The sequence below is a fragment of the Myxococcus qinghaiensis genome (genome assembly GCF_024198215.1).
In the GTDB taxonomy this organism is placed as follows: domain Bacteria; phylum Myxococcota; class Myxococcia; order Myxococcales; family Myxococcaceae; genus Myxococcus; species Myxococcus qinghaiensis.
This window is the reverse complement of the sequence record NZ_JAKCFA010000023.1, coordinates 57672-115342: the sequence shown is the minus strand read 5'-3', so window position 1 is coordinate 115342 and position 57671 is coordinate 57672. Positions and strand designations below refer to the sequence as shown.

Below are 57671 nucleotides of genomic sequence, written 5' to 3'. Positions count from 1 at the left end.
CTCTCGGAGCTGGCGGAGCTGGAAGTCCGGCTGCTGGCTCACTTGGAGGGGCTGGCGGAAGGCGGGGAGGAAGTGGCGGCAGCCCTTCTCCATCCTGGTCTGGATTCCGAGGAGGACTGGCGCGCAAGCGTCGTGGCCTACGCCTTGTTGGTCAAGGCAGTCCCCGAAGGCGTGCTGGCCCTGGTGCGAGGTGCGAGCCTGGCCCAGCGCCCCGCCGTGCGGAGAGCCTTGGAGCTCTGCGACCAGTCACGACTCGGGAACGTCCTGCAGCCACTGCTGTCCTCGGACGACCTGGACGTGACCGCCACGGCGTTGGAGGTGCTCGTCGCCCGAAACGACATCGAGGACTTCCAGTTGGTGCCATTCCTCACCAGCGACGACTCACGGGTCCGTATCGCCGCCATGAAGGGAATCCGCAACCTGTCGGATTCAACTCCCCGAAAAGCACTCACGCACGCCCTTGTCTCCGCTCATCCGGACATTCGCGATGCAGCCATCGAGTGGGGATTGGCGATGGGGGTTCGCGATGCATGGGCTGCCTGCCAGAAAGCCGTGGAGAAGGGGGACGACCACGCCCATGAGCCCATGGTCCTCTGGGCGCTGGGGAGTGAAGAGACGGAGCTGGCGCTGCTGCTCTCGCTACTGCATGTGCCCGAAAGGCGCATGGAAGCGCTATGGGCACTCGGGTTCAGTGGACGACTTGCCGCCGCGGACGCCTGCCTGGAATGGATGGAGGATTCGAATCTGAAGGTGGCCCGGCTCGCGGGAGAGGCTTTTTGCGCCATCTCAGGGCTGCGACTGGAAGGAACATATGTCGTGCCCCCGAAGGAGGCCCTGGAAGAACCCATTCCCTTGAACCAGGAGGACCTTGATGCGGATTTCGTGCCGCGACCCGAGGACGAACTTCCCGTGCCGGATGTCGAAGCCGTCGCCCGCTGGTGGCATGCGACCCGTGCGAACCTCGACGGGAGAACTCGTTATTTGAGGGGGCAACCCTTCCAGGCAGGTGTGCTCCTCGAAGCATTGGAGCAAGGCCCCTTGCGACGTCGGCACGTGCTGGCGCGAGCATTGGATTTACGCACCCGCCGAAGACTCTTCATCCCAACTCGAGCCTGGACGCGCATCCAGTACACCGCGTTGACACAGGCAAAGGCCGCGGCGCTTCCCCTTGGCCGCCTCGAATGGAGATGAACCTCGGGTCGAGGGTTCTTGGATATCCATGCTCCAGCTCCGCAACGAGTCTCCTTTTGTGCCGGGTTTGTTCCTGTTCCCAGATGAACAGGGAGTGGACACGCTTTACACGGTGGTCAAGGCCACGTTCAAGCTGGAGGGGAATCGCCTGTCCATTGCGTCAAAGCAGCAGCCGCTGGTGCTGGCGGATGAGCACTGGGGCGCCCCCGGACAATCGAGCCTCAAGCATGCGACCGAGGCGCATCTGTTGAAGCCAGGGACGGATATCCTGTTGAAAGGCTCGGCTTACGCACCGCGCGGGAAGCCCGTCGACACGTGTTGGGTCTCCGTTCGCGTGGGGCCTGTTCGGCAAGTGCTTCAGGTCTTCGGGGATCGCCATTGGCAAGGGGGCGTGTTTTCTCCCACGGCATCATCTCCGGACCCCTTCGTGACGATGCCGCTCGTTTGGGAGAGGGCCTTTGGAGGCGTTCATGAGACAGAGGGTGGAGAAGTGCAGGGTGAAGCGCGCAATCCCGTGGGCCGAGGTTTCAGGGGAAGGCGCAGCGCTTCGGAAATGAAGGGACGCGCTCTTCCCAATCTCGAGGACCCCGAGAATCTCATCCGCGGCATCTCGGACACGCCTGCTCCCATGGCCCCGGGCCCGATAGCTCCGTCCTGGCAACCTCGAAAGGGGTGTGCGGGAACCTACGGCGCGACCTGGAAGTCGACCCGTGCCCCCTACCTTCCGGTGGATTTCAGTCCGGCCTTCTTCCAGGTGGCGCCTCCCTCCTTACGGGCACACGAGGGGTTGAAGGGAGGCGAAGGGGTGGAGCTACTGAACGTGTCGCCCCAGGGGAGTCATCGATTCGCGCTGCCCTGTTGTGAGTGGAAGGTCGAGGCGTGCATCGGCGGGACGCTGGAACGCCCAGTTCTCCGGCTGGAAACCGTGTCGCTGGAGCCGGACGCCGGACAGATATGCCTCACATGGCGCGGGGCCGTGAACTGCGACAAACGCTCACTGAAGATTCAGGAAGTACGCTTCGGGGTGAAAGCCCTGGAGGGAGTGGAGGAATAGCCCGGCATGTCCATGCCTGGCGATGCGGACGGCAACACCCGAGGAGAACTGGATGGGAACCAAGATTTTCGCCAATGGGCGAGGGATTGCGACAGAGGACGGAGGCGGGCAGAGCATCGTCTTTCCAGATGTATGCAAGACGCCCAGTCCGGGAGGGCCCGTGCCCATCCCCTATCCAAACATCGGCAAGTCTTCGGATGCGAGCAAGGGACCGAAGAAGGTGACGGTCAATGGCAAGATGCCCATGGTGAAGGGTGCGCAATACAAGTCGACATCAGGTGATGAGGCTGGGACCGCCGGGGGAGGTGTCGTGAGCGGTTCGACCCAGGGGCCCGCGGAATTCATGCTGTACTCGTTCGATGTGAAGTTCGAGGGGAAGAACGTCTGCCGGCTCGGGGACCCGCTATTCCACAACAAGAAGAACACCATGGGGTAGGTCGTCATCTCTGGGCCCGCGCCAGGCACGTCTTGCTGACTCAGCGCGTATTGTCGCGACAACCAGAACTGCCGCTACCAGGCAGGGGGCTTGCCGCCGTACTGCACCATCGCCCTCTGCCCGTAATGGCGCCTTCGGGGCACCTGCGACGAGCGGTGCCCCGTTCACGCACGGGAGAGTTGGAGCCATTCCCTGACGAGCAGCAGGGCTTCCTCCGCATGTCATTCCTGACTCGACTATTCCCAGACACAGCGATCAGGCATAGTCCTTCCATCCCTGGAGGACCCACAATGCCATACTCTGTGATTCGTCGCCGGAGCCTTGTCGCTGTCCTTGCCGCAAGCCTGTCGCTGACCGCCTGTGGTGGCGCGCCTGAACTGGAGTCGAGCCCGGGCGAGCCTGTCCCCGAGGAGGTGGGCAATGGAACCGAAGCCCTGGGTGCCAACCTGACGGCCCCTGTGGCGTCCTTGACCTGTACTCCTCCTCCGGTTGGACACCTCGACTGTGTCGCATCGGCCTCCGGTGGCGTCCCGCCCTACACCTTCTACTGGGGACAGCAGACGTTCCGTTACGACACCAACAAGGTCTACACCTCACTCTTCAACCCGGGGACCACTCTGCGCAGCTATGGCTGCTACGAGCCCAGCGAAACGTTCCCCGCGGAGGTCGACGTAAAACCCAAGATGTATGTCGTCGACTCCACGGGAGCCCGGTCGAGCACCGTCTATTACCCCGCTTGGGTTCCCTGCTCCTGAGCCCACTCGTGCGACGCCGCGTGACATCGCGGCGTCCCACCCGTGATTCGGATTCCCCGCGCTACCCCAAGGCGGCGCGTGTCTGGCTTCACATGCGCCGCACCCCAATCCTTTCGTAGTCAAACGACCACACCAACCAAGCCAGGCAAGCAGCGCGCTGGATTGCCCGCCACATCCGTCCGTGCGAGGAAGCGGGGCATGTCCTTCCTGCATCAGGCGCTGGTGTTCCTGGGTGCCGCGGTGGTGTCGGTTCCGCTGTTCAAGCGGCTCGGACTGGGCTCGGTGCTCGGCTACCTGGTGGCCGGCGCCATCATCGGCCCCTCCGGCGCCCAGCTCATCGGCGATGTGGAGAACGTCCTCCACTTCTCCGAGCTGGGCGTCGTGCTCCTCCTGTTCGTCATCGGCCTGGAGCTGCAGCCCTCCCGCCTGTGGAACCTGCGCCACTCCGTCTTCGGCATGGGCGGCGCCCAGGTGCTCATCTCCGGCGCGCTGCTCGCCACCGCCTGCTTCCTCTTCGGACTGCCGCTGGGCACCGCCGTCATCGCCGGCTTCGGCCTGTCCCTCTCCTCCACCGCCTTCGCCCTCCAGCTCCTCGCCGAGCGCAACCAGCTCACCACCGGCTACGGCCGGCTCGCCTTCGGCATCCTCCTCTTCCAGGACCTGGCCGTCATTCCCCTCCTGGCCCTGCTCCCCCTGCTCGGCCACACGGACGCCGCCTCCGCCGAGCCCGGCTGGCGCACCGGCTTCAAGGTGCTCGTCGTCCTCGTCAGCGTCGTGCTCTCCGGCCGCTTCCTCCTGCGCCCGCTCTTCCGCGCCGTCGCGTCCTTCCACAGCCAGGAGCTCTTCACCGCCACCGCGCTGCTCGTCGTCGTCGGCACCGCCGCCCTCCTCAACGCCGTGGGCCTCTCCATGGCCCTGGGCGCGTTCCTCGCCGGCGTGCTCCTGTCCGAGTCCGAGTACCGCCACGAGCTCGAGGCCGACATCGAGCCCTTCAAGGGCCTCTTGCTCGGCCTGTTCTTCATCGCCGTGGGCATGAGCGTGAACCTGGGCCTCATCATCGAGCGCCCCGGGCTCATCACCGGCCTCGTCGTCGGCCTCGTCCTGCTCAAGGGCGCCGTGCTCTACGGCCTGGGACGCTACAACCTCAAGGAGGACGAGCCGGCGCTCAGCCTGGGCGTCGTCATCTCCCAGGGCGGCGAGTTCGCCTTCGTCCTCTTCGCCCTCGCCGTGTCCTTCCACGTCATGTCCACGGAGCTGGCGGACCTGCTCGTCGTCGTCGTGGGCCTGTCCATGGCCACCACGCCGCTGCTCTACGTCGCCTATGAGCGCTGGGGCCGCCCCCGCTTCCAGAAGAAGACGAAGGCCCGCGAGTACGACGTCGCCCCCGACGAGGACCACCCCGTCATCATCGCCGGCTTCGGCCGCGTGGGTCAGGTCGTCGGCCGCCTGCTGCGCGCCAAGCGCATCACCTTCACCGCGATTGACGCCAGCCCCGAGCACATCGACTTCATGAAGCGCTTCGGCAGCCAGGTGTTCTACGGCGACGCCTCCCGGTTGGACTTGCTGCGCGCCGCGCGCGCCGACAAGGCCCGCGTCTTCGTGCTCGCCATCGACGACGTCGAGGCCTCCATGCGCACCGCCCAGACGGTGAAGGAGCACTTCCCCCACCTCACCATCTTCGCCCGCGCCCGCAACCGGACGCACGCCTACCGCCTGCTGGACCTGGGCATCGAGCACGTCATGCGCGAGACGCTCGCCGGCAGCATCGAGATGGGCGGCGACATCCTCCAGACGATGGGCCTCACCTTCTCCGAGAGCCACCGCGTCATGGAGCGCCTGAGGGAGCACGACGAGAAGCTCCTGCGCGAGTCGGCCCACTTCCACCGCGATGAGCAGAAGCTGGTGGAGGCCGCCGCCCGCGCCCGAAAGGAGCTGGAGAGCCTCTTCGAACAGGACGACGCCGAGGCCAAGAAGTCCGCCTGAGCCACCGCCGGGGTGGAGTCCCCAGACGGGCCCGCCCCGCCCCCGAGCCCCGGCCAGCCCACCTGCCGGGTCTCCTGGACTCGAGTCCAAAGCGGTACATCCCAGGTCAGCTCGATTTTCCAGGCTATCTGAACCCGTATTCACCTGGAGCGCATTCATCCGTTCGAGTTGCAGCCGGAGGCCCTCCAACCCCCGGAATGCGCCGAGCAAGGGGGTGAGACTCCAGGGGCCGCTCGCGGGAGACGGCGAGCGGGGTATGGTTCAGCCCGGATGCGCCTCCGCCTCACCGCAGCCCTCATCCTCGCCCCCTTCCGTGCATCGGCCCACGCGGAAGCACGAAGCGCCCCCGCGCCAGTGGCGCCCTTCGCTCGCGTCCGGGCGACAGGGGCCGCGCCGCGACGGCTTCGCACGCCAGGCGCTCCCCCATGGGCGCCAGGGAACGCGCCGGACCGTCCGCCCACGGGCTGACGGCCCATCCCGCTCCGCTCACCCCTGGACCCTGGCCTCCCGCGAAACCCCACGACGCATGCCCCCCACCCCCGCCAAGAAGCGCCAGCGTCCCCCGGCCCCGCCCGCGACATCCGAGGCGTCCGGCGTACCGCTCCATGCGCTCCTGGAGGGACTGCCGGACGCCTTCTTCACGCTCGACGCCGCGTGGCGCTTCACCTACGTCAGCCCGCGCATGGTGGAGCTGCTGGACGGCGCCGCCGGCCCTGGTGACGACGTGCGCCGCGCGTGCCCTGGCCTGCTGGAGCTGCGCCAGCACCTGCGCTTCGAGCAGCCCGCCACCCAGCAGGCCGCCGCGCGCTTCGAGCACGAGTGGCCGGACCGGGAGCTGTGCTTCGACGTGCGCGCGCGCGCGGTGCCCGGGGGCCTGCTGGTGCACTGCCGCGACATCACCGGAGAGCACCGGGTGCGCGAGGAGCTGCGGCGCGCCAGCGAGGTGTTCCGCGCCATCCACGAGGGCACGACGGACGCCGTCTACACGAAGGACTTGGAGGGCCGCTACCAGCTCATCAACCAGGCCGGCGCGCGCGCGGTGGGCTACGAAGTCGCGCAGATGGTGGGCCGCACGGACCACGAGCTGTTCCCGCCCGAAGTCGCCCGCGTCAACGCCGCCAACGACAGGGAGGTGCTCGCCTTCGGCCGCACCGTCACCTACGAGGACGGCCAGCCGGGCGTCGAGGGCCCCCGCGTGTGGCTGTCCACCAAGGGCGTGCTGCGGGACGCGGAGGGCAAGGTGGTGGGCCTGTTCGGCATCAGCCGCGACATCACCCAGCGCAAGTGGGCGGAGGAAGAGGCGCGTCGGCACTCCGAGTTCCAGGAGCAGCTGATGGGCATCGTCAGCCACGACATCCGCAGCCCGCTGGGCGCCATCATGAACTGGTCTCGCGTCATGGCGGAGTCCGGCACGGCCGAGGACGCCCGGCGCACCAGCCAGCGCATCGCCACCGCGGCGGTGCGCATCGAGCGGCTCACCCGCCTGCTCCTGGACTTCACGCGCACGCGGCTGATGGGCGGCGTGGCGATTGAGCCCCGGCCGGTGGACCTCAAGGACCTGGTGGAGCGCGTGGCCCACGAGTTCCGCGTGGCCTACCCCGACCGCGTCATCGAGGTGGAGCACAAGGGCAACACCCAGGGCATGTGGGACCCGGACCGGCTGGGACAGGTGGCCTCGAACCTCCTGGAGAACGCGCTGAAGTTCGGCCCCGCGGACACGCCCGTGAAGCTGGTGGCGCGCGTGGCTCGGGCCAACAAGCTGGTGCTGGAGGTGCACAACGGCGGGCGCCCCATCCCCGCGCACCTGCTGCCCCACCTCTTCGAGCCCTTCCGCAGCGGCCCGCAGACGACGCGCACGCTGAAGATGAGCTACGGCCTGGGCCTCTACATCGTCCGGGAAATCGTCCAGGCGCACGGCGGTGGAATCGAGGTCAGCTCCACCGAGGAGGAGGGCACGACGTTCATGGTGACGCTGCCCCGCCGCTCGCTGCCGGCGCGGCCTCCCGGTCAGCCCCCGCCGCGCGTGCCCCGCTCCGAGCCCAAGTAGCGATTCAGGAGCGCCGCCAGCTCCGAGCCCGCGAAGGGCTTGGTGAGGTAGTCGGTGCAGCCGCTCTCGAAGCCCGCCTGCACGCAGTCCGGCTCCATCCGCGTGCTGCACAGGATGATGGGCGTGTGGCGCGTGGGCTCGCGCTCGCGCAGCGCCCGGCACGTCTCCAGGCCGTCCAGGTTCGGCATCAGGATGTCGAGCACGACGAGGTCCGGCGCCTCGTCCCGCACGCGCTCCAGCGCCTCCAGCCCGTCGCGGGCGATGAGCGTCTCGAAGCCGCGCTCCACCATCATCATCCGGTGCAGCATCAGCACCGTGTGCGAGTCATCGACGAGGAGGACCTTCTTGCGCCGCATGACGAAGCACCTCCGGAGCGAGCGGAGCCTCGGCCCTCAGGGCGAGGCCGTGGCCTGACAGAGCTGGCGCAGGTGCATCAACCGCGGCGGGCCCATGCCCAGGAACCGCACACCCATGCCATGGGGAAAACACAGCCCTTCGCGCGGCACATAGGGATTGGCCCACGCCACCACGCCGTGGGACTCCAGCCGCTCGCCCGTGGTGGGCAGGTGGATGCGCAGCGTCACCGACGAGCCGGGCCGAGCGGGCACCAGCGTGCGCACGAAGAGGCCCCCGGGGCTCAGCGCGAAGGACACGCCCGACGTCCACGCCAGCCCCTGCGGGCCGCTCTCGCAGAACTCGACGGGGCAGCAGAAGGGCACCCGCTCCTCCACCCGCAGCGACGCGCCCTCCCGGCCCAGCATGGAGTGGATGCGCGGCAGGAGCGTCACCGCCCCGCGCCCGCTCTCCGCTGGCGTCACCGTCAGCGAGGGCACACCCTCCAGCAACGAGCGGGCGACAGCGCCCGCGCGCGCCCACACGCCACCCCACGCCCCGTCCCCCACGACGACGAGCAGGTGGGGCGCGGCGCCGTGCTCCTCCACCCGCGCGGCCGCGCCCTCCACCGTGGCGCTGTACAGCAGGTGGTGGCCAGACACCTCCAGGAGCGAGCCCAGCCCCGCCCACGTGCGCGCGCCGCCCGCTCCGGCCAGCAACACCACGCGGGGGCTGTAGCGCTCGCTCGCGGCGGGGAGCACCCGCGCGCCCAGCAGCGCCGACAGTCGAGCCCGCACCGCCGCCTCACCCACCGGCGTCAACAGACAGTCTTCGATGCCCTCGGCGTCCGCGGCCTCCAGCACCTCGGCGGGCGTCTCCGGCTCCGCCACCAGGATGACGGGCGCACCCGACGCGCCCACGCGGGCCTTGAGGCCGCTGAGCCCTCCGGGGCCTCGCTCCTGGACCTGGCGCCAGTGCACCAGCACCAGCCGGGGACGCGCGCGCGACAGCTCCAGGCTCACCGCGCCGGGCAGCGACGCCTGCACCGGCTCACAGCCCAGCGCCCGGGCCGCGCGCGACAGGGCCAGCCACGCCTCCCCCGCCACCCCCACCCACAGCACCCGGGGCGAAGGCGGCGCCTCGCGGGTGATAGGTCGGACAGGGCCTGGGGCCATCCTCATGTGGTGCCTCCGTGTCTGCTTCCCCCCCAGCCCGCCCGTACCTCTGACCGCGAGATACGAGAATCAGCCACATGGCGAATACTCCCCCTGGTCAGATTCCAGGGAGAGATGGGGAATACAAGACAAAGACACACACAGGCCGCACACGTGTGCGGGTGCGTCAGACGCGCGCGACGTTCACTCCGGAGTCCACCGCCTGCAGCTCGTCGCCGAAGGACACGTCGACGGTGCCACCCGCGGGCGGGTCATACGGGGCACGGCCCACCTGCTTCGTGCCGAAGCGGGGGAAGAAGGGCGCCAGCACGTAGGAGCGGAAGCACCAGCCGAAGAAGCTGACGGGCTTGAGCTCCGGGTCGATGTCCGCCGCGATTTTCGCGTGGGCCTGGGGCAGGAGGCTCCAGTGCAGGCCCGGCGTCTCGTGGTGGACGGCGTGCAGGCCGTTGTTGAAGAGGAAGAAGTTGATGAGGCGGCCGGTGAAGCTGCGGCTGTGGTCGTGCTCGCTCCAGGGGTCCGAGTGGACGTGCTGGATGTAGTTGAAGAACATGATGGTCCACAGCGAGAAGAAGGCCGGAATCAGGAACGCGAAGGCCCAGATGCGCAGGCCGCCCGCGATGCCGTGCAGGTAGATGGCCAGCGCGACGAGCGCCGCGTGCGTGCCGCCCCAGACGACGTACTGGAGGACGATTTGGCGGAACAGGGCGCGGTTGCGCGTGCGCGCCTTCTCGATGAAGGCCTTCGTCGGCTCCTGCTGCCAGTACGTGGAGACGAAGGGGAAGAGGAAGGCGACGAGGAAGTTGTGCTTCTTCGAGTAGCGCCAGGTGATGGTGGCGTCGCCCGCCTTGTTCACGAACTTGTGGTGGTTGAGGTTGTGCGTCGGAATCCACACGAAGGTGGGGTAGCCGTAGAACAACGACAGCCACATGCCCATCGCCTCGTTCATCTTCCGGTTGCGGAAGGTGGGGCAGTGGTTGTGGTTGTGGGCGATGACGCCCGCGGACAGCGCCAGGTAGCACGCGAGCGGGCACAGGTAGGGGATGAGCGCGGGGGCCGCGTACATCGAGAGGGCCACCACGGCCATCGCCAGGCACCAGAGGAGGGTTCGAATGTCGGCGCGGTAACGGAGCATGGCCGGCAGTCTGCCTGACGCTTCCGTGCAGAACCAAAACTATCGCTCGGGCCTGGGGGCAAGGCCGCCCCCTTCCTCACCATGTAGGGGTGCGGGCGACGGTGCCCCCACCCGGTTTTTCCCGAAGTCAGCGGAGCTGAGCGAGCAGCAACGCCATCATCCCATCCAGGGGCGCAGTGGCGTTGGAGAGGCCCGCTTCGTCGACGGCGCGAGGCATGCCGTAGACGACACAGGAGGACTCGGACTCAGTCAGGATGGTGCCGCCCGCGGCCCGGATGGCGCGCGCGCCCTCCCGCCCGTCGTCGCCCATGCCGGTGAGCACCAGGCCCACCGTGTCCTTGCCCCACGTGCGGGCCGCGCTCTCGAAGAGGACGTCCACGGAGGGGTGGTGCGGCATCTGCACCGGATGTCGGTCCACGCGGCCCAGGGTGAGGGCGCCGTGCCGCTCGATTTTGAGGTGCTGGCCCGCGCGCGCGAGCACGACGCGGCCGGGGCGCAGCTCCAGGCCGTCCTCGGCCTCGCGCACCTCCAGCGGGCACAGCGCGTCCAGCCGGCGCGCCACCGCCTCCGTGTAGCCCGGGGGGATGTGCAGCGCGAGCGCCATGGGCGCGGGGAAGTCCGCGGGCATCATCGACAAGAGGCGCGTGAGGGCCTGGGGGCCCCCGGTGGAGGTGCCCACCACCACCAGGTTGCGCGCCGGCCCCGCCACGTCCTGGGCCGAGGCCGTCGCGGTGGGGGGCGAGCTGGAAGACGGCAGGCGCCAGGGACGCCGGGACACGCGCGCGGCGGTGCGCACCTTCTCCACCAGCTCCGCGCCCAGCTCATAGAGCCGGTCCGTGGCGAGCGCGGAGGGCTTGTGCACCAGCTCCACCGCGCCAGCCTGGAGGGCGGCCACCGCCAGCTCGCTCTCCTCACCCGTGCTGCTCACCACCACGACGCGCGGCGCGTCCGGCAGGGAGTCCAGCGCGCGCAGCACGCCGAGCCCGTCCAGGCCCGGCATGACCAGGTCCAGCGTGAGGACGTCGGGCTTGAGCTCCGACACCTTCTCCAGGGCGTCCAGGCCGTCGCGCGCGGTGTCCACCACCTCGATGCCCTCCGCGTTGGAGAGCACCTGGCGCAGCACCTTGCGGGCGAACGCCGAGTCGTCCACCACCAACACACGAATGGGAGCAACCACCGTCATCCACCCGCCTTGCCATAAAAAAAGACGCCGCGCCGCTCCTCGCAGGAGAGCGCGGTGCCGAAGCGCAGCAGCGACTCGGAGGTGCCCACCACCAGCTGGCCTCCGGGCTTCAGCGCCTGGGTGAGCGACGCCACCACCCGGCGCGCCGTCTCATCCTGGAAATAGATGAGGACATTGCGGCAGACGATGGCGTCGAACTGGCCCAGCTTCGCCACCGTCGCCTCGTCCACCAGGTTGATGCGGCGCCACTCCACCGCGTCCACCAGCTCCTGCTTGGGCCGGGTGCGTCCGTCCACCTGCTCCAGCCAGCGCCCCTCCACCCCGGGCGGCAGCGCGCGCGTGGCGCGCAGGTTGTGCTCGCCGGTGCGAGCGCGCTCCAGGGCCCGGGTGCTCAAGTCACTGGCCAGGATTTCCACGCCGGAGAGCAGCCCCCGGTCCGCCAGCATCATCGCCAGCGTCAGGGGCTCCTCGCCGGTGGAGCACGCCGAGCACCACACGCGGGGCTTCTGGCCTGAGCGCACCCGGGGCGCGAGCACGTCCTCCACCAGCACCGACAGCGGCAGCGGCTCCCGGAAGAAGTACGTCTCGTGCACGAGCAGCGAGTCCACCAGGGAGTCCAGCGCGGCCGAGCCCGCCGGGTCGTACCGGAGGAAGTAGTAGTAGTCGAGCAGCGAGTCGAAGCCCGCTTCCTGCGCCCGGTCCGACACCTTGTCGGACAACAGCTCGCGGTCCTCCGCCGCGTAGTGAAGCCCCGCGCGCTGCTCGATGAGCGCGGCGAGGATGGAGAAGACCTGGGGGGACATCGGCAGGGAAGGCATGACGTCCTTGTCACTTCCCCAAGGCCAGGAGGCAGGCCCGCCGGACTTCCGGGTCCTCGTCACGCAGGGAGGCGCGCTCCAGCGCGTCGCGGGCCTCCAGGGTCCCCAGCGCATTCACCGCGGGCACGGCGGCGCGGCGGGCCGAGGCGCTGGAGGTCTCCAGGACTTGAAGGAGCGCGGCGCGCGCGTCCGCCCTGCGCATCCGCGCCAGGGCCGCCACCAGCAAGGGCGCCGTCACCTCGTCCGCCACGTCCAGCGCGGTGAGCAGCCCCGGCAGCCGCCCCTCCATGGGCAGCGCCAGCGCGCTCACCACCCGCTCGCGCACCGTCATGTCCCCCAGGAGCGACACCAGGGCCTGGGTGGCATGGACGCCCGGGCGCGTGGCCAGGAAGCCCACCGCCGCGCTGCGCACGCTGTCGTCCCTGTCACTGGCCGCGTGCAGCAGCGCGGGCAGCGTCTCCGGGGCCTCGTACTCGGCCACGGCGGACAGCGCGACCAGGCGCGTGGCGGCGTCCTCGGACGACGAGGCCTCCAGCAGCACGGGCAGCGCGTCCTGACGCCGCGCCACACCCAACCCCAGGAGCGCCGCGCGCCGCACGTCCTCGTCGGTGCTGGCCGCCGCGCGCCGCAGCGCCGTCATGGCGCTCTCCGTGTGCATGTGCGCCAGCGCGTCCACCACCGCCACGCGCACCTGCCCCGCGTCGTCGTCCGCCAGCGCGACAATCGCGTCCGCGGCGGCCTCTTCGTTCAGCTTCCCCAGCGACTGGCACGCGTAGTAGCGCACCCACGGGTCTCGGTCGTTGAGGCCGCCGAGCAGCGTGGAGGTGATGCGCGCCTCCTTCTCCGTCTGCCCCAGCGCGCGCATGGCCGCCGCGCGCGTGCGCTCCGACTCGTGGGTGGCCGCCGTCAGGAGCGCGTCCACCGCGCGCGGGTCCTCGATGAAGGGCAGGCCGTAGATGGCCGCGTCGCGCAGCCGCTCGTCCGAGTCGCGCATGGCCGACAGCAGCACCTCCAGGCCTCGGGGATAGCCGAAGTAGGAGATGATGCGCAGCGCCGCGCGGCGCAGGCGCGCGTCCGGAGAGCGCGCCGCCTGGAGCGCCAGGTCCTCCGTCTGCTCGCTGCCCAGGGACTGGATGGCGCCCGTGGCGGCCTGCACCACGCGCGCGTCGTCGTCGACGAGGCGCTGGAAGAGCACGGGCACCGCGGACGTGTCGCCGATGCGCGACAGCGTGTCCGCCGCCAGCGCGCGCACGGACGCCTCCCGGTCCTCCAGACACGCCATCACCTCCCGCACCGCCGACGCGCGGCGCCCCACCAGCGGCAGCAGCACCCGGCGCCGGGCGCTGTCTCCGTCCTGGAGCGACTGCAGAATCTGCTCGTCCGCATCCGCCCCCAGCTCCGCCAGGGCGCTCGCCGCCGCGCGCGCCACCGTCGGGTCCGGCCCGTCCAACAGCCGCAGGAGGCCCGCCGCCGCGTCCTGCCCGCCCACCCAGCCCAAAAGCCGCGCCAGCGCGGCCCGCTCCGTCGAGTCCGCGCTGCTGATGGCCTGCGCCAGCCTGCGGCCCAGCATGGACAAGTCACTGCCGGAGCGCAGCGCGGCCTGCACCGCGCGCGCGCCGCCGAAGCGCTGCACCTGCGCCTCGTGGATGTCCACCAGCGCCACCGCCGCCACGCGCACCAGCCCGTCATTGCCCCGCCGCAACAGGCTCACCAGCGAGGGCACCGCCGCGTCCTGGCCCGTGCGGCCCAGCGCGCGCGCCGACTCCAGCGCGTAGAAGGGGTCCGCCAGCAGGCCCAGCAGCGCGGGCACCACCGTCGGGTCCCCGCACCTGCCCAGCACGTCGATGGCGGGGAAGATGCGGAAGAAGTTGCCGCTGCCCAGCGCCGCCAGCAGCGCGTCCACCGCCGCGCCGCCGCCAATGCGGCCCAGCGCCTCGATGGCCGCCACCGCGACGTTGTCGTCCGGGTGCACGGTGAGCCGCGCCAGGAGCGGCACCGAGCGCCGGCTGCGCCGCCGCCCCAGCACCTGCGCGGCGTCACAGACGATGGCCGCGGAGGGGCTGTCCGCCAGCGTCTCCAGCGACTCCTCCACCGAACCCGTGGAGGCCACCAGTGCCTCCACCGCGGCCGCCAGCCGCGCCTCGTTGTCGCGCCGGTGGCGCAGCACGTCGCACAGCGCGGGCACCGCCGGAGTGCCCAGCCGCGCGAGCGCCGCCACGACGGCGCGACGCACCGCCCAGCTCGACGTGTCCAGCCCGGCCACCAGCGCTTCCAGGCTGCCCGCGCCCCTGCGGGCCAGCTGCTCCACCTCCTCCACCCGCGCCCTGTCCTCCAAGGACAGGAACAAGGGGGAGGCCGTCACGGAAGTCGTTTCCGTCATGTCTGTCGCTCCCGGGAGCGCGAGCCCCCCGCCTCGGGGGCCTGCGGGGTGCCACCGCTCCCCAGCACACTCCCCAACCGCTCCAGGCTCTCCACCTGCTCCGCCTGGAGCCGCGACAGGTGCGTCAGTCGCCCCGCCACCTCGCGCACCTCTCCCGCGGTGGCCGCCGACGTGCGGACCTGCTGCGCGGTGGTGGTGGTGATTTCCCTCGCCCTCACCCGCATCTCCTCCACGCCCTTCGCCAGGCCATCCATCACCTGCGTGGCCTCGCCACTGGCGCGCGCCACCGCGGCGGTGCCCGTGGCCTGCCGCTGCGCGGAGGCCGCCAGCGCCGTCAGCACCTCCGACTGCTCGTCCAGCGCGCGCGCCGTGCCCTTGGCCACCCGCCGCACCTCGTCCGCGCCCTTCACCAGCGCGACGAGCGCCTGGGCCTGCTCGTCGGTGGCACGCGTCACGGACGACGCCAGCTTCGCCACCTGGCGGCTGGCCGTCTCGCCCTGCTTGAGCGCGCGCGCCTGCTCCGCCATGCCGCGCGCGGACTGGGCCACCTCCTTGCGCGTCTCCTCCATGGCGCGCGCGACTTCCGCCGCCGCCTTGGCCTGCTCGGACAGCCCCGACAGGGTGCGCTGGGTGGTGCTCGACAGGTCCTGGGCCGCCTGCCCCATCCCCGTCACCTCCTTGCTCTGCGTCCCCACGACGGCGCTCACGCCCTGCACCAGCTGGCGCATCTGGGCCGCGCCCTTGGACAGGTCCGCCGCCGCCGCCGCCTGCTCCTGCACCGCGCGGGACACCTTCTGGGCGACCTCCGACAGCTGCCCGTTGGAGCGCACCACGTCGCGCAGCGCGCGGGCCTGGTCCGCGGTGGCCTGCGTCGTCTGCCGGGCCATGCGCCGCATCTCCGTGCCGCCCTGCGCCAGCGCCTGGGCCGCCTGCGCCTGCTCCGTCGCGGACGTGGCGATGACGCGGCCCTGCTCGCTCATCTTCGCGGTGCCCTGCGCCAGCGCCTGCACCGCCTGCACCTGCTCACCCGTGGCGCGGTTCACCTCGCGCACGTTCTGCCCCACGTCGTCCACGCCCTTGAGGATGGTGGACAGGGCCCGCTCCGCGTCCGACGCCAGCGCCGCGCCCTCGTCCGCGGCGCGCATGCCCTCCGCGCTCGCGCTCGCCGCCTCGCGCGCCGTCGTCTGCAGGCCGCGCACAATCTTCGCCACGTCCGAGCTGGCCGCCGCCGCGCGGTCCGCCAGGGCGCGAATCTCCTCCGCCACCACCGCGAAGCCGCGCCCGTGCTCCCCGGCGCGCGCCGCCTCGATGCTCGCGTTGAGGGACAGGAGGTTGGTGCGGTCGGCGATGAGGTTGATGGTCTGGACGATGTCGCCAATCTCCTCGGCGCGCTTGCCCATCTCCTTCATGACGCCGGAGGACTCGACGATGGACTGACGGATGCGGCTGAAGCCGGCGATGGAGCGCACGACCGTGGCGCCACCCTCGCGGGCGATGGTGCCCACCCGGTCCGACGTGGCGCGCGCCTCCTCGCCCATCTGCGCCACCCGCCGCGTGGACACCTCCAGCTGCGAGGACGCGCTGGCGCTGGTGGCCGCCAGGGTGTTGATGGCCTCGGACGCCTTGGCCACGGACTGGGCGGAGCGCGCGAGCTGCTCAATCGTCGCCGCGTTGGCGTCCACCACGGCGGCGTTCTTCTCCGCGGTGGCGGCCACCTCCTCGACGCTGGCGGCCACCTCCTCCACGGTGGAGGCGGTGGAGGCCGCGTGCGTCTCCAGCACGCGCGCGCTCTCCGCCACGCCGCGCACGCTGCGCGCCAGCTCCTCCGCGGTGGACGCCGTCTCCTCCACGCCGGAGGACATGGAGGTGGCATCGCGGGCCAGGTCGCTCAGCGACTTGCCCAGCCCCACCACCGCGCCCGTCACCAGCGTCACCCGCTCCCCCATGCCCTGGGCGTCGGTGGACAGCCGGGCGATTCCCTTGGCCATCTCCTCAATCGTCGCGCCCACCTCCTCCGTGGAGGCCGCGCCCGACTGGTTGCGCGCCACCAGGTCCGCCACGGTGGAGTTCATCTCCGTCATGGACGCGAGCAACTCCTCGCTGGCGGCGGCCAGGTCCTCCGCGTTGGCGTTGACCGTCTTCACCGAACGCGACACCTGCTCCAGCGTGGCGGCGGTGGTGTCCGCCTCCGCCGCCAGGTGGGCCGCGTCCTTGCGCACGCCCGCCACCGACGCGCTGACCTCCTGCACGGAGCCCGCGGTGACCTCCGCCTCCTGCTGCAGCGTGCGGGCGGAGTCGCTCACCGTGCGCTGGGAGCGCGCGAGCGTCTGCGCCGCCGTGCTCGTCGCCTCGACGTGGGCGGCCACCGACTCGATGGAGGCGCGCACCTGCTCGGAGGCCGCGGCCTGCTCGTTGCCGCTGGCGGCCAGCCGCGAGGCGAGCGCCTCCGCGTCCTGCAGCAGCGCCGCGCCCTCACGGACGCCTCGCGACAAGCGCTCGGTCAGGCCGCGCGCGTCATCCTGCCCCTGGGGGCCATTACCGTTTTCCGTCGCCATCCGGCGTCTCCTCCCCGATGACCCGGGGGAAATCGATGAGCATCACCAGCCTGGGCCCCACCTGGGCCACGGCCTTCACGAACCCCTTCGAGCCCTCCACCACCAAGGGTGGCGGCGGCTGGAACTTCGCGGGGTCCAGCTTCAAGACCTCGCGCGCGCTGTCCACCAACAGCCCCACCGTCCGCGTCCCCAGCTGCCCCACCACCACCCGCGTGTCGAGCGAGCGCTCCAGCGCCGGCAACCCGAAGCGCCTGCGCGCGTCGACGACGGGAATGACGCGGCCCCGCACCTGCACCAGCCCCGCGACATGCGCGGGCGCTCCTGGCACGGGCGTGGCCCCGGTGAAGGACTCCATCTGGAGGACATCCGACGCCGGCAGCACGTACTCGGCGCCATCCACCTTGAACACCACATGCAGCACGCTCATGTCGCGCGCTCCTCTCGTCCCCCGGCCCCCGGGCGGCGCGCCGCTCCCAGCGCATTCAGGTCCAGCACCAGCGTGGGCTGGCCATCCCCCAGGTCCGTGGCTCCCGCCACCCCGGGCACCCGCACGAGCGGGTCCTCCAGCGGGCGCAGCACGATTTCCTGCTGACCGAGCAACCGGTCCACTCCAAACGCCACCAGGTCTCCACGCTGCCGCACCACCAGCCCCCGCGCGGGCGTGGCGTCGACCGCCTGCTGCGCGGACGCGGAGCCCAGCAACTGAGCCAGCGACACCAGCGACACCGCCTGGCCCCGGCGCTCCACCAGGGCCACGCCGTGGGCACCCGCGGGCCGCACCACCCGCGCGGCCTCCACCTCGATGAGCTCCTCCACGGAGCCCACCGCCACCGCGTAGCGCAGGCCCGCGCACTCGAAGATGATGGCGTCCAGCAGGGTAATCGTCAGGGGCACGCGCAGGTGGAAGGTGGTGCCCACCCCCACGCGCGTCTCCAGGCGCAGGTCGCCTCCGAGCTGGTCCACGACGATGCGCCGGACGATGTCCATGCCCATGCCACGCCCGCTGGTGGAGGTGACCTCCTCGCGGGTGGAGAAGCCGGGCCGGCACAGAAGCTCCAGCAGGTCATCCGAGTCCCGGGGCGCAGGGACTCGCGCGCGCCGGGCCACCGCCTCCGCGTCCACGCCCCGCCCGTCGTCGGTGACGGTGAGGTCCACCCAGCCGCTGGCGTTCGCATGGCAGCCCAGGCGCACGGTGCCCTCCAGGGACTTGCCCGCGGCGCGGCGCTCCTCCGGAGACTCCAGCGCGTGGTCCACCGCGTTGCGCACCAGGTGCACCAGCGCGGGCAAGATGCGGTCCGCCACGGCCTTGTCCAGCTCCGCGTCGCCCACGTCCATCTCCAGCCGCACCGGCTTGCCCGTGGTGCGGCGCAGGCCGCGCACCAGCAGCGGCAGCCTGTCCAGCACGTCCCCCACGCGCACCATGCGCAGGCGGAGGATGGCCGCGCGCATGTCGCGCAGCTGCCGCCCGTTCTCATGGAGGATGGCGCGCAGCTCCCGCGTGGGCGCGCCCACGGCCGTCAGGTCCGCCACCGCGCGCTGCAGCCGCGAGCGGTTGACGACGAGCGACGCCAGGCGCTCCAGCGCCTCGTCCAGCCGGGACACCTCCACCCGCAGGGTCCCGCTGGACCTTCGCCCCTCCTCCGGCTCCTCCAGCTCCGGCTCGCGCACCGGCGCCGGCGCCCCGTCATCAGCCAGGGATGCGGTCAGGGTGGACAGCGCGCGCACCTGGGCGGGCTCGCCGCCGGCGGCCTCCATCAACACGGCGTCCGAGGCCTCGGTGCTCAGCAGCAACACGAAGGTGAGCGAGCCACCGCCAGGCGCCGGCCCCGCGAGGGGGACCACCTTCACCAAATCGCCCAGCGTCGCCAGTCGCTCGCGCACGCTGTTGATGGTGATGCCCCGCGCGGCGCGCTCGGCGCCGGGGATGAAGTCCACGCGCATCGGGCGGCGGTGGCCCACGCTCGTCGTGAGCTGCTCGCGCTCGACGGGCGTCAACCGGGAGCCGAGCGCCAGGGTCTCATCGAGCGTCACGGCGACGGGTCGGGCGGCGCCGGGCACCACGGAGGTGGAGACGCCCAGCGCCTCCAGCCGCTCCAGCAGCCCGGGCGGCACCGGCGCGGCGTCCTTGCCCGAGGCGAGCTGGCGCATGCGCTGCTCCACCGCGCGCAGGCCCTCCATCAACGGCTCCACGCTGGACTCGGGCAGCCGCCCGCCGGCCTGGTCGGCCTGACGCAGCGACGACTCCATCCAGTGGGAGATGGAGACGATGGGCTCCACGTCCACCATGGCGGACAGGCCCTTGATGGTGTGCAGCGCGCGGAACAGCTCCCGCACGGACTTCGGATGGGCGGAGCCACGACGCGCGCTCGCCTCCACGGCCATCAAGTGGCGGTGGGCCGAGTCGAGCAGCTCCTCCACCTCCGCCAGATAGGCGGGGAGGAAGTCCGCGAGGTCCACGGAGGCGGTCAAGCCGGCTTCTCTTCCAACAAGCCCCGCGCCTCCGCGAGGATGTCATCGGGCTTGAAGGGCTTGGTCATGAAGCGGTTGGCGCCAGCGGTCAGGGCCCGCGTGCGCGACGCATCGTCCCCGCGGGTGGTGACGATGATGATGGGCAGCGCGCGCAGATGATCCTGCCCGCGCACGAACTCCACCACCTCGATGCCACCGATGTCCGGCATGTTCAGGTCCAGCACCACCAGGTCGTACGGGCTCAGCGACAGGCGCTCGATGGCCTCCAGCCCGCTGGACGCATGGGTGAAGTTCAGGCCCGGGTAGGGCCTGAGACAGGCCACCACCATGTCCCGCATCACCTTGCTGTCATCGACGACGAGCACCTCTGGCATGAATTCCCCTGGCGACGTGTGCCGAACCTAAAGCGATTCCCCGGCCTGCATAGAGAACGTCTCGGCGTCCTCCCCGCCACCTTCCAGTGGAGGACAATCGTACGTTGGGACAGGGACCGGCAGTGGGAGCGCTCGGCGGCCTCCCCGTGCTGCTGGTGTGAGTCTCCCACACCTCCCAGGTCCCCGGCGCCTGAAACCCAAAGGCCCGACGAGCCCGTCCAGAAGGACCTGCCATGGCTTCTGGAGCGCTTCCCGGGCTTTCCCGCGCACGCTTCTCCCTCGGGGAATCCCTGGCGGCACCCGTCGAAATGAGCCCTCCGTCGCTTGCGCGCCCGGAGCCGCGAGCGGTATGAGACCGGGCACTTTTCTGACTCTGCAAATCAATCTCAACTCATCAGGAGTTCCCCCATGAAGTCCCGTGCCTGTGTCCTGGCGCTCGTGGCCCTCTGGCTCGCCGCGTGCGGATCCGACGTGGAGCCGACGCCCGGCGTCCCCGTCTCGCCGTATCTGCTGGTGACGTCCCACGCCTCGGGTGAGACCACGGGGGTGCCCGGGGTCCGGCTGACCGGCCAGGTGGGCGCGCCGGGCAAGCTGGCGGGGCTGACGGCGCGGCTGAACGACGGCGCGGCCCAGGCCGTGGAGGTCACCGAGCACACGGCCACGTCGGGCGTCTTCACGGTGGAGCTGACCCTGCTGGAGGGCGACAACGAGGTGCGGCTGGAGGCGGTGGACCAGAGCGGCGGGACGAGCGCGCGGGTGCTGCACCTGCGCTACGCCGAGGCGCCCAAGGTGCAGGTCCTGTCTCCGGACGAGGGGCTGTCGCTCACCGTGCGCCGCGTGCGCGTGGAGGCGGTGGCGACGGACAACGCGGCCGTGACGCAGCTGGCCTACACGCTCAACGGCGGCGAGGAGCAGCCCCTGGCGCTGCCCGCCACGGCCGAGGGCACGCTCTCCTTCGAAGTCTCGCCCCGCCCCGGTGCCAACCAGGTGGTGGTGCGCGCGCGGGACGCCAAGGGCAACACGGGCGAGAAGACGGTGACGTTCCACTTCGGCGGGCTGGCCTCCGCGGGCGGCCTGCACAGCGGCACGGTGCGCGCAGGCCGCGTCTACACGTGGGGCCGCAACAATCGGGGGCAGCTGGGCCTGGGCGCGGACGTGACGACGGACCAGACGCAGCCCCGCGCGGTGCCGGGCCTGGAGTCCGCCACCTCCATTGCGTTCAACCAGAACTTCGCCACGGCGCTCGCGGCGGACGGCACGGTGTGGACGTGGGGGGAGAACTCGGACGGCCAGCTCGGCATGGGCACGCCGCCGGTGGACGGTGCGCCGCACACGCTCGACGTCACCCCGCGCTACGCGGCGACGCGGGTGCCCGGCCTGACGGGCGCTGTCGCGGTGGCGCCCGGCTTCCGCCACACGCTGGTGCTGATGGAGGACGGCACGGTGCGCGCCTTCGGCAACAACACCAACGGCCAGCTGGGAGACGGCACGGCGGTGGCGAAGGACTACCCCGTCGTCGTGCAAGGCCTGACGGACGTGGTGAAGGTGCTGGGCGGCTCCATGCACTCGGTGGCCCTCAAGCGCGACGGCACCGTCTGGGTGTGGGGCCGCAACGACTACGGCAACCTGGGCAACGGCGTCGCCGACACGCAGAACCACCCGGTGCCCGCCCAGGTGCCGAACCTGGCGGACGCGGTGGACATCGCCAACGGCCGCGACCACATCCTCGCGGTGCACGCGGATGGAACGGTGTCCTCCTGGGGCCTGGGCGTCAGCGGTCAGCTGGGCGACGGCTCGGTGGGCACCAACGTGGAGAGCGCCACGCCCGTGAAGGTGCTCAACGTCACCACCGCGCGCGCCGTCTTCGCCAACGGCAACTACAGCTTCGCGCGGCTCGCGGACGGCTCGCTGATGGGGTGGGGGCAGAACTTCAACGGCCAGCTCGGCCTGGGAATCACGGAGGCCACGCACCCGGTGCCCACGGCCTCCTCGTCGCAAGTCGCTCCCCTGTCCTCCATGGGCATGGGCGCCACCCACGTCATCGCCGTGCGCGCGGACGGCTCCGTCTTCGCCTGGGGTTGGAACCTCTACGGCTCGCTCGGGCCCGATGGCATCATCGACCGCTGGTCCTATACCGACCCCATCCCGGTGACCCTGCCGTGAAGCAACCCGCCGTGCCTGTCCTCCTCCTGCTCACCCTGCTCGGCGTCGCGGCCTGCGACAGCGAGCCCAAGGCCCTCGCCCCGCCTCCCACGGAGCCGGAGCCCGAGGTGCCAGAGCCGGAGCCCGAGGTGCCCGAGCCCGAGCCCCCACGCTTCGACGTGGTGGAGGCGGGAGAGGACAGGCCCGGCGGTGACACCAGCGTCGATGACTCCGGCGCCGCCGCCTTCACGCGGCCGGCGGGGAACCTGTCGCTGGCGCGGCGCGCGGAGTTCTTCGTGGGGGAGTCCGTCTTCGAGGCCAACTGGGTGGCCGCTCCCACCAACACCAACCCCGAGCGCGACGGGCTGGGCCCCGTCTTCCACTCCGTCTCCTGCCTGGCCTGTCACCTGGGCAATGGCCGGGGGCGGCCTCCAGAAGGAGGCGAGGTCGCCGACACGCTGCTGGTGCGCCTGTCGGTGCCCGGCACCGACTCCCACGGCGGCCCCAAGCCGGAGCCCACCTATGGCGACCAGCTCCAGCCCCGGGGCGTGGGCGCCGTGCCCGCCGAGGGACAGGTGCGCGTGGAATGGACGGACGTGCCGGGCACCTTCGTGGACGGCGAGGCGTACACACTCCAGTCCCCGGCGCTGCTCCTGACGGACCTGGCCCACGGCCCGCTGTCGCCCGACACGCGCACGTCCGCGCGGGTGGCGCAGCCCATGGTGGGCCTGGGCCTGCTGGCGGCGGTGGACGAAGCGACGCTGCTTGCCTGGGCGGACCCGGACGATGCGAATGGCGACGGCATCTCCGGCCGGCCCAACCGCGTGTGGAACCACCTGCTGGGCCGCGAAGTGGTGGGCCGCTTCGGGTGGAAGGCGAACCAGCCGGACATCGAACACCAGAACGCGGCGGCGCTCTTGGGAGATTTGGGCCTCACCACCACGCTGTTCCCGACGGAGAACTGCACGCTGGCGCAGGCCGCATGCGGGGCCGCGCCCCACGGCGGAGTGCCCGAGGTGAGCGAGCGGCAGCGGGTGGCGCTCGACTTCTATTCGCACACCGTGGCGGTGCCCACGCGCGTGGGCGTGGACACAGGCCCCGTCCTGCGCGGCAAGGCCGTCTTCCACCGGGTGGGCTGCGCGAAGTGCCACCGGCCGTCCGTCACCACCGGCACGCTCGCCGGCTACCCGGAGCTGTCCGGCCAGCTCATCTGGCCCTACTCGGACCTGCTGCTGCACGACCTGGGCGAGGCGCTGGCCGACGGGCGCGAGGACTTCCTCGCCTCCGGCCGCGAGTGGCGCACCGCGCCCCTGTGGGGCCTGGGCCGCGCGCGGGCGGTGAGCGGACACTCGCGCCTGTTGCATGACGGGCGGGCGCGCACGCCCCTGGAGGCCGTCCTCTGGCACGGCGGAGAGGCCGCGTCCGCGAGAGACGCCGTGCGCGCGCTGGCGAAGGAGGAGCGCGACGCGCTCGTGGCCTTCCTCGACTCGCTCTGAGCAGTCAGGCGCGGGCGGTGGGGGGGCCGTCCAGCGGCAGGCGGACGCGGAACGTGGAGCCCTCGCCGGGCGTGCTGTCCACGGACACCTCGCCGCCATGTGCCTCGACGATGCGGCGCAGCCGGTACAACCCCAGGCCCAGCCCGCCGTAGTGACGCACCGGCACCGCGCGCTCGAAGCGGCGGAACAGGCCCTCCACCCGCTCCGGGGCGATGCCGATGCCGTGGTCCCTCACCCACAGCGTCGCCGTGTCCTCCGCGCACTCCAGCGCGACCTCCACGGGCTTGCCGGGGCCGAACTTCATCGCGTTGGACAACAGATGGAACACCACCTGCCCCAGCCGCGCGCCGTCCCAGCGGCCCTGCGTCGGTGACAGCGGCCCGAGCACCAGCTCACAGCCCGCGCGCGCCGCGGCCGACTCCGAGCGCGCCACCACGTCACGCACCACCGCCGACAGGTCCACGACGTCCAGGTGCAGGTGCGGCGGCCCTCCCTGGAACTGGGACACGTCCAGGAGCGACTCCACCAGGTCCGACATCCGCTGCACCTGCCGGTCCGCGGCCTCCAGCGCGCGCTCCAGCCGAGGAATGGCCTGGGCCACACCCAGCACCCTCAGCGCCCCCTGCGCGCCCTGCACCCTCAGCCGCAGCGCGGCCAGCGGCGTGCGCAGCTCGTGCGCCGCCACGCTGAGGAAGTCGTCGCGCGCGCGCACCGCCTCGCGCGCCTCGCGGTACAGCCGCAGCTGCTCCGTCACGTCGCCGATGATGCCCGCCATGCGCACCGGCTGGCCCTGGGCATCGCGTGACGCGCGCCCGCGACTCACACAGGAGCGGTAGCCCCCCGTCGCGTGCCGCAGCCGGAAGGCCACGTCGTACGGCGCGCTCCGCTCCAGGTGCTCGGTGAACGCGGCCAGCACGCCCGCCCGGTCCTCCGGGTGCAACAGCTCCACGAAGGCGTCATACGTGCCCGCGAAGTCCTGCGGCGTCAGCCCCAGCATCTCCAGGAGGCGCGAGCTGAAGTAGAGCGAGCCCCGCCGCAGGTCCCAGTCCCAGAAGCCGTCGTAGGAGCCGTTCACCACCAGCCGGAAGCGCTCCTCGCTCTCGCGCGTGCCGCGCTCCGCCTGCTCCAGCAGCCCCACCCGCCGCTCCAGCTGCCGCACCACCCGGTAAAGGTGGTCCTCGGTGGCCAGCTCCCCTCCGGGCACCAGCGGCGCGGGGCCTCCCGCCTTGAGCGCGCGCAGGAGCGCCCCCACCAGCTCCTCCCCGTCCTGCGTGCGCCGCACGAAGCCGTTGGCCCCCACGTTGTGCGCCATGCGCAGGTCCAGCTCGTCCGGCGACAGCGTGTGCGTGAGGATGAACGGCACGCGCGACAGCCAGGGGTCCTGCCGCAGCGTCAGGCACAGCTTGTAGCCATCCATGCGCGGCATCAGCGCGTCCGCCAGCACCACGTCCGGCCGCCGCCGCCGCGCCACCTCCAGCGCCTGCAGGCCATCCGACGCGGACACCACCTGGAAGCGCAGCGGCACCAGCAGCAACTGCAACAGCTTGCGCGACACCGGGTCGTCATCCGCCACCAGCACCAGCGGCCGGTGCGCGCCCGGCTCCTGCCCCGGCAGCGCCTGCCTCACCCCCTCCACCAGCCCCGACAGCGTCAACGGCCGCCACAAGAAGCCCGTCAGCGGCAGCGAGCGCCGGCGCACCACCTCTTCCTCAGCGGGGAAGGCCAGCACGTACAACCCCACCGCCGTCGTCTCCAGCGCCCGGCGGAACGCCGCCAGGCCGTCCTGGCCCGTGGCCAGCAGCCCCGCGGCGACAATCACCAGCAACACCGGCTGCGCCTGGAGCAGCGAGGCGGCCGCCCCCACGTCCGCCAACGCCACGACCTGCCAGCCCTGGCTCTCCAGCGCGAGCACCTGGAGCTCCCGGGCGACACTGGCCTCTTCGATGAGCAGCAGGCTGGGCTTCGTCACGGCGAGGGGGACCCGGAGACACGAGCAACAGGGCCAGTCCAGCGCCCCGCGGAACGAAAAGGCGCAAGTGTGTGCACTCGTCGCAGTGAGTCAAGGTACCCGTGTCCAAGTGTTCGCCGGGCAAACACCCGCCCTGCCCGCCGAGCAGCCCACGGCGCCCTCCCCTCCCAACCCCGGTACACGGACTCTGCGACAAAAAACACCTTGGATGCTTTTACAACACAGATACGACAACCAGCCTGACGCCCTCTCCCCTCCCTCCTCCCCTGGCCTCGTGCCCCAGCCCACGCCAGCCGGATGCGCCCTTGACGCTGGGCCCGAGCCGGGCCGCACGCGGCGCGAACCCTGGCGCTTCCGGCACTGCGTCACCGGTGACTCATGAGTTGCACCTGCACCCGGGACTCACACGACTTCCTGTTTCTGATTCAACCCCCTGGCCCGCTCCATGACGCGCGGTGCCGACTGTCATCCTTGAGACATCCGGAGGCCGTGTCGCCCGAGCGCCGTGGCCATTTGGAACCTCGCGGGGTCCAGGTGCGTCCAGAACAAGGGCCGTGGAAGCCAGGAAGCGCGGACAGTCGTTCCGCACAAGGATTGCACCAGTATCCTGGACTCCCGGTTGTTGTTTCCGTATCAGGGAGTCTGGGGGGACCCGGCGGGCAAGCCACTCCAGTCCTCGACATCGGACGTTGCGACACGGTCGAGGTGAAAGTGTCCCGCAGATCGGTTATGCGAAAAGATATCATGGGAGCCAAACGAATCGCCGTGCAGCCGAAGCTCGCTGATTTCCAGGAGAGGATCCGCGCGTCGGGTCTTCGCAGCACCGCGCCCCGCGTGGCGGTGCTTCGCGAGCTGGAGTCCGCCACCGCGCCAATGAGCCACGCCGACCTGGTGGATGCGCTGGGTGACGAGGGCTATGACCGGGTGACCATCTACCGCAACCTGACGGACCTCACCGAGGCCGGCCTGGTGGTGCGCGCGGACCTGGGGGACCACGTGTGGCGCTTCGAGCTGCGACGCTCGGGCGATGAGCACAGCGGCAACCACCCGCACTTCACCTGCACCGACTGCGGCACGGTGGCGTGCCTGCCGGAGGAGTCCATCCGCATCGCCTCCTCCAAGGGCGTGCCCCGCGCGGTGGCCCAGAAGAGCGTGGACGTGCAGCTGCGCGGCGTCTGCGACCGCTGCGCCTGAAGTCCCGGCCGCTCGCGAGGCCGAGCGCCTGGCCGTCGCGAGGTGACGGCCGCCCGGGCCCCCCGTTCAAGCGGCAGAGGGCCCGAGCGAGCTACATGTGACAGGACGCGGGAGTCAGCCTCCTCCCGCGCCCGGTGCATCCCCACTGACTACTGGATGGTGTAGGCCACGGTGCCGCTGCACGAGTTGCTGGAGTAGCAGCCCGCGCGCATCGTGTACGTGCCCGCCGTCGTGGCCGTATGGGAGACGAAGGACAGCAGGCTGCACGAGTCGTCGTTGCTCGCCACCGTCGTGCCCGCCGAGTTGACCAGGCGCAGGAACGTGTCACCCGTACCGGAGGCGCCGGGCAGCGTGCAGGTGCCGAACTGGAGCGTCTGACCGGCGGCCAGCGTCACCGTCTTGTCCGTGGTGTTCACCGTCGCGTTGTTGGTGGCGGTGGCGGTGAAGGGGAACGTCGTGGTGGGCGGTGGGTTGGTGGTGCCGCACAGCCGCAGGCTGCCCGCCACCGCGCAGTACGCCGTCACCGCCGGGCGAACGTAGGTGATGTCCTCGCCGCGGCAGCCCGTCTCCGTGCAGGTGTTGACGATGTTGCAGCCGCCGCTGGAGACGTAGTCCGTCTCGCCGCGGACGAGGATGCCCGCCACGGTGTAGCCGGTGTTCTCGTACACGCCGGAGCCGGAGTTGCCGCCGAACGTGTCGGTGGAGGCGACGAAGTAGTCCAGCGTGCTGGCGCGCGCGTTGCGCACCGAGCCGCCGTCGTCAATCTTGAAGGGGATGCCGCTGCCCGAGCCGATGACCGTCACCTTCGAACCCACCGCCAGCGCGGTGTTGCCGGCGCGGATGGGCGCGGGCTCGAAGCGCGGCGTGGCGGCGCGGTCCAGCTTGACGATGGCGTAGTCCAGGTTGAGCGGGCTCGACACCTGCTGGCGCACGACGATGGACGTGCACGAGAAGATGTCCGCGGACGTCACCGTCTGCATCCCGGTGGCGGACGTGCGGTAGAAGTTGAAGACGAAGCGCGTGTTCGCGCACGCGGACGCGCTGGTGATGCAGTGGCCCGCCGTCAGCACCAGGTCATCGTCGATGAGCGTGCCCGAGCAGAACGCCGGCGTCAGGTCGTTCAGGAAGCGCTGGTTGGAGCACAGGCCATACGCCGTCCCCAGCGGGGACGCGTTGAACGTGACGTTGCCGTTGGAGCCCACGGTGTAGTCGGACGGGTTCATCAGCGCCACGGTGGACTTCTGCGCCCGCTGCCGCAGCGTCGCGTTCGCATGCGCGTAGACATCCGTGCGGTTGTCGGTGCCGTAGACCACCGGCTGCGCGGCGGTGTCCGTTGGCGCCGTCTCCTGGCCCGCCTCCGGCGCCGGTCCACAGGCGGCGAGAGACACCGTACACAGCAACGACGCGAACAGCTTCCTGCCTGCTCCACTTCGACGGATGGTGCGCATGAAGACAGCTCCCTGGGATTGAGCGCCCGCCGAGCAGGCGGGCAGCCGGGCGCATCTTCAGCCCAACCAGCAATACGAGCAAATCAGTCCAGATGTATCTTTCGTTTAACTTGAATTAACGCAACCCCATTGCAATTCATGAACAATGGCGTGTGCTTCTGGGGCAAGCGGGCCGTCGGGTGGTGAGCACTCCCTGAGCCAGATCGCCAGCGAAGCGCTTCCGCTCGGACGGTAGCGACCCCATCGTTACCGCGGTGTGGGAGCGAGTCCGCCCCGGACCAGGGTGGGAGGACGGGTGCAACCGCTTCAGACACTGCTCGTCGTGGACGACGATTTGGACATCCGCGACGCGCTCCAGGACGCGTTCGAGCTGGAGGGCTACTCGGTGCTGCTCGCCGCGGACGGCCTGGAGGCGCTCGCGCACCTGCGGCATGCAGGCTGCTCGCGGCCGCACCTCATCCTGCTCGACTTGATGATGCCGAGGATGGACGGCTTCGCCTTCCGCGAGGCGCTGCGCCATGACACCTCGCTGTCGGACATCCCCGTCGTCGTGGCGAGCGCGGACCTGCACCTCGAGTCCGCCGCGAAGGAGCTCGACGTGGCGGGCTGCCTGCGCAAGCCGCTGGACTTGAACGAGCTCTTGTCCACGGTGAAGCGCCTGAGCCTCGCCGGCTGAGCCTCGCCCTGCCCGCCCGCATGCTCTCCGGGCGAGGTGACGTGGTGATGCGCCGGACAGGTTGGCGAAAGGGAGGCACGCTCCCCACCCTTGCTCCCAGAAGACATTCATCTGACCCCAAGGGAGAGGGAACCCCATGAAGAAGCTCATCACCACGTTCGCGCTGTGCGTCGGCTCCGCTGCATTCGCCCAGAGCGCGCCCGCCGAGCAACCCTCACAGAACCAGATTCCCAGCTCCGGAGCGCGCATCCAGACGGGTGTGGACGCCACCGACGTGGGCCGCGGCATCAACGGCGCCTCGAAGGAGGCCTCCCAGGTCCCCGGCGTGGACAACACCTTCAAGAAGGCGCACTCGCTCAACATCAAGGGCACCGTGAAGGAAGCGGATGACGACAGCGTGAAGCTGGCGCGCAAGGACCTGCCCGACGCCGAGCTGGACGTGAAGCCCCAGACGACGGTGAAGCTGGACGGCAAGACGGTACGGGCCGACCAGCTCCCCGAGGGCGCGGAGGTGCACGCCCGCTTCCAGCTCAGCGGTGACAACGCCGTCGCCGTGGAGCTGCGCGCCACCAGCCCCAAGGGCGCCAAGGGCACGGGCGGCTCCGGCACCGACGCCGTGAAGGAGGACGCCAAGAAGGCCGGCGACAAGGTGGAGCAGACGGGCGACGACCTGAAGCAGGACGTGGACGACGCCGTGCACTGAAGTCGCTGACGCCTTCCAGCCGACAGGCTCCCAGGCCCGCTTCCCTCACGGGGGGCGGGCCTGGTCATTTCCGGCGACCCGTCGAAGCGAGGCATTGCCCACGGTGGGCAGCGCGCTTCCCTCTTTCGCCCGCATGTCCCCGCGCCGCGCCCGGTACGCCGCTTGCTCCACACCGGGGACGGGAGGATTCGGTGATTCGACGACTGTTGGGCGCGTGTGTCGGTGTGGCGTTGGTGATGGCGGCGGGAGCCTGCGACAGTTCGAAGGGGACGGACCCGAAGGGCGGTGGTGGCGACATCCAGTCACCCTCGGAGGATGGCGGCCCGGGCACGGACGACGCGGGCCCTGGCGACGGCGGCACGGACCCCGTTCCGGATGGCGGCACGGACCCGGTTCCCGGCGACGGCGGCACGGACCCGCTTCCTGGCGACGGCGGCACGGACCCGCTTCCTGGCGACGGCGGCACGCAGCAGCCCACGACGCCCGAGGGCCCCTGGCCCACGGACGCGCTGACGGACTACAGCGCGAAGTACGACATCCCCAAGGTCCGCTCGGTGGGCGTGGATGCGGCGCACAACATCTGGCTGCTCAACGGCAGCCAGATTGGCGTGCTGCGCGCGGGCACGCAGCGGCCGGTGTGGAACAGCCAGCCCATCGGTCAGGCGAGCCTGGGCCTGGGCTGGGAGCCCGACAAGCTCGCCATCGACTCCACCGTCATCTGCGGCGGCAAGGCCGGCGAGGCCTACGTCGGCTACCGGACGCACGACGAAATCGTGGGCGGCCAGCGAATCGTCGGACGGGGTGAGGAGGGCTTCTCCGAGGAGCGATACTTCGAGTTCCAGAAGGGCGACGTGGACGTCGTGCAGCTCAACGGCGAGGGCTCCGACATCGTGCTGCGCGAACACCTGTATCGCTCCGCGGGCACCAGCCGGCCCAGCCGCAACGAGCCCATCGGCATCCGCAACAGCAACGACTTCCACTACGACGAGGACCGCTCCGTCTACTCCTGCGCCCGGGTGATGAGCGGCACGTATGAAGGCGAAGTCTATGTCGGCACCAACCACGGCGTGACGCGCATCCGCGGCTACGACTACAGCAGCCACCGGCACCCCGCGTGGTGGCAGACCATCCCGAACGAGGACCCGAGCAAGCCTCCCAAGCAGTCCCAGCGCGCCGGCTACACCTACGGGCTTGGAATCTCGGCGGAGGGCCACCTGCTCATCGCCAACGACTGGAAGATTGGCATCCTGCCTCCCAACGCGGACCTCAAGTGGTGGGACCGGGAGAATCGCGACGGAGTGCCCGCCGACGCGGAGATTTCCGAGTACCTGCTCAACACCTTCGTGGACCCCGTCAACCCGGGCCCCGACCAGTACCGCGACCAGGCGACGCCCCATAACAACTGGCGCGGCATCCAGAAGACGAAGGACGGCCTCTACTACGTGGCCGGCCTGGGCAGCGGCCTGTGGCAGTTCCAGGCGCAGCCCCAGCGACATGACCCGAAGAAGTACGCCGACACGGACTACGTCCGAATCGAAGGCGCGAACACCAGCGACTACACGGCGCTGGCGGCCACCGACGACGGCTCGCTCTTCGTCGGCACGGCGCGCAACGGCCTGTGGCGCCTGACGCCGGCCAAGCAGTTGGAGAAGGTGGCGGGCGTCAGCGGCGGCGAGGTGCGGCAGCTCGTCTATGACCCCCGCGTGACGCCCTCCGCGCTGTACGTCCTGATTGACGGCAAGCTGTTCGTGCTGCGCGGGAACTGACACACCCGGGCCGCTCGCTCACACGGCGGACCGCTTCGACGGGCGCCTTCCTTCCGGACTCTCCGGAAGGGGGGCGCCCGTTGCTCGTGGGTCGCTACTTCGCCCGGCCGCCCACCACCACCGCCGGGGCGACGGCGGGCGCCGCGCGCGGCTGGGTGGGCAGGCGGAGGATGAACGTGGAGCCCTGGCCCTGGGCGGAGCGCACGGTGATGCTGCCGCCCATGGCCTCGACGATTTGCCGGGTGATGTAGAGGCCCAGGCCCAGGCCGCCGTAGTGACGCTCGGAGACGGCGCGCTCGAACTTGCCGAACAGGCGCGCCATGCCGTCCTCGGAGATGCCGATGCCGTGGTCCTTCACGGCCAGCACCGCCATGGTGCCCTCGCCCACCAGCGAGATTTCCACCGGCCGCCCCGCGCCGTACTTGGCCGCGTTGGACAGGAGGTTCACCAGCACCTGCTCCACGCGCAGCGGGTCCCACTGGCCCGGCAGCGTCCCCGACACGTGCACGGACAGCTCGCAGCCGGCGCGCGCGAACTCCTCGGAGAACGCGTCCACCATCTGCCGGACGACCTGGACCAGGTCCAGCTCGCGCGGCTCCAGGCTCAGCTTGCCCGCCGCCACCCGGGACACGTCCAGCAGCGTGTTCACCAGGCTGCCCAGCCGCGACAGCTGCCGCTCCAGCACCTGACCGCGCGGCGCCAGCTCCCGGCCCAGCTCGGGATGGGCGCCCGTCACCTGGCGCAACAGGAGCTGCAGGTGCAGGCGCATGCTGGTGAGCGGCGTGCGCAGCTCGTGGGCGGCGACGCTGAGGAACTCGTCACGGGCGCGCACGGCCTCCTGCGTCTCGCGCAGGGCCTGCTCACGCACCGCGCGCTCCCGGGCCGCTCCCGCGTCGCGCTGGGCCTCCACGCGGCGGCGCTCCGTGAGGTCCTCCACGTAGATGCACGCGGCGATGACCTCGCCGTCGCGGAGCACCGGGTGGTAGCTGGCGCGGAAGACGCGCGTGCGCTCCACGCCGGCGCCGGGCTCGCGGTGGATGATGTCCACGCCGTCCAGGGGCTCGCCCGTCTCCAGCACGCGGCGCACCCGGCGGGCGGTGTCGCCCAGGGACGAGTGGGGGTTCATCACCTCGTCCATGAGCCGTCCGAGGTGGGCCTCGCGCGGCCGGCCGTTGAGGGAGGCCAGGGCCTCGCTCACCTCGACGAAGCGCAGCTCGCGGTCCACCACCGCCATGCCCAGGGGCATGGTGCCCATCAGCTCGGAGAGGGCGACGGGGCGCGAGCCGACGGGCAGGGCCTCCTGCCCTCCAAGGCCCGTCTCACCGGCTGGCGTCAACACGTCCGGGCCCATGTCGGGGGCCGTCCCAAGCCGGGGGCTCATCGTCTCCGCGTGTGTACCAACCTCGTCGGACGCCGTCACCGCATGCCCCCCGGCAGTGTGTCCAATGGTGGAAGAAAGGCCCGAGGCCCCCCTGGAATCTTCCCGGAATCATGACGGTTTTCCCCTCACCCCGCTCGCTGGCCGCAAGGAGGGCAGGCGTGCGCGGGACACCTGCTTCAACCCACCTCCCCCGGCTCCGTACAATCGGGCGCTCACCGCCTCCGGCCGGAAAAGGAACCGCATCGCATGCGCTTGAGACGTCTGGCTCGCCGTCGCCCCTCGTCGTCCTCGTCCGGTGGACCGCACCTGGAGTCCCATCAGGGAGGCCGCAACGAGCTGGTGGCCTGGAGCGGCGCGGATCCGCTGCGCCCGGAGCGGCGCCTGCGCTGGAGGGACCACTTTACCCTCACGGAGAACGTGCTGCACCTGCCGCACCTGCCGGAGTGTCATGACGGCCTGCGCGTGGCGCAGCTCTCCGACGTGCACGTGGGGCAGGCGACGTCCGAGGTGCGCATCCGCCGCGCGGTGGAGGCCGTCAACTCGGAGTCCCCCGACCTGGTCTTCCTCACGGGCGACTACGTCACCCACAGCCCCAAGCCGCTGCCGCGCGTGCGCGACGTGCTCTCCGGGCTGAAAGGCCACGTCTTCGTGGTGCTGGGCAACCATGACCACTGGGTGAACGCGCCCTACCTGCGCCAGTGCTTCGAGCACCTGGGCTACACCGTGCTCCAGAACGAGCACCGCGTGGTCCACATGCGCGGCGCCCCGGTGACGGTGCTGGGCGTGGATGACGGGCGCACCGGCCGCGACGACGTGGAGGCGACCTTCCGGGGCGCGCCGGAGTCCGGCACCCGGCTGGTGCTGGCCCACACGCCGCCCACGGTGGACAAGCTGCCCGCGCAGGGCAACCTGGTGCAGTTCTCCGGGCACACGCACGGCGGACAGTTCATCGTCCAGGGCCTCACCGAGCGGCTGTTCCGTCGCGCGGGCCAGCCCTACATCCGCGGGCACTACCAGGTGAACGGCAACCAGCTCTACGTGAATCGCGGGCTGGGCTTCGGCTTCGGCGGCCCGTACCTGCGCCGGGGCAGCGAGCCGGAAGTCGCCTTCTTCACCCTGCGCGCGGCGACGGCCGTGGCGGCGGTGGGCTGAAACTCGCGAGCTCGCGGGCCTGCCGGGCTCGCGAGCTTCCGGGCGTCCGAGCTTCGGGGCCCTCTCAGGGCCTCAGCGGCGTGCCGAGTCGTCCCCCGCCGAGCAGGCCCTCCTTGCGTCCCCCGCGACGCAGGCTGAAGGGGCCGGAGCCGAAGTAGACGATGAAGAGCGCGCCTCCGGCCATGGAGAGGTTCTTCATGAAGTGGATGAGCTGATCCTGCGCCTGCACCGGGTCGGCGATGAGCCAGAAGCGGTGGACCATGAAGGCCGCGCACACCAGGAAGATGGCGATGGCCGCGGCCCCCAGGCGGGCGAGCACGCCGAGCAGCACGGACAGCCCTCCAAGCACCAGCGCCGCGCCCGACAGCAACACCGCCCAGCGCGGCTCTGGGATGCCGGAGCTCTGCGCGTACGCCGTGAGGGCGTCGAGCTGGATGAAGTGATTCAAGCCGCTGGTGATGAAGATGGCGGAAAAGAGCAGCCGACCGAGCGGCGCGAGCACTCCCATGTAAGGCCTCCTGTGTCCCACCAACGCCGGGGCGTGGAAGTCATTCTCAACCTGCCCATGACTTCCCGCGAGGCAGCCGGCGCTCGCCTCCCCGCTCGCCTTCCGGGTGGCGTCGCGGGCCATGGGTCGCCCAGACGGACTGCGACAACACGCCACACGCGACGGGGGCGGCCCGGGGCGTATCGTCTTCGCCGTCGTGAAAGCCTCCCTCGCCCTCCTTCTGTTCTGCGGCGCCGTGCTGGCGCCCGTCTCCCCCGCCTGGGCCTGCGCCACGTGTGCGTGTGGGGACCCGACGCTCACCTCCATGGGCACCGAGCAGCCGTTCTCCGGACGGCTGCGCCTGTCCACCACCCTGCGGGCCTGGGGGCACACGGTGGGACAGGAGCGCGTGGATGCGCTGCGGCTGCGCGAGGCGCGCATGGACGTGGCGGTGGCGTACGCGCCGCTGCCCTGGCTGTTCCTGTCGGCCACGCTGCCCTTGCAGGCGCGCGAGGTGCGCTCGGTGAGCCTGGCCCGCGAGCGCGGGTGGGGCGTGGGCGACGTGGAGGTGAGCGCGAAGGCGTTCCTGTACCAGGACCGCGAGTTCTCCGCGGACCACCTCTTCAGCGTGCTGGCGGGAGTGAAGCTGCCCACCGCGCCCCGGCTGCGCGCGGAGGACGGCACGCTGTTGGATTTGGACACGCAGCTCGGCAGCGGCTCGGTGGACCCGCTGGCGGGCGTGGCGTACCAGCACTTCCGGGGGGACTGGTCCTTCCTGGTCAGCGCCACGGGCTTCCTGCCCCTGCGCGGCATGCTGGGCTTCAAGGCGGGCCCGTCGGTGCGCACCACGCTGGCCGCGCAGTATCAGCCCGCGCCCAGGTGGGCGGTGCGGCTGGGGCTGGACGGACGGATAGAGGCCGCGGCGGATATCCACGGCGAGAAGGAGGAGAACGGCGGGGGCGTCATCGGCTACGCGTCGCCCGACGTCCTCTTCAGCCCCAGCACGGACATCGTGGTGGCCGCGGGTGTGCGGGTCCCCTTCTTCAACCGGCTCCACGGACGCGTGGCGCCCACTCCCATCGCGATGCTGTCCGTCGCGTATGACCTCTGAGCCATGCCTGTCGCCGTGAAGCGAAGCGCCGTGCCCGCCCTGTTGCTGTGTCTCGCCGGCTGTGGGGGTGGTGAGCGAATCGAGGGGATGGAGCTGACCTTGGGGCTCACCACCGCTCGGGCGCGCGGGGTGCCGGAGGCGGCGGGGGCGCGCACGCTCGTCACGGACGAGGGCACGCGGGCCACGCTCACCGGGGCGCTCGTCACGCTGGGCAGCGTGGAGCTGATTCCGTGCGAGGCGACGGGCTGGCGGCGGCTGTGGAACGAGCTGTCCCCGGTGGGGACGGCGTGGGCGCACTCGGTGTCGAACGCGCTGCGGCTGGGCACGCCGCACGTCGTCGCGCTGGGGGACACGGACGGAGTGGTGCTGCCGCTGGGGGTGATGCGTCCGCCGCCGGGGCGCTACTGCCGGGCGCGGCTCACCTTCGAGCCGGCGGACGAGGACGCGGAGGGCCTGTCCTCGGCGTCGCAGGGCGCGGTGCCGGTGGACATGCTGGGGTTGAGTCTGCATGTCCGGGGCACGCTGGCGGAGGGCGCGAGTGAGTTCGAGGTGGAGACGCGGGGCCGCTCGTCGGTGGACGTGCTGCTGGATGGAGTGGAGTTGACGGAAGACGCGCCGAAGGCGGCGCGGGTCTTCACACTGGCGTGGGATTCGTGGCTGGATGGCGTGGGCCCGGGCGAGTCTCCTCGCAACGTGGACCTGCTGGGCAATGTGGCCCGCTCCGCCTCGCTGCAGTCCGTTGTCGTGCCATGACGCCTCCCCTCCCCACCGAGCCTGCTTCGCGCGCCCGCATCAACCTGGAGTGGCTGCTGAAGCTGCGCTGGGGCCTGTTGCTGGGCCAGGCGCTGGTCATCGCGCTGGCGGCGTATGGGTTGGAGCTGGCGTTGCCGGTGCCGGTGCTGGCGGGGCTCCTGGGGTTGGAGGCCATCACCAACCTCGCGGTGCGAGCGTGGCTGGGCCGGGCGCGGGTGACGGAAGGCACCATCGGCAAGCTGATGCTGTGGGACACGCTGGTGCTCACGGGGCTCTTGGCGCTGAGTGGTGGCACGCACAACCCCTTCACCACGCTGTACCTGGTGAACGTGGCGCTGGGCACGGTGCTGCTGTCCTCGCGTTGGATGTGGAGCCTGTTGGGCTTCACGCTGACGGCGTTCGGTTCGCTGTTCCTGCTGCAGGACGTGGTGTTGGTGCCGGGGCTGTCGCGGCCGGACCACGCGGCGCTGATGCGGCTGCACATCAATGGCATGTGGGTGGCGTTCGCGGTGGCCGCGGGCTTCATCGTGTACTTCGTGCAGCGGGTGACGCGGGCGCTGGAGGAGCGCGAGCAGGAGCTGGCGCAGGCGCGAGCGCAGCATGCGCGGCGGGAGAAGGTGGCCTCACTGGCGACGCTGGCGGCGGGCGCGGCGCATGAGCTGTCCACGCCCTTGTCGACCATCGCGGTGGTGTCGAAGGAAGTGGAGCGGGCGCTGACGGCGGCGGGGACTTCCGAGGCGGTGCGTGAGGACCTGCGCCTCATCCGTCAGCAGGTGGACCGCTGTCGCGACGTGCTGGTGCAGATGTCGGCGGACGCGGGGCAGACGACGGGAGAGGCCTTCCATCCGATGCCGCTGGGGCGGTTGGTGGAGGACTCGCTGTCGGAGCTGTCGGGCGTGGAGCGCGTGCGGGTGGAGCTGCCCGAGGCGTTGAGCGCGTGGCGGGTGCAGGGGCCGCCGCGAGCGCTGGCGCGGGTGGTGCGAGGGCTGGTGAAGAACGCGCTCCAGGCGTCGCCGCCGTCAAGGACTGTGGAGCTGCGGGTGGTGGCGGGGAGAGGAGGCGCGCGGCTGGAGGTGCGCGATGGGGGCGCGGGGATGCCGGCGGAAATCCTGGCGCGAGCGGGCGAGCCCTTCTTCACCACGAAGGCGCCGGGTGAGGGCATGGGGTTGGGATTGTTTCTGGCGCGCACGTTGGCGGAGCAGCTCGGCGGTTCGCTGGAGTTGAGGTCCACGCCGGGCCAGGGGACGGTGGCGAGTCTGGCATTGCCTGTCGGAGCGCCGCCCGCCACGGAGGTGGCGTCGTGAGCGCGGTGGGCGGTGATGGGCATCACCCGAGTCTGTTGCTCGTGGATGACGACGCGACGCTGCGGGAGCGACTGGCGCGGGCGTTTCGTGAGCGCGGGTGGGAGGTCACCACTGCGGGTGACTACGACTCGGCGCTGGCGGCGGCGCGGCGGGAGTCACCGGAGTACGCGGTGGTGGACCTGCGCATGCCGGGGCGCAGCGGATTGGAAGTGGTGAAGGATTTGCTGGCGGTGGATGCGTCCACGAAGGCGATTGTGCTCACGGGGTATGGGAGCATCGCGACGACGGTGGATGCGATTCGACTGGGGGCGGTGAACTACCTGCCCAAGCCGGCGGACGTGGACGACATCCTCGCGGCCTTCGAGCGAGCTTCGGGCGAGCCGTCACTGGCGGCGCCGGAGACGTTCGAAGCGCCCTCGCTGGCGCGAGCGGAGTGGGAGCACATCCACCGCGTGCTCGCGGACTGCGCGGGGAACATCTCCGAGGCCTCGCGCAAGCTCGGCATCCACCGCCGCTCGCTCCAGCGCAAGCTCCAGAAGTACCCGCCGGCGCGGTAGCGGGGCACCTACTCGGGGTCCGCCTTCAACTCTTCGGGAAGAGGCGCGACCATGAACAGTCGCCGTCCTTGTGCTTCGACGACCATGAAGCCCTTGCCGGCAATTCTCACACGCTCGGAGTTCCGGGCTGTGCCGCTGGCGAGCCACTGGTCCGCTGCTTCTCGCGTCGCGAAGTCGTGGGAGACTTCGACGGTGAAGGCCGTATCGGAGAATCGCGCGTAGTACGTGGCGACGTCGTCCTCCTGCTCGCGGTCGCGGATGTAGAGCAGCGCGGCCTGGGCGAGTTCGAGCCGTCCAAATCGAGACCGGGCGTCTGTGCCATGGCGTCACTTCATACCTGTCACTCGCTTGGAGTGGGGCAAGTACCAGCGCACCACCCGGCTTGTTGGATGACCTTGGAGCATTGCCCGACAGGCAGGAGGAACATCCATGTCGGTGCTCTGACAGTGGCGCGTGCGTTGTTGCGCTCGTCGACTGTCGTGGCACCTGTACCTGGAAACCGGGCCTCATCGCCTGCTATGCGCGAGTGATGATTCGTGTCTGCGTAGCGGGAGTGACAGGTTGGGTGGGCCAGCCCCTCGCGGCGGCCATCGAAGCCGCCGATGACCTCGATCTGGTGGCGGCGGTGGCACGCAGTGCCCGTGGAGAACCCCTGGGTCGATTGACCATCAGCGGCTCCGTCGAGGAAGCGCTGGCGGTCCCATCCGACGTCTTCGTCGACTACACCAGCGCCGTGGCCGTGAAGGACAACGTGCTCGCCGCTGTACGCGCGGGACGCCACGCTGTCATCGGCAGCTCGGGGCTGACCGACGACGCGGTCCGGGAAATCGACGAGGCGGCCAGGAGCGCCAAGGTCGGCGTGCTCGCCATCGGCAACTTCGCCATCACCGCGGCCCTGCTCCAGCGTTTTGCCCTCGAAGCCGCACAGCATTTGTCATCGTGGGAAATCATCGACAGCGCCTACGCGGGGAAGATGGATGCTCCCAGCGGCATGGCACGCGAGCTGGCGGCGCGACTCACCGAGGTTCGGTCTCCCGACGTGGAAGTCCCTGTGGAGAAGACCGTGGGGGACGTCACCGCGCGAGGCGCGACAGTGAACCAGTCGCGCATCCACTCGATTCGCCTTCCAGGCTACACCATCGGTCTGGAGATTCGCTTCGGGCGACAGGATGAACGGCTGACCCTCTCGTATGACGGTGGGCCCGGAGCGACGCCTTACGTGGAAGGCACGCTGCTCGCCATTCGCCGCGTGCGCGAATTCATCGGCGTCACACGCGGGATGGACCGGCTCCTTTAGAATCGATTCTCCAGATGAAATTGTACCGGTGCGAGTGGAACTGGCACTGGGCTGGCGGGTGACGCTGGTGTCGCAGGGGAGGTCGACGCCTCGGGAGGAGACGGAGGCGAGGCAGGTGGAGCAACTGGCGTGGATGGAGCAACCTCTTTGTCCGGAGTGAACTCGGGGAGAGGATCCCCCACAACGCCTTGGGAAGTCACCGCATAGACTTCCCACCAATCGAGGACACGTCCACTCGGACCGCCGCAGCGGTGAAAACCCTGGTCCACCACCACGAAGTACAGGCCTGACGTCGGACCCGCGAAGACGGAAACATCCAGGCCCTGCTCTGGACTCGCGCATCCCGCGAACAGGTTGGGAAATGGACGCCTCGTGAATGTGGGAGCCGCCCAGTAGCGCCAGCGTCAGAGACTGTCGAGGAAGGCGAGCAGCGCCAGGCGGTCTTCTCGCGGCAGCGCCACCACCGCGTCCCGCGCCTTCTGCGCTTCCCCGCCATGCCACAGCACCGCCTCGAGCACAGAGCCGGCCCGCCCGTCGTGCAGCAGGTTGACGGCGCCTGATACCTGCGCCGTGAAGCCCAGGCCCCACAGCGGAGCCGTACGCCATTCACTCGCCTCGGGCAGGCCTGAGTCGTCCGCCAGCCCCGCGCCCATGTCGTGAAGCAACAGGTCGGTGTAGGGATGCACCGTCTGCGCGCGGAGCTCCTCGAACGGGTGCCTCCTCCCCGTCGTCAGCTCGCGCAGGTGACAGGCACCACACCCCACCGCGGCGAACACCTCCGCGCCGCGACGGACCTGCTCCGGCGCAGTCACACGCTGGGGCATGACCCCGAGCAGCCGCAGATACGCGACGAGGCGAGACCGTTCTTCGCCGCCGAACGCACTCGCCGTCTCGCCCACTCCGAGGTGGGCCTCAAGCTCGGCGTCGACCTGCGCGGAGACCGAGGGGTGCTCGGCCTTCCAGCCAAAGCGACCGAGCCTCGGTTCTTCACCCGGCGAGCCCCTGCTCAGCCCAGGGCGACCCGAGATGCCGTCCCCGTCGCAGTCGTTCTCGTCGGCCACCGCCAGGAGCGTCGACTCGTCGACCGCCTCCAGCAACCCCAGGCCGACCAGCGCTGGTGCCAGCCGCGCCGACGCGCGCAGCGGCCGTCCGGCGTCGAACACCGGCCGCTGCAGCGTCACCACTTCACCATCGCTGAGCGTCACCGACAGCGGCTCGAAGCGCGAAAGCCATACAGGGGCCTCCTGCGGCTGAAGCTGGTCTCCAAAGTCCGGCTCGCCAGTCAACCTGAGCACCAGCGATTGCACCTGCTCTCCCACCGGCGGTAACACGCCACGGCCGTTGAAGGAATGACAGGCGACGCAACTGCGGGCATTGAACAGCGGCCCCAGCACACCCTGCAACGGCAGGGGCGGGTTGCCCGCCTCGACGTGGGCCCCCGTGTCGAGCTCCGTGTAGAAGAGCCTGCGGCCTTCGAGAAACCCCTGCGGATGTGGCCACTGGATGTTGAGCGCCAACTGCGAAAACGCGTACTTCGGCGCGACCGGGGTGCCGTCGGCGAGCGCGACGAAGGGCACGGTGGTGCCCCCGCCGAGACGGGCCTCAGCAGAAGGCCCCAACATCCCCGTGGAGTCGAAGTTCTCCGGCGTGAGCCCACCGAGGCCGACCTGGTAGCGGAAGGTGTCCGAGAAATAGGCCGACCCGCCGGCAATGGGGTTGGGGTCCATGGCATCGGCGCCGGCAAGGTAGATGCCGAGCTCGAAGTCGAGGATGTCACCCACGAGCAGCGCCCGTCCTTCGCGGGCGTTGTCGGTCACCGTCTGCTCCAACTGTCGCGGCGATACCTGACGCATCCCTTGGTTGACGTGAAAGGTGTAGCCCCCGTTCTGGTTCCCCTCAAAGCCATACATCTTCCAGCTGCGGAAGTTGGTGCCAGGGCCGTACATCGAGACGTCAACGAGGGGGTAGTAGGTGACTTTGATTTCGGAACGGCCAGCCGCAACAGCGTCTTCGACCACGAGCCGGTAGCTCCGGTTCTCGAACGAGCGCGTGGTGAAGAAACTGGAGCGGTCCTCGCGCTCATGACGGCCGCGCACCCGCCCGGAGACCTCGGTGACGAGGACGCCGTCCTCGCGGCGGTGGATGATGGGGCCAGTCTCCGCGGGGCCCTCGGTGAACAGCGGAGTCACTTGGGGGAGTGACGCCTCCCGACACAGCTGCGGGCCGGGACCGAGGACCACCCCAGCGCCGCCCAGCGTGAACGACTCGCACCCCGACAGCAGCAGCGCCAGCACCAACATGTCGGGCGAACGTCCGCGCATCGGTTTCGCCAATCTACCACCCGCGCACGCCACCCGAGAACCAGAGCGCACCGAAGGCACCGCCGACGCGAACAGGCGACTCGCCCACCACGGTGCCATCCAGGCGCGGCACCCAGACGCCTCCATCAAGCCCCAGCCCCAGCGCAAGCCATCCCCACGGTCGCCACTCGCCGCTCACTCCCGCCTGGGGACCCCAGAGCACGCCGCGCGTCACAGCCCCCACATGCCCTTCCGACGGCAGGCCCTCGAGTTCCCCGAGTCCGCAACGCAGCCCCACGCCACCCCGAACCATCCACCGCTCCCGCTCGGTCCGCACATCGAAGGTGACCCCGCCATCGACCAGCGTCGCCAACACCGAGCCCGAGGTCCGCTGTGCGCTCCCCCGCAGCGCCGCCACGTCGAGGCGCAGACCCACCCGACTCCCAAGCCGCACATCCGCCGCGAGGCCCCCACCCAACAACGGCACCTCCCCCAAGCGGCCGACGCCAAACAGGCCGAGCTGCACCCGGCCCGGCTCATCGATGGGAACGGGCAGGGCCTGCAGCGTGGGCGGCGCCTGGGGAACAGGCGGGAGCTCGGGAGGAGGAGGAAGCTCGAGAGGAGGCGGAGGCTCGACCGGCGGGAGCGGCGGCTCGGCGGGGGGCGACGACCACAGCCGCGCGGCGGCTTCGGCCACCAACAACGCGACCGTCCGTGGAACAGCCAGCGCGCTGACGTCGGAGATGTCGACCTCGAACTGCTCGGGCTTTCGGTCCAACACCTCCAGCGCCACCGTGTAGCGCGGCGCCGTGCAGTCGACGGTCACCCGCGTGTCACCCGCGCCGGATGTCGCGTCGACGGGCACCTTGAGCTCAATCGCCAGCAGCCGGCGCAGCTCCGGTTCGACGCCGGGTGGGCAACCGGTGGCGCTCATCGCCACGCTGCCCGAGCCGGACAGCGAGACGGCGGCCACCCACCACACCACTGCGACCATCACGCCAGGGCCACCTGCGCAGCGCCGGAGGACCCGGACGGAAGAAGGGACATCACGGTGCTTCGAGCCTCCCCCACTGTCTCACGGCGTCGATTCGCCGCGACTGCGGAAACTCTTCGACGAAGCGCTCGGCGGTGCCGCGGGCCGCCGCGACATCTCCCGCCTGGGCCTGGGCCTCGACGGCGCGGGCGAGCGCGTCGGGGGCGAGCGGGCCCTTCGGAGCCAGTGCGTGCGCCTCCAGAAACGCGTCGGCCGCCTCTCGCGGGTTGCCCAGGTCGTCCAGCAGCACCCGACCGAGGGTGAAGGCGGCGAGCGACGCACGCGGGTCCCCGCGAAAGCGCGACAGCACCCTGCGCAGCGGCGTGAGCGAAGCCTCGGGGTGTCCGCTGAGACGGGCCACGTCGGCGGCGCGGAGCAGATCTCCAGGCTCGTCCTCGGGAGCGCCCTCGCGCTGCAGCGCCGACCATGCCGTCTGGAAATCCCCTTGCTCGGCGTGCGCTCGCCAGGTGGCCGGACGACGCACGCTCTTCCTGCCCGGGGGCTGCGGTGCCTGCGCCACGCTCGGCGCCTCGGACATCGCGGGCACACCCCCGTCCTTGCTCGCCTCGGTCGTCACGTCGTCAGGCACGGCGGGCGCGTCAACGGCTTCAGGGGCGAGTGCCTCCACGCGGAAGGCGCCCTGCTCGCCCGCCGCCAGCAACGTCTCCCGAGCTCCGGCGCGCACCCGAACGCGGCCCTCGGTGACGACCACGCTCACCTGCGTGTCGTCGCGAGTGACCGAAAACGCGGTGCCGACCACCTCGACCTCCACCGCGCCAGCCGACACCCGCACCAGCCGCCCATGCTGCGGGGCGACCCTGAAGTGCATGACGCCGCGCTCCAGCTCCAGCCACAAAAGTCCCGGCTCCGAGCGGAGGGTGCGCACCGGCGCGCCGATGGGCATCACCACCCGCGCGTCTTCACCAATGACGACCTCGGGGACGCCGGGCCCGCTCGACTTCGAAGGGATGAAGAGCGCGACCAGCACGAGCACCGCGACGCCAACCCCGGACAGCGCCACCCGCTTGCGCACCTCCCTCTGACGGTAGCGCCGGCGCACCTCGGCCTCGAACAGGGTCGCCTCGTGGGTCGAGTACTGCGGTTCGAGCGAGCGCGCCGCCTCAGCCCAACGCTGGTGCCGTTCAGTCACGGTGCGCCTCCTCCATCGCCGCATCCACCGCGGCGATGCGTCGTTTGGCCGTTGAGATCGAGCAGCCCAACAGCTCGGCGACGCGCTCCAGCCGCTCCCCTTCGAGATAGCGCAGGCTCCACGCTACCTGCTCGTCCGCGGACCTGCTGTCGAGCACCCGATACACGTCACTCAACAGCGCCATGTGCTCGCCGTTGGCGCGGGGCGTGGAGAGCAGCGTGGGGTGCCAACGCTCCCACAGGCCGAAAGCGCGCTGCAGTCGCCGCCTGCGCAGCCGGCGCAGCGTCAGCCGCACCGCCGTCGACGCCAGGTAGGGCTTCACCCGCAGGGGGTTTTCGAGCCGCTTGAGGCCATCGATGGCGCGCACGAAGGTGTCCTGCACGATGTCGTCGACCTCGTCGTCACGTCCCAACATGCGCTTCACCACCCCCGCGACATAGGGACGGTATGCCCGAACCACGGCGGTGAGGTCGGCCGGATCGACCTCCACCTCAGCGGCGTCCTGGTGCAATGGAATGAGTCGCCCGGGTACGGACATGGCCCTCTAGAGACACTACCGCCCAAAACGGCTCACACCAACCAGGCGAGTGCGAGCGAAAGGCACGTGCTTCCTTCGCCTACACCAGGCGCCGCCTGCCTCCACTTCCGCGAACGAGCGACTCCGTCTCGTCGATTTCGTTGAGCCGAAATCCGCAGCCCGAGTCTCTACAGCAGCGTTGCAGAGGCCATCCCCCCGCTCGACTCCACAGCCAGGAAACCCGTCCCCCTCCGCGCCTCTGCAAGGAGCGACCATGCGTCTCGACTCAGCCTCCAAACGTGTGGGGGTCTGTCTTCTTCTCGGGCTCTCGGCATGTGAGGGCTCTTCCTTTCTCTCCCTGTCGGACTCGAACCGAGGTGAGGGCGAGACGCTGCCGGCGCATCTGCTGACCGCGTCGGAATACAACGCGACGGTTCAGGACCTGCTCGGAGTCACGTCTCGGCCAGCCGACTACTTCCCAGCGGCCTCATCGTCCGAGTTCGACGCGAACGTGGGCGTGCTCGCCTCCCTGTCGGAGGTTCAAAGTGAAGCGGTCTTCAACGCCGCCCGCGACGTGGTGGCCAAGGCCTTCGAGTCGCCCGAGCTGACCGCGCGTCTGGTCACCTGCACTCCCGCGAGCGACACGGACGCTGAATGTCCCAAGTCCCTCGTGACGACGCTGGGTCGCCGCGCGTTTCGCCGCTCCCTCGACGCCGAAGAGGTGGACGCGTACCTGGCGACCTACCAGAAGGCGAGACAGTCACTGGAGCTGGGCCATGTGGACGCGGTCGCGCACGTGCTCCGGGTGATGCTCAGCAGTCCGTCGTTCTTCCTGCGCATCGAGCGTCCCGGACCGAGCAAGAGCGAGCTCGAATCCGCGGCGCTGGCGAGCCGCCTCTCCTACCTGCTCTGGGGCTCCATGCCCGACGACGCGCTGCTCGCCCTCGCCGAGAGCGGCAAGCTCGACGAGGACGCGGAGCTCATCGCCATGACGGACAGGATGCTGGCGGATCCTCGAGGTCAGCGCTTCGTCTCCCAGTTCCTCGGCCAGTGGCTCGGCACCGTGCGGCTGTCGAGCCACAACGTGGACACCAGCCGCTTCCCCCAATGGACGCCGGAGGTGGCGAAGGGAGTCGAAGCGCAGGCCAACGCCTTCTTGTCCGGCTTCGTGACGGGGACCACGCCCTGGAGAGAGGTGTTCCTGGCCCCGCACCCGGCGAACACGGCCATCCAGCCGCTGCTCGCCGCCGACCCGACGACCTTTCAGCGTCGCGGCTTCCTGACGCTGCCGGCCTACCTGGCGCTCAGCTCACACAGCGACCGCACCTCGCCCACCGCTCGCGCCAAGGGCGTCATCACGTCGCTCTTCTGCACCGACATGACGCCTCCGCCAGGAGTCGTCACGGAGCTTCCACCGGAGGAGGGCCAGTCGCCCAGGACCGTGCGTGAGCGACTGGAGGCGCACCGGCGAAATCCGTCCTGCGCGGGCTGCCACAACATGCTCGACCCGCTCGGACTCAGCCTGGAGAACTTCGACCCGGTGGGTCGCTACCGCACCCTGGACGAGGGGCACCCCATCGACTCGAGCGGCGTCTACGAGGGCATCCCCATCGCCAACGTGTCGGAGCTGCTGCCGCTGCTCTCGGAGGATTCGCGGCTCGGCGATTGCGCGCCGCGGAAGCTGTACAGCTTCGCCATGCGCCGCAGCCTGGTGCCGGAAGACGAGCCGCGAGTCGCCAGGCTGGCAGCCACCTGGAAGGCGGGAACGCTCCGCGAGCTCCTTCATCACGTCGTGGTTTCGCCCGCCTTCCGCGGGCACGCAGAGGAGGCTCCATGAAGACTTCAATGTCGCGCCGGACCGTGCTGCGCGGAGCAGGTGTCGCGCTGTTCCTTCCCTGGTTGGAGGCGCTCGCGCCTCGCGTCGCCCGCGCCGCAACCGGGAGCATGCCTCGCCGTCTGTTGCTCTGCGCCTTCCCCAACGGCGCTCCGCACGACTGGTGGAGCACGGCCCCCGCCTTCGGAACGTCCGTCTCCGGTGACGCGTTCCAACTGCCCAACGTGCTCACGCCCTTCCAGCCCCTCAAGCACAAGCTGATGATGGTGAGCCGGCTGGGCAACTACACGTGGAGCCACAACGGCGAGTCACCGTCCCCGAGCGTCGAGCCGTCCCACGCGCGCTGCATGTCGGCCGTCACCACCTGCATCGACGCAGATGAGGTCGCGCGCAAGGCGAAGCTCCCCCTCGACTCCGCGGTGCGCAGCACCACCTCGGTGGACCAGCTCATCGCGCAGACCCTCCAGGGACAGACGGGCCTCAACTCGATGCAGACCGGTCTGGGCGTCAAGCCAGGCTTCTTCGACTACCGCAGCTACGCCTACAACCAGGTGCTGTCGTGGAAGTCGCCGACGGAGCCGCTCAAGCGGAACGTCAATCCGCGCGTCATCTTCGACGCGTTGGTCGGGAGCGGCAACGCGCAGACTCCGACCGAGCTCGCCAGGCTCAAGGCGCGCGAGAAGAGCGTGCTGGACGCTGTCCGCGAGGACATGAACCGCATCAAGAAGCGCGTGAGCAGCCGGGACCAGCAGGTGCTGGACCAGTACCTGACGACCGTGCGGAGCCTGGAGCTCGCCGCCGATGAAGTCTCGGCCACCTGCCGCGCGCTCCCCGCGCCTGGCGCGGTGCCCGAGCCGCCCGGCCCGCAGCAGGGGCTGTCCCAGGGACAGGACGGGTACGACCACGAGCTCCACGCCGACGTGATGAACGACCTCATCACCCTCGCCTTCGAGTGTGACCGCACGCGCGTGGTGACCCACCTGCTCGACGACGCGCGCTCCGAGTTCGAATACCGCAACATCCCCGCCGCGGACCGTACCCGCGTGGGGCTCGCGTACAACGCGGGCTCCAGCCTCCACTACCACGGCAGCCAGCACGGAGAGGGCGAGCTCGCCGATACAGCGGAGAATGGCCGGTACAAAATCATCAAGCCGAGCAACCGTAGCTTCGCGGCCATCAACGCCTGGATGGGCCGCAAGGTGGCGGAGCTCGCGCTCAAGCTGGATGCCATCCCCGAAGGCGACGGCACCGTGCTCGACCACACCACGCTCGTGTTCCTCAGCGAGATGCGCACGCACGACCACGATGCGTTCGACCTGCCCATCCTCATCGTCGGCGGCAACGGCATCCTGAAGCAGAACACACACATCGCCTACGACTCGGTGGGCAATGACCGGCAGCTCCGTGACCTCTGGTACACGCTCATGCGAAACGTCTTCGGCATGCCCGTGACCTCGTTCGGAGAGGACGTGCGAGGCGTGGCGAACGCGGAGCTCACCGAGATTCTCGCGTGAGGGCGCTCCTGGTGGTGCTGTCGCTGGGGCTTCTCCTGGGGACTCCGGGGGTCGCCTCCGCCTCGGAGTTCACGCTTCAGGGAGCGAGCCAGGTTTCATTCACTGGAAAGGGACCCGCCGGCTTCAAGCTGGTGGGGACCACGGGGAAGCTGTCGCTCAAGGACGACGGCCAGTCCCTCACCTTCACGGTGCCGCTGGACTCCCTCGACACGGGCATCGAGCTGCGCAATCGACACATGAAGGAGAAGTACCTGGAGACGGCCCGGTTCCCCCAGGCCGTCCTCGTGGTGAAGCGCGGCGAGCTGCTGGTGCCGGCCCAGGGTGAGACGAAGTCCGGCCAGGCCAAGGGCCTGCTCACCCTGCACGGCGAGACGCGAGAAGTCGTCCTGCACTACAGCGCGGAGCGCGCGGCCGCGCAGACGACGAAGGTGACCTCGCGGGTGAAGGTGAACTTCAAGGACTTCGGCGTCGCCGTCCCGAGCTACATGGGCATCACCGTCAAGCCAGACATCGACGTCGACGTCTCCTTCGAAATCACCCAGGCCTGAGAACATTCGCGCGCGTCGGCGGGCAATGCCGTTCGTGAGCGCTGAGAGAAGGACCCAGACGTGTCTGTTCGAGTGCTCACCTGGACGCTTGCGCTGTGCCTGCTGGTCCATCCACGGGCGGCCCTGGCGTTCCCCTGGATGATCAAACACAACTACACGAGCTGCCAGTCCTGTCACGTCGACCCCAGCGGTGGCGGCGTGATGACGGATTACGGGCGCGCGCAGCAGCAGACCCTCCTGGAGACTCAATGGGGGGCGCACAGCCCGGAAGGTGAAGCGGACTCCAACACGCAGTTCCTCTACGGCGCGCTCGGCACCTCTCGCCCGGAGTGGTTTCTACCGGAGGTGTCGGTGCGCGCGGGGGGCCTCTTCACGCGCTCGGTGAACCTGGGAGCCGCGAGCGACGAGGGACAGGTCCGCGACGTGATGGTGCCCGTGGTGATGGCCGCCGATGTTCGCGCCGCGGTGGTGGTGGGGGCATTCAGGGCCATGGCCTCGCTCGGTGTGGCCCCCCGCCGCGCCTTCGCGGCCAGCCTGACCCCTGTCGGCGACATCGACGGGCCGAAGCTCGTCAGCCGCGATTATTGGCTGGGAGCCGCCCTGCTGGAGGAGGCGCTGTTCATCAGAGCCGGGCGTTTGACACTCCCCTTCGGAATCCGCTCCGTCGAACACACGCTCTGGGCCCGAGCGGTGACCCGCACGGACTTCAACGACACCCAGCAGCACGGAGTGGCGGTGGCCTACTCGGGGGAGAGCTTCCGCACCGAGGTGATGGCCATCGCCGGCAACTTCCAGGTGGGCCCGGACGGCTTTCGCGAACGCGGGGCCTCCGGCTACCTCGAGTACGCCTTCGCACCGAACCTGACAGCGGGGGTGTCCAGCCTGGTGACCTTCGCCCGCTTCGACCGCCTCAACCTGGAGGCGAATACGTTGCGTCAAGCACATGGACTGTTCGCCCGCTACGCGCCGTCTCCCGACCTCGCCCTGATTGCCGAGCTGGACGCGCTGGTGCGTGGCAGCCAGCAGGGAGGGACCCAGGCGGGCGTGGTGGGGTACGCCCAGGCGGACCTGGAGGTCGTCCGTGGCCTGCACCTGCTGGGCACCGTCGAGTTCCTTCGCGAGGACCAGCGCGGAGCGACGGGCATGCAGCTCGGGGGCTGGCTGGGATTGAGCTGGTTCGCGGCGCGGGGCCTCGAGGTCCGGCTCGACGGGTTTGCCCGGCAGACGCCTGTCCAGGGGCAGCCCTCCATCTCCAACCTGGGCAGCGTCCTCCTGCTGCACTTCTACCTGTGAGCCCCATCGTGACAAGCGCCCTCTGCCCTCCCCGTCTCGCCCGACCACTGGTGCTGGTCGCGCTCTTCCTTGGCACCACCTCGGGGGCCACCAGCAATTTCCCCTCGGCGATTCGGACGGCGACGGCGATGGAGAACACACCACCCTGCATCCTTTGCCACGCCACCGCCATCGGTGGGCGAGGCACCGCCACCCAACCCTTCGCGGAGACGCTGCGGCAGCACGGACTGACTGGCGCGTTCGACACGGAGTCACTTCAGACGGCGCTCGGCGGAGTCAGAGAGGACCGGGCGGATACGGATGGAGACGGCACCGGTGATTGGGACGAGCTGGCGGCGGGCCGCAATCCCAACGTGGCCTCCTCGAACGGAAGCTCAGACCTCTTCTTCGGGTCGACCACGGATGGAGGCACGCCGGGCGTCATCCCCTCGGAGGCGCCCCCCATCCAGTATGGCCTTGGATGCACGGCCGCTTCGGCGCCTTCCACGCTCGCGCTGCTCGGCGCTCCGGTGTTGGTCCTCCGGGGTCGTCGCCGACGCCGACGCCTCGAAGTGACGAGCCTGCTCCTGGCGCTGCTGTGCGCATGTTCGCAAGGCCCCGGCTCACGGTCGCCGGATGGCGGCGCTCCGACCGGTCCCACGCCGGGTCCCGTCGATGGGGGACTGGGAGCGAACCTGGACCCTTCGGAGCTGGACCCGGCCTCACACGGAGGGACGCTCACCTTCGAGTCCATCGGCGCGCCGGGTTGGTATCCGAGTCGGCGGGACCCCGCGACGGGGCCCTGTGATGCCTATCAGTCCTCCGCGTGTTGTCTCAGCAAGCACCACATCGAAGGCAATGCGCTGACCCCATGGGACGAGGACCTCATCGTGACCCTGCGAGGTCCGATGAAGGTCAAGCAGTTCGCCGTGTATCAACCGGAGGGCGATTCAAAGGGGCCCTGGAACCTGGTGTCTTCCTGGGACGCACGGAGCCCGAAGAGCCCGCAGGGCCTGCACTTCGAGGGGAACAGCACCGAGGCGAAGGGGTTCGACGGCGTCATCGGGACCGAATGTCTGGTCGACGTCTCGACGAGCGAGGATTTCACGTGCGGCCCGGGGAGCGAGCCGTACTGCCCGCCGCAAGGGAGCGGAAAGAAGAAGGCCTGGGGTTGGTCGGGCTCGAAGCTCTTCGTGATGCTCGCCACCATGCCCCACGCGGGGACGCTGGGACAGGCGTGCTCGCAGGGCTCGAACGGAAACTGGTTCGACGCTCCATGGGTGGGCCTCAGTCATGGAGAGCTCGTGCGCGCTGGCGCCTTCGGCGGCTGCCACTGTTACGCCAAGGAGCCTGACAAGTGGTACCTGGGTGACGGCTGCGGTCAGTTCAATGTCTTCGAGGTCGTGAACGACAACAACGACTTCCGGAACCTCGACGTCTTCAGCACCAACATGTTTGGCTATGCGGGCTATGTCGGCGAGGGCCCCTGTGGCTCGAAGTGCAACGTCGGCGCCCTCGGTGGGGAAGCCGACCTCATCGACAAAGCGACGAGCGCTGAAGCGGCGCGGGGCGCGGTCGCCAGCCCCACGCGTGGGCCCGGTGCGGCCCTGCGCCGTCCGGTGTCTGGCTATCGCTACTTCTTGATTCTCCTCGACGTTCCGAGCCGGACCGTACAGCTGGCGCTCATCCATCCGCTCAATGTTCCCGCCACGGTCGGCGCGCTGCTCCCCGGATTGCCAGCCCGGATGGAGGCCTCGACGGTCGAAGCAGTCCGGACCTTGCGGCTGCCCAGGTGATGGGCGAGCGCGGTGCACCCTTGAAGCGACGTGACAGAGGTATGGGACAAGTGACTCTTCGCGGCCAGCGGTTGAAAGCAGTGATGTTGCTGTGCGTGCTCCTGACGTCCTTCTGGGCGCGTGCGGAGCAGCGGGTCGCGGTGCTCGACTTCACCGGGGACCGTCGGGATGCGGTTCGCAAGCAGCTCGAACGCTCGTTGCAGGCCAAGGGCTCCGACGTCATCAAGGGCAAGCTGTATGCAACCCATGCGCGACGGTTGGGGCTGCGGGGACGCGAGGCTCACACGGATGCGGCCATCGCCACGCTCTCACGGGAGCTCAAGCTCGCGGCGATCGTCCGGGGAGCCGTATCGGGACGTGCGCTCACCGTGGAAGTGGTGAGCGCGTCGGGGAGGTTGCTCGGAACCGACTCGTATCCGCTCAAGCAGGGGAGGCTCTCAAAGAAGGATGCCTTCCGGGCCGCAAGCACCATCCTGACGACGTTGCGCGGAGCCGCGACAGAGGTCGTCCCCCACGAGTCCGTTGAGCCCGCGGAGCCGGTCGCTTCGATGCCACAGGACGTTGCTCCTCTGCCCCCGGCCAAGGCGGATGCACGGGCTTCGAGTGGCGTCGCTCCCCCCAAGCCCACGACCACGGCGGACGCACGGGTTTCGAGTGGCGTCGCCCCCTCCAAGCCCACGGCCACGGTCGAAGTCGCGGCGGCGCCAGCGGAGGACATGGCGCCCGTGAAGACTCCCGCACCGGTGATGGGGCCTCGATGGGTCTCCGTGAGGCTCGGTGGCGCCACCACCTTTCGGTCCTATTGCGCGGCCCCCGGCATCACGTCGTGCGGCCAACTGGAATCGCAGCCGCAGACGGAGAGGCCGGAGCGCTCGCTGTTGTTCGGAACGCCCAGTCCGTACTCGGGCTTCAGCGCCGGGCTCGACGTGTTTCCACTGGCGCTCCTGGGAGACACGGCGCTGGAGGGCCTGGGTGTCACCGCCGAGCTGTCGCGTCGCTGGCCCCAGGTCCGTATCCAGGGAGGTGGACCTGGGGGAACCGCGAGCGCCGTGGACATGTATTGGTCGCTCTTCGGCACCTATCGACTGTACTTCCCGCTGTCGTTCACGGCCACGCCTCTCCCCGCGTTCGTGGGGCTTCGGGCAGGGGGACTCTCTCACTCGTTCAAGGTGGCCGAGGAATACCAGGCGCTGTTTCCCAAGACGGGCCGCACCCATGCGTCGGTGGGGCTGGATGTGTCAGTGACCCTGGCCCGTCTGGCTCGGGTCGAGGCGGGCTTCCTGTACTTCATCCGGCCACAGCCGGGCCGCGAGCAGCAGGACCGCTATGGCCCCGAGGTGTCGAGCAGCGGCTTCGGGCTCGAAGCGGGAGTCGGCGGTGAGCTCGTCGGGCCGCTCGAGTACAGCGTTCGCTACCGCTTCCAGAAATACGCAGACACCTTCTCCGGAGCGGGAACGGAGTGGACCGGGGGTGGCATCTCCCAGGAGCGCTACTCCGGCCTCAACTGGACGTTGGGCGCATCTTTTTGAAAGGCGTTCATGAAACTTCGTGGCCTTGTCTTGAGCCTGTTGATGGTTGCACTCCAGTCCTGTTCTGGAGACTCCAGCGAGCAGAGCGACCCCCGCGAGGATGGCGGACCCTCGCGCGAGGATGGCGGACCCTCGCGCGAGGATGGAGGCGTTCTCGACGGGGGTGCTCCAGATGGAGGCACCAGCAACTGGGGCGACGGTGAGATTTCCGTGGAGGGGCGAGCCATCAAGGTCGGTGGCCAGGCCATCCAGATGAAGGGCGTCTGCTGGAACCCTGTCGGAAAGGGGCGCGAACACCCACCCAGGGGGGACTACGCCGCCTTCGCCGACAAGGATATCTCGCTGATGAAGGCCGCGGGCATCAACGTGGTCCGCACCTACGACACCCTCCGCGACACCGCGGTGCTGGACAAGCTTCACGCCGCGGGCATCCGCGTCATCATGAGTGTGTACGCCTACGGCGGCGACCCCGCGTCTCGCGCCTCCGAGCACGTCGCGGCGCTCAAGGACCACCCCGCCATCCTCATGTGGTCCCTTGGCAATGAGTGGAACTACAACGGCCTGTATACCAACGTGTCTTTCAATGACTCGATGGCGCGCTTGAATCAGATTGCCGCCGCCATCAAGGCGCTCGACTCCAAGCACCCCATCGCGACCGTCTATGGAGAGATGCCCTCCAGGGCCACCATCGCGGCCATGCCGGATATCGACGTCTGGGGTCTGAACATGTATCGCGGAATCACGTTCGGAGACGCCTTCACCAAGTGGAAGGACCTCAGCCAGAAGCCGATGTTCCTCGCCGAGTACGGGGCGGATGCCTTCAATGCGAAGCTCCCCGGCTACGACCCCGAAAGCCAGGCCAGGGCGACCCACGCCCTGACCCAGGAGCTTCTCGACCACTCGACCGCGAACACTGGCGGCGTGTGCTCCGGCGGCACCGTCTTCGAGTGGTCGGACGAGTGGTGGAAGGCCGGCAATCCCTCCCAGCACGACAACGGTGGCTCGGCCCCGGGTGGTGGCCCCTACCCCGACAGCACCTTCAATGAAGAGTGGTGGGGCATCGTCGACGTCGACCGAAACACGCGGCCCGCCTACGAGGCGCTCAAGCGTCTCTATGCGCCTTGAGCGGATGTCTGTGTCCCATCGTCTTGAAAGGAGTCGAACCGTGAGCTGCGTTCCTGAAATGTTCGCCCCCGCGAGCAGTTCTTCGCGGGTGGCCATCCCTGGCCGGAGTCCGAAGCACGCAGTGAGCACCCGTCCCGCGCTGCTCGCGACGGTTGCCTGCGTATGTCTGGCGGTCGCCGCCTGCAGCTCCGGCACCGTGCAGGTCGGCGACGGGCCATCGCCGGGCGGACCCACCGCACCTGAAGGCAATGGACCCGACGGCTATGCCGAGCTGACCTGGGCCGACCCGCAGCCCACGACGCATTACACGCTCCCCGGTGGCACGCTCGTGACGAAGCTTGGCGGACGCACGCGCGACCGCCACGCACGCGAGATGCCTCCGAAGGGCAATCCGCTGGGCGGGGACAACTACATGACCTTCGCGGCGCACTACTTCGAGCGCCGCACCCACGACATCACCCTCTACGACAATCCCAATCCCGACCCCAAGAAGCCCGGCACCCGCATCCTGACGCTCGTCGTGCGTCCGCAATGGTGGCTGTACGGGACGAACTTCCGAGGGGGGTACATCGGGCGGCGAGGAGAGCAGCCCCACCTGCCGATGTCGGTGGCGCTCTATGGGGACAACGGCGGCATGAAGCAGCTGCCCCCCGGAACCCTTCGGAAGGACCAGGAGCTGGAGACTCCCATCAAGAACTACGACGCCCTTCCGGACAACAACAGCCCCAGCGGCTTTCGGGACCTCAATGTCCCGCTCGCGGACGGAGAGTTCGTGTTGGTGAAGCAGATTACCCGCTCGGCCGCGCTCAATCGCGACCTGCGGGAGGGCGACCTGTACGAGTTCGAGCTCGGAATCTTCCTGGACGGCCCCAAGGGCAACACGCTCGGTCGCTTCAACTACTACTCGGACGCGCTCGTCTACCGCGTCGGCACTCCCGGCATCGTGCCCTGGTACCGAGGCCCCTGCTGTGATGCCCCTGCGATTCCCTGGGACTCGACGCCCATCCCGGACAGCGCCCTGGCGGGCGGCAAGATGATGACCCTCCAGGAGAACACCTCGGGGTTCACCCACATCAACTTCATGCAGGCGAGCCTCAACATCGCGGGTCGCAACATCCAAGCCTTCACCGAAGGGCGACGCCTGATTCACACCTCCTTCTTCACGGGGGGCCACCACGAGCCCGGCAATCCGCCTGTCACGACCGCCATGAACAAGGCGGGCCCCCGGTTCCAGCAGGCCTCCTGCATCGACTGCCATGTGAACAACGGCAAGAGCTCTCCCGCGCTCAACACGCCCTTGTCGACGATGGTGGTGCTCACCGCGGACGTGGACTCCACCGGCAAGCTCGTGCCGGACAGCCGCTTCGGCGGGCACCTCTGGCAGGGCGTGGTGAACGACGGGAAGACGCAGTACGACGGACGCAACGCGGTGCTGAAGGTCACCTCGTATCGCGAGACTCCGGGACAGTATCCGGATGGAACCGCGTACACGCTGCAAGCGCCCATCTATTCGCTGACGGACCGGCAGGGCAACGCGCTGGAGCTGCCTGCCCGCATGTCGGTGCACACGGCCCCGCACATGGTGGGGATGGGCCTGCTGGAGGCGGTGCCGGAGAAGCAGTTGAAGGCCCTCGCCGAAGCGAGCCGACAGGACCCCGACGGCGCGGTCGGCAAGCTTCAGTTGATTCCGGACCCCCGCTTCCCGTCCATCACCCGCGTGGGTCGCTTCGGCTGGCGCGGCACGGCTTCGACGGTGGAGGAGCAGGTCGCGGGCGCCCTGAACAACGACATGGGCGTGACGACGTCCATGTTCCCGACCCACAACTGCGGCCTGGCCTCGGACGACGTGGAGTGCCGCGATGCGAATGCCGCCACGCCGGAGCTCAGCGACGAGCACCTGCGCCTCATCGTGGACTACACCAGCCTCCTGGCGGTCCCTCCCCAGCGCCACTTCCCCGGCGAGCAACCTCTGCGGAACTACGCCGTGGACTTCGGAGACCTGGTCGCGGACCCGGACCCATCCAAGCTCCAGGCCGAGCTGGCGCAGATGCGGGCGGACGAAGCGGCCGAGCGTCAGCTGCAGGAGCGCGTCGCCGCCGGCGCCGTGCTGTTCATGCAGGCTCGCTGCAATGCGTGCCACGTGGCGACGCTGACCACGGGAACAGGACACCGCTATGCCGAGCTGCGCGAGCAGACCTTTCGCCCGTACACGGACCTGCTGCTGCACGACATGGGGCCGGAGCTTGGAGACAACTTCCCGCAAGGTGTCGCCACCGGGCAGGAGTGGCGCACGGCGCCGCTGTGGAGCCTGGGGCTGCTGGAGCACACCAATCCCGGGACGCGCTTCCTCCACGATGGTCGCGCCCGCACCCTCGAAGAGGCCATCCTGTGGCACGGCGGGCAGGGCAGCGCGAGCCGGGACCGCTTCAAGGCCATGTCCAGGGAAGAGCGCGGCATGCTGCTCGACTTCGTGAGCTCGCTCTGATTCGAGGTGCCTTCGACACCCGACGCGCCCTCCCCGTCCGGACCCGCCGGACGGGGAGACGTCACGCCGACTCAGCGACCGTCGAAGTAGCAGAAGCCGTAGCCGCGGTCTCCACCGCCACCCGACAGCGGATAGTAGATATAGCCCAGCTCCTCGCCCGCTCCGCACTCGGAGCGCGCTCGCGCGTAGCGGTGGCATGACTCACCCGCCGGACCCGCCGCGCCATCCGGGTCGAAGCAGGTTCCGCGCGCGCCTTCGACGCCACAGAACTCCGTGAAGGACGCCGAGCACGCCTCGCCAATCAGCGCCGTGTCGAACGCGAAGCCAATCGGCTCCAGCACCGCCTGCTCGATGCACAGGCCATACACACCGCACACCGTGCCCGAGGGGCACCCGGGCGTCGCCGCCATGAAGTCACACGTCTTCAGGCACTGCGCGTCGTCGCTCAGCAGGTCCGTGCACGCGAAGCCCTGCTCGCAGTCCGTCGTCGTCAGCGAGTACTCGCTCTCCGCGGGCGTCGCCGTGCAGGCCTAACCCTGCGTCTTCGTCCCCAGCGCGCGCTGCAGCGTGCCGTCCGTCGCCGCGTAGTCGTCGGCGACACACGCCGTGTCATTCAGGCTCGACGTCAGCGAACCCTGACGCGGGTCACACCCGCCCGGGCGCACCGTGTTCCACGTCGCGAAGCGAATCCACCGGCACTCGCCCCCCGACACCACCGACGAACCCGTGTACGGCCCCGAGGTGGGCGTCGCGAGCACCGACTCGCGCAGCACCACGTTCGACAGCGCCCCCACCGTCTGCTGCGGCGACACCTGCAGCGCGAGCAGCAGCGCACCCGCATCCGCGACGAACAGCTTCTGCGCCGTCGTGCCGATATCCTGGTAGCCGAAGACGCACTGGTCGCACGTGAAGGTGTTCGCTCCGCCCAGCGACAGGTCGTACAGCCCCGGCTGGGTGTTCATGTCCAGGCGGATGCGCAGCTCGTCCCGCTGCGCGCCGCCGGTGTTCGTGAAGTCGCCACGGAACGTCGGCTGCCGCTCGTACTGCACCGGCGTCAGCTCGATGCCGTTGACCATCTCGCCCACTGAGATTTCGGTACAACCCGCGGGCGGCGTCAGGAAGCGCGCCTCCTGCTCGGCGGCGAGAATCTCCGCCTGCTCCGGCGCGGGCTCCTTCGCCTCCTGTCCACAGCCGATGAGCCCCGACACGAGCACCGCGCCCCACCATCCATTGATGGACTTCATTTC

General features: G+C 70.0%; 48 protein-coding genes (1 of these 48 only partly in view). 28 read left to right on the top strand and 20 right to left on the bottom strand.

Features of this window, described 5'->3' with window-relative positions:
* The 6 genes from LZ199_RS34835 to LZ199_RS34810 all read left to right on the top strand — a co-directional run.
* Positions 1 to 1191, top strand: partial view of a TIGR02270 family protein gene (locus tag LZ199_RS34835; protein WP_253998082.1) — the 3' portion only. The gene continues 96 nt to the left of window position 1, outside the view; the window shows 1191 of its 1287 coding nt (coding positions 97-1287); its start codon lies off the left edge, out of view; the stop codon is at positions 1189 to 1191.
* A 28-nt stretch (positions 1192 to 1219) separates the two neighbouring features.
* Positions 1220 to 2245, top strand: a complete 1026-nt coding sequence (locus LZ199_RS34830; protein ID WP_253998081.1) for a DUF2169 family type VI secretion system accessory protein — start codon at positions 1220 to 1222, stop codon at positions 2243 to 2245.
* Between the two features lie 52 nt (positions 2246 to 2297).
* A complete protein-coding gene (locus LZ199_RS34825; RefSeq protein WP_253998080.1) occupies positions 2298 to 2681 on the top strand; it encodes a DUF4150 domain-containing protein in 384 nt (127 codons plus the stop codon).
* A gap of 290 nt (positions 2682 to 2971) precedes the next feature.
* A complete protein-coding gene (locus tag LZ199_RS34820) occupies positions 2972 to 3436 on the top strand; it encodes a hypothetical protein (protein WP_253998079.1) in 465 nt (154 codons plus the stop codon).
* Between the two features lie 198 nt (positions 3437 to 3634).
* Positions 3635 to 5419, top strand: coding sequence for a monovalent cation:proton antiporter-2 (CPA2) family protein (locus tag LZ199_RS34815; protein WP_253998078.1), 1785 nt, complete (start codon positions 3635 to 3637; stop codon positions 5417 to 5419).
* A gap of 526 nt (positions 5420 to 5945) precedes the next feature.
* The gene (locus LZ199_RS34810; RefSeq protein WP_253998077.1) at positions 5946 to 7466 is read left to right on the top strand and encodes a PAS domain-containing sensor histidine kinase; all 1521 of its coding nucleotides are present in this window, start codon (positions 5946 to 5948) and stop codon (positions 7464 to 7466) included.
* Here the strand turns inward: LZ199_RS34810 and LZ199_RS34805 are convergent.
* From LZ199_RS34805 to LZ199_RS34760, 10 genes are all read right to left on the bottom strand, one after another.
* Positions 7427 to 7822, bottom strand: coding sequence for a response regulator (locus tag LZ199_RS34805; RefSeq protein ID WP_253998076.1), 396 nt, complete (start codon positions 7820 to 7822; stop codon positions 7427 to 7429). The two genes, LZ199_RS34810 and LZ199_RS34805, sit on opposite strands and share 40 nt — an antisense overlap.
* A gap of 36 nt (positions 7823 to 7858) precedes the next feature.
* Positions 7859 to 8980 (bottom strand): PilZ domain-containing protein, encoded by a 1122-nt coding sequence (locus LZ199_RS34800; protein ID WP_253998075.1) that lies wholly within the window; start codon positions 8978 to 8980, stop codon positions 7859 to 7861.
* 160 nt (positions 8981 to 9140) lie between these two features.
* Positions 9141 to 10106 carry a fatty acid desaturase family protein gene (locus LZ199_RS34795; protein WP_253998074.1) on the bottom strand — a complete coding sequence of 322 codons (966 nt, stop codon included), beginning with the start codon at positions 10104 to 10106 and terminating at the stop codon, positions 9141 to 9143.
* 127 nt (positions 10107 to 10233) lie between these two features.
* Entirely contained in the window at positions 10234 to 11289 is a 1056-nt protein-coding gene (cheB, locus tag LZ199_RS34790) for a chemotaxis-specific protein-glutamate methyltransferase CheB (protein ID WP_253998073.1), read from the bottom strand.
* Positions 11286 to 12107: a CheR family methyltransferase gene (locus LZ199_RS34785; RefSeq protein WP_253998072.1), complete on the bottom strand. Its 822-nt coding sequence runs from the start codon at positions 12105 to 12107 to the stop codon at positions 11286 to 11288. Before LZ199_RS34785 ends, cheB begins: the two co-directional genes overlap by 4 nt.
* 10 nt (positions 12108 to 12117) lie before the next feature.
* The gene (locus LZ199_RS34780) at positions 12118 to 14487 is read right to left on the bottom strand and encodes a HEAT repeat domain-containing protein (RefSeq protein ID WP_253998071.1); all 2370 of its coding nucleotides are present in this window, start codon (positions 14485 to 14487) and stop codon (positions 12118 to 12120) included.
* Positions 14484 to 17042: a methyl-accepting chemotaxis protein gene (locus LZ199_RS34775; protein WP_253998070.1), complete on the bottom strand. Its 2559-nt coding sequence runs from the start codon at positions 17040 to 17042 to the stop codon at positions 14484 to 14486. Before LZ199_RS34775 ends, LZ199_RS34780 begins: the two co-directional genes overlap by 4 nt.
* Entirely contained in the window at positions 17023 to 17469 is a 447-nt protein-coding gene (locus LZ199_RS34770) for a chemotaxis protein CheW (RefSeq protein ID WP_253998069.1), read from the bottom strand. The genes LZ199_RS34775 and LZ199_RS34770 overlap by 20 nt, the downstream gene beginning before the upstream one ends.
* On the bottom strand, positions 17466 to 19511 hold the full coding sequence (locus tag LZ199_RS34765; RefSeq protein ID WP_253998068.1) for a chemotaxis protein CheA: 2046 nt from the start codon (positions 19509 to 19511) through the stop codon (positions 17466 to 17468). Before LZ199_RS34765 ends, LZ199_RS34770 begins: the two co-directional genes overlap by 4 nt.
* The gene (locus tag LZ199_RS34760; protein WP_253998067.1) at positions 19508 to 19885 is read right to left on the bottom strand and encodes a response regulator; all 378 of its coding nucleotides are present in this window, start codon (positions 19883 to 19885) and stop codon (positions 19508 to 19510) included. Before LZ199_RS34760 ends, LZ199_RS34765 begins: the two co-directional genes overlap by 4 nt.
* Before the next feature lie 408 nt (positions 19886 to 20293).
* On the opposite strand from LZ199_RS34760, the gene LZ199_RS34755 reads away from it, so the two are divergent.
* Both LZ199_RS34755 and LZ199_RS34750 read left to right on the top strand, forming a co-directional pair.
* Entirely contained in the window at positions 20294 to 22048 is a 1755-nt protein-coding gene (locus LZ199_RS34755; protein ID WP_253998066.1) for an RCC1 domain-containing protein, read from the top strand.
* A gap of 11 nt (positions 22049 to 22059) precedes the next feature.
* Complete coding sequence (locus LZ199_RS34750) at positions 22060 to 23523, top strand: di-heme oxidoreductase family protein (RefSeq protein ID WP_253998065.1); 1464 nt, start codon at positions 22060 to 22062, stop codon at positions 23521 to 23523.
* 4 nt (positions 23524 to 23527) lie between these two features.
* Here the strand turns inward: LZ199_RS34750 and LZ199_RS34745 are convergent, their stop codons facing one another.
* A complete protein-coding gene (locus LZ199_RS34745; RefSeq protein ID WP_253998064.1) occupies positions 23528 to 25492 on the bottom strand; it encodes a hybrid sensor histidine kinase/response regulator in 1965 nt (654 codons plus the stop codon).
* Positions 25493 to 26236: 744 nt separating this feature from the next.
* Here LZ199_RS34745 and LZ199_RS34740 point away from each other — a divergent pair.
* Positions 26237 to 26686, top strand: a complete 450-nt coding sequence (locus LZ199_RS34740) for a Fur family transcriptional regulator (protein ID WP_163870005.1) — start codon at positions 26237 to 26239, stop codon at positions 26684 to 26686.
* Positions 26687 to 26835: 149 nt separating this feature from the next.
* Here the strand turns inward: LZ199_RS34740 and LZ199_RS34735 are convergent, their stop codons facing one another.
* Positions 26836 to 28134: a trypsin-like serine peptidase gene (locus tag LZ199_RS34735; protein ID WP_253998063.1), complete on the bottom strand. Its 1299-nt coding sequence runs from the start codon at positions 28132 to 28134 to the stop codon at positions 26836 to 26838.
* A gap of 295 nt (positions 28135 to 28429) precedes the next feature.
* Here LZ199_RS34735 and LZ199_RS34730 point away from each other — a divergent pair, with 295 nt between their 5' ends.
* The 3 genes from LZ199_RS34730 to LZ199_RS34720 all read left to right on the top strand — a co-directional run bounded on the left by LZ199_RS34730 (position 28430) and on the right by LZ199_RS34720 (position 31279).
* A complete protein-coding gene (locus tag LZ199_RS34730) occupies positions 28430 to 28810 on the top strand; it encodes a response regulator (protein ID WP_253998062.1) in 381 nt (126 codons plus the stop codon).
* A 136-nt stretch (positions 28811 to 28946) separates the two neighbouring features.
* The gene (locus tag LZ199_RS34725; protein WP_253998061.1) at positions 28947 to 29513 is read left to right on the top strand and encodes a zinc-binding metallopeptidase family protein; all 567 of its coding nucleotides are present in this window, start codon (positions 28947 to 28949) and stop codon (positions 29511 to 29513) included.
* 191 nt (positions 29514 to 29704) lie between these two features.
* Entirely contained in the window at positions 29705 to 31279 is a 1575-nt protein-coding gene (locus tag LZ199_RS34720) for an ICP22 family protein (RefSeq protein WP_253998060.1), read from the top strand.
* A gap of 94 nt (positions 31280 to 31373) precedes the next feature.
* Here the strand turns inward: LZ199_RS34720 and LZ199_RS34715 are convergent, their stop codons facing one another.
* Positions 31374 to 32660 (bottom strand): sensor histidine kinase, encoded by a 1287-nt coding sequence (locus tag LZ199_RS34715; protein ID WP_253998059.1) that lies wholly within the window; start codon positions 32658 to 32660, stop codon positions 31374 to 31376.
* 246 nt (positions 32661 to 32906) lie between these two features.
* Here LZ199_RS34715 and LZ199_RS34710 point away from each other — a divergent pair, with 246 nt between their 5' ends.
* The gene (locus tag LZ199_RS34710; protein WP_253998058.1) at positions 32907 to 33812 is read left to right on the top strand and encodes a metallophosphoesterase; all 906 of its coding nucleotides are present in this window, start codon (positions 32907 to 32909) and stop codon (positions 33810 to 33812) included.
* Between the two features lie 64 nt (positions 33813 to 33876).
* On the opposite strand, the gene LZ199_RS34705 is transcribed toward LZ199_RS34710, so the two are convergent.
* The gene (locus LZ199_RS34705; protein ID WP_253998057.1) at positions 33877 to 34320 is read right to left on the bottom strand and encodes a DoxX family protein; all 444 of its coding nucleotides are present in this window, start codon (positions 34318 to 34320) and stop codon (positions 33877 to 33879) included.
* Between the two features lie 196 nt (positions 34321 to 34516).
* Between LZ199_RS34705 and LZ199_RS34700 the strand changes: the two genes are divergently transcribed.
* From LZ199_RS34700 to LZ199_RS46310, 6 genes are all read left to right on the top strand, one after another.
* Entirely contained in the window at positions 34517 to 35410 is an 894-nt protein-coding gene (locus LZ199_RS34700; RefSeq protein ID WP_253998056.1) for a transporter, read from the top strand.
* Positions 35411 to 35413: 3 nt separating this feature from the next.
* Positions 35414 to 36163 carry a hypothetical protein gene (locus LZ199_RS34695; protein WP_253998055.1) on the top strand — a complete coding sequence of 250 codons (750 nt, stop codon included), beginning with the start codon at positions 35414 to 35416 and terminating at the stop codon, positions 36161 to 36163.
* Complete coding sequence (locus tag LZ199_RS34690; RefSeq protein ID WP_253998054.1) at positions 36160 to 37467, top strand: ATP-binding protein; 1308 nt, start codon at positions 36160 to 36162, stop codon at positions 37465 to 37467. Before LZ199_RS34695 ends, LZ199_RS34690 begins: the two co-directional genes overlap by 4 nt.
* Positions 37464 to 38024, top strand: a complete 561-nt coding sequence (locus LZ199_RS34685) for a response regulator transcription factor (protein WP_253998053.1) — start codon at positions 37464 to 37466, stop codon at positions 38022 to 38024. The genes LZ199_RS34690 and LZ199_RS34685 overlap by 4 nt, the downstream gene beginning before the upstream one ends.
* A gap of 529 nt (positions 38025 to 38553) precedes the next feature.
* Positions 38554 to 39321 (top strand): 4-hydroxy-tetrahydrodipicolinate reductase, encoded by a 768-nt coding sequence (locus tag LZ199_RS34680; protein ID WP_256569648.1) that lies wholly within the window; start codon positions 38554 to 38556, stop codon positions 39319 to 39321.
* A 28-nt stretch (positions 39322 to 39349) separates the two neighbouring features.
* Positions 39350 to 39481 carry a hypothetical protein gene (locus tag LZ199_RS46310; protein WP_256569647.1) on the top strand — a complete coding sequence of 44 codons (132 nt, stop codon included), beginning with the start codon at positions 39350 to 39352 and terminating at the stop codon, positions 39479 to 39481.
* A gap of 244 nt (positions 39482 to 39725) precedes the next feature.
* Here LZ199_RS46310 and LZ199_RS34675 read toward each other — a convergent pair whose 3' ends face one another.
* Genes LZ199_RS34675 through LZ199_RS34660 form a run of 4 tightly spaced genes read right to left on the bottom strand, consistent with a single transcriptional unit; the run spans position 39726 to position 44294 of the window.
* Positions 39726 to 41642: a di-heme oxidoredictase family protein gene (locus LZ199_RS34675; protein WP_253998051.1), complete on the bottom strand. Its 1917-nt coding sequence runs from the start codon at positions 41640 to 41642 to the stop codon at positions 39726 to 39728.
* A 13-nt stretch (positions 41643 to 41655) separates the two neighbouring features.
* Positions 41656 to 42618 (bottom strand): hypothetical protein, encoded by a 963-nt coding sequence (locus LZ199_RS34670; protein WP_253998050.1) that lies wholly within the window; start codon positions 42616 to 42618, stop codon positions 41656 to 41658.
* 49 nt (positions 42619 to 42667) lie between these two features.
* Positions 42668 to 43804: a FecR domain-containing protein gene (locus LZ199_RS34665; protein ID WP_253998049.1), complete on the bottom strand. Its 1137-nt coding sequence runs from the start codon at positions 43802 to 43804 to the stop codon at positions 42668 to 42670.
* A complete protein-coding gene (locus LZ199_RS34660) occupies positions 43797 to 44294 on the bottom strand; it encodes an RNA polymerase sigma factor (RefSeq protein WP_253998048.1) in 498 nt (165 codons plus the stop codon). Before LZ199_RS34660 ends, LZ199_RS34665 begins: the two co-directional genes overlap by 8 nt.
* A 301-nt stretch (positions 44295 to 44595) precedes the next feature.
* Here LZ199_RS34660 and LZ199_RS34655 point away from each other — a divergent pair, with 301 nt between their 5' ends.
* The 8 genes from LZ199_RS34655 to LZ199_RS34620 all read left to right on the top strand — a co-directional run bounded on the left by LZ199_RS34655 (position 44596) and on the right by LZ199_RS34620 (position 56424).
* Entirely contained in the window at positions 44596 to 46158 is a 1563-nt protein-coding gene (locus LZ199_RS34655) for a DUF1588 domain-containing protein (RefSeq protein WP_253998047.1), read from the top strand.
* Positions 46155 to 47669: a DUF1552 domain-containing protein gene (locus tag LZ199_RS34650; protein WP_253998046.1), complete on the top strand. Its 1515-nt coding sequence runs from the start codon at positions 46155 to 46157 to the stop codon at positions 47667 to 47669. Before LZ199_RS34655 ends, LZ199_RS34650 begins: the two co-directional genes overlap by 4 nt.
* On the top strand, positions 47666 to 48217 hold the full coding sequence (locus tag LZ199_RS34645; protein WP_253998045.1) for a YceI family protein: 552 nt from the start codon (positions 47666 to 47668) through the stop codon (positions 48215 to 48217). Before LZ199_RS34650 ends, LZ199_RS34645 begins: the two co-directional genes overlap by 4 nt.
* Positions 48218 to 48277: 60 nt before the next feature.
* The gene (locus tag LZ199_RS34640) at positions 48278 to 49510 is read left to right on the top strand and encodes a hypothetical protein (RefSeq protein WP_253998044.1); all 1233 of its coding nucleotides are present in this window, start codon (positions 48278 to 48280) and stop codon (positions 49508 to 49510) included.
* Positions 49511 to 50061: 551 nt separating this feature from the next.
* Positions 50062 to 51285, top strand: a complete 1224-nt coding sequence (locus LZ199_RS34635; protein ID WP_407667284.1) for a DUF2403 domain-containing lipoprotein — start codon at positions 50062 to 50064, stop codon at positions 51283 to 51285.
* Between the two features lie 41 nt (positions 51286 to 51326).
* A complete protein-coding gene (locus LZ199_RS34630) occupies positions 51327 to 52814 on the top strand; it encodes a hypothetical protein (RefSeq protein WP_253998043.1) in 1488 nt (495 codons plus the stop codon).
* A gap of 9 nt (positions 52815 to 52823) precedes the next feature.
* Complete coding sequence (locus LZ199_RS34625; RefSeq protein WP_253998042.1) at positions 52824 to 53939, top strand: glycoside hydrolase family 2 TIM barrel-domain containing protein; 1116 nt, start codon at positions 52824 to 52826, stop codon at positions 53937 to 53939.
* A 121-nt stretch (positions 53940 to 54060) separates the two neighbouring features.
* On the top strand, positions 54061 to 56424 hold the full coding sequence (locus LZ199_RS34620; RefSeq protein ID WP_253998041.1) for a di-heme oxidoredictase family protein: 2364 nt from the start codon (positions 54061 to 54063) through the stop codon (positions 56422 to 56424).
* Between the two features lie 71 nt (positions 56425 to 56495).
* Here the strand turns inward: LZ199_RS34620 and LZ199_RS34615 are convergent, their stop codons facing one another.
* Entirely contained in the window at positions 56496 to 56834 is a 339-nt protein-coding gene (locus LZ199_RS34615) for a hypothetical protein (protein WP_253998040.1), read from the bottom strand.
* On the opposite strand from LZ199_RS34615, the gene LZ199_RS46305 reads away from it, so the two are divergent.
* Complete coding sequence (locus LZ199_RS46305) at positions 56833 to 56958, top strand: hypothetical protein (protein WP_256569645.1); 126 nt, start codon at positions 56833 to 56835, stop codon at positions 56956 to 56958. The two genes, LZ199_RS34615 and LZ199_RS46305, sit on opposite strands and share 2 nt — an antisense overlap.
* Here the strand turns inward: LZ199_RS46305 and LZ199_RS34610 are convergent.
* Positions 56955 to 57668, bottom strand: a complete 714-nt coding sequence (locus LZ199_RS34610) for a hypothetical protein (protein WP_253998039.1) — start codon at positions 57666 to 57668, stop codon at positions 56955 to 56957. The genes LZ199_RS46305 and LZ199_RS34610 overlap by 4 nt on opposite strands.
* Positions 57669 to 57671 lie beyond the last annotated feature (3 nt).

What these genes read in the sequence shown, in the direction of transcription:
- LZ199_RS34830 (WP_253998081.1), top strand. Translation starts at nt 1,220, where the DNA reads ATGCTCCAGCTCCGCAACGAGTCTCCTTTTGTGCCGGGTTTGTTCCTG.
- LZ199_RS34825 (WP_253998080.1), top strand. Translation starts at nt 2,298, where the DNA reads ATGGGAACCAAGATTTTCGCCAATGGGCGAGGGATTGCGACAGAGGAC.
- LZ199_RS34820 (WP_253998079.1), top strand. Translation starts at nt 2,972, where the DNA reads ATGCCATACTCTGTGATTCGTCGCCGGAGCCTTGTCGCTGTCCTTGCC.
- LZ199_RS34815 (WP_253998078.1), top strand. Translation starts at nt 3,635, where the DNA reads ATGTCCTTCCTGCATCAGGCGCTGGTGTTCCTGGGTGCCGCGGTGGTG.
- LZ199_RS34810 (WP_253998077.1), top strand. Translation starts at nt 5,946, where the DNA reads ATGCCCCCCACCCCCGCCAAGAAGCGCCAGCGTCCCCCGGCCCCGCCC.
- LZ199_RS34805 (WP_253998076.1), bottom strand. Translation starts at nt 7,822, where the DNA reads ATGCGGCGCAAGAAGGTCCTCCTCGTCGATGACTCGCACACGGTGCTG.
- LZ199_RS34800 (WP_253998075.1), bottom strand. Translation starts at nt 8,980, where the DNA reads ATGAGGATGGCCCCAGGCCCTGTCCGACCTATCACCCGCGAGGCGCCG.
- LZ199_RS34795 (WP_253998074.1), bottom strand. Translation starts at nt 10,106, where the DNA reads ATGCTCCGTTACCGCGCCGACATTCGAACCCTCCTCTGGTGCCTGGCG.
- cheB (WP_253998073.1), bottom strand. Translation starts at nt 11,289, where the DNA reads ATGACGGTGGTTGCTCCCATTCGTGTGTTGGTGGTGGACGACTCGGCG.
- LZ199_RS34785 (WP_253998072.1), bottom strand. Translation starts at nt 12,107, where the DNA reads ATGCCTTCCCTGCCGATGTCCCCCCAGGTCTTCTCCATCCTCGCCGCG.
- LZ199_RS34780 (WP_253998071.1), bottom strand. Translation starts at nt 14,487, where the DNA reads ATGACGGAAACGACTTCCGTGACGGCCTCCCCCTTGTTCCTGTCCTTG.
- LZ199_RS34775 (WP_253998070.1), bottom strand. Translation starts at nt 17,042, where the DNA reads ATGGCGACGGAAAACGGTAATGGCCCCCAGGGGCAGGATGACGCGCGC.
- LZ199_RS34770 (WP_253998069.1), bottom strand. Translation starts at nt 17,469, where the DNA reads ATGAGCGTGCTGCATGTGGTGTTCAAGGTGGATGGCGCCGAGTACGTG.
- LZ199_RS34760 (WP_253998067.1), bottom strand. Translation starts at nt 19,885, where the DNA reads ATGCCAGAGGTGCTCGTCGTCGATGACAGCAAGGTGATGCGGGACATG.
- LZ199_RS34755 (WP_253998066.1), top strand. Translation starts at nt 20,294, where the DNA reads ATGAAGTCCCGTGCCTGTGTCCTGGCGCTCGTGGCCCTCTGGCTCGCC.
- LZ199_RS34740 (WP_163870005.1), top strand. Translation starts at nt 26,237, where the DNA reads ATGGGAGCCAAACGAATCGCCGTGCAGCCGAAGCTCGCTGATTTCCAG.
- LZ199_RS34735 (WP_253998063.1), bottom strand. Translation starts at nt 28,134, where the DNA reads ATGCGCACCATCCGTCGAAGTGGAGCAGGCAGGAAGCTGTTCGCGTCG.
- LZ199_RS34725 (WP_253998061.1), top strand. Translation starts at nt 28,947, where the DNA reads ATGAAGAAGCTCATCACCACGTTCGCGCTGTGCGTCGGCTCCGCTGCA.
- LZ199_RS34715 (WP_253998059.1), bottom strand. Translation starts at nt 32,660, where the DNA reads ATGAGCCCCCGGCTTGGGACGGCCCCCGACATGGGCCCGGACGTGTTG.
- LZ199_RS34710 (WP_253998058.1), top strand. Translation starts at nt 32,907, where the DNA reads ATGCGCTTGAGACGTCTGGCTCGCCGTCGCCCCTCGTCGTCCTCGTCC.
- LZ199_RS34705 (WP_253998057.1), bottom strand. Translation starts at nt 34,320, where the DNA reads ATGGGAGTGCTCGCGCCGCTCGGTCGGCTGCTCTTTTCCGCCATCTTC.
- LZ199_RS34695 (WP_253998055.1), top strand. Translation starts at nt 35,414, where the DNA reads ATGCCTGTCGCCGTGAAGCGAAGCGCCGTGCCCGCCCTGTTGCTGTGT.
- LZ199_RS34690 (WP_253998054.1), top strand. Translation starts at nt 36,160, where the DNA reads ATGACGCCTCCCCTCCCCACCGAGCCTGCTTCGCGCGCCCGCATCAAC.
- LZ199_RS34680 (WP_256569648.1), top strand. Translation starts at nt 38,554, where the DNA reads ATGATTCGTGTCTGCGTAGCGGGAGTGACAGGTTGGGTGGGCCAGCCC.
- LZ199_RS34675 (WP_253998051.1), bottom strand. Translation starts at nt 41,642, where the DNA reads ATGCGCGGACGTTCGCCCGACATGTTGGTGCTGGCGCTGCTGCTGTCG.
- LZ199_RS34655 (WP_253998047.1), top strand. Translation starts at nt 44,596, where the DNA reads ATGCGTCTCGACTCAGCCTCCAAACGTGTGGGGGTCTGTCTTCTTCTC.
- LZ199_RS34650 (WP_253998046.1), top strand. Translation starts at nt 46,155, where the DNA reads ATGAAGACTTCAATGTCGCGCCGGACCGTGCTGCGCGGAGCAGGTGTC.
- LZ199_RS34630 (WP_253998043.1), top strand. Translation starts at nt 51,327, where the DNA reads ATGGGACAAGTGACTCTTCGCGGCCAGCGGTTGAAAGCAGTGATGTTG.
- LZ199_RS34625 (WP_253998042.1), top strand. Translation starts at nt 52,824, where the DNA reads ATGAAACTTCGTGGCCTTGTCTTGAGCCTGTTGATGGTTGCACTCCAG.
- LZ199_RS46305 (WP_256569645.1), top strand. Translation starts at nt 56,833, where the DNA reads ATGAAGTCACACGTCTTCAGGCACTGCGCGTCGTCGCTCAGCAGGTCC.
- LZ199_RS34615 (WP_253998040.1), bottom strand. Translation starts at nt 56,834, where the DNA reads ATGGCGGCGACGCCCGGGTGCCCCTCGGGCACGGTGTGCGGTGTGTAT.
- LZ199_RS34610 (WP_253998039.1), bottom strand. Translation starts at nt 57,668, where the DNA reads ATGAAGTCCATCAATGGATGGTGGGGCGCGGTGCTCGTGTCGGGGCTC.